Here is a 57,671-nt window from a genome sequence, read left to right as displayed (position 1 = left end):
GCGGCAGTGGCTGCCAACCGTCCGAGGCCTGAGAGAGCGGTAACCAGAAAAACAACAGCAGTACGCTAAACCACACACAAAATGTCCGCATTACACTCTCCAGAGGCGTTATATATAGGCTCTTATCTCAGGCTACGGGTTGCCGCGTTGTTCAACAGCGTCGGGGGTATCACAAAACCAGCGACTGAGCGCCGCCCGATAGCGATAAGGCGTGACCACCGTTACCGTTACGCAGCGGCAAAACGGTGGATAGGCTTGTTCGGTTCGGCTCACACCCCATCCGGCGGGAACGAGCGGCGACGATAAAACCGGCCCGACGTTTTCACCCTCCAGTTTCTGGTGAGCCAACCGCCACGCCTGACGCTGTTGCATCTGATGCAATAATGATTGCTGAAGTACCTGATGATATTGCAAGAGCCCTGCCAGCGAAACCGCGAATAACAGCATTGCCACCAGTGTTTCCGGCAAACTGAAGCCAGCACTGGCGTAGCCGCCACGCTTTTTATTGTGTCGGAACACAGGCCTGCTCCATCGTATCCGGACAAAAATCTGACCAGCCCCCCATAATGGGCCGGATATGGCCATCTGCCGCTGTGACATCCATCATAACCCGGTGATAAAACGCCAACGGTTGCCGTTCGCCATCAACTCGCCCCTCACCACGTAGCAACCCGGAGCGGTCAACGTGATTGATACGCAGGCACGCGCGCAATTGTGCCGACGGCAAGGTCTGACATTGCCATTCATCAGTCACTGACCAGCGTAACGACAGACCCCAGCCCAGTGACGACAGCCCTTGATTGAAAGCCTGCCAGAAACGCTGCTCCTCAATACCTTGCTGCAACTGGAGATCCAACTGACGTTGTAACCCACCCAACATCAACATGCCTATCATCATCACCAGCATCACGACTACCAGTATGCTGCCCCGTTGCTGTTTATAGGGGTGTACAAATGACCTGTATGGGCTGCGAGGTCGATGTAACCGGTGTGGTGCCAGTTGCCTAACCCGCATGATTTCTCCCTGCGACCAGACTCTCAACCTGCTGGCGCTGCCTGGGACGTGTTGTCCAGTAGCCCGCCAGTAATAACCGGTAGCGAGGCTGCACACCGGACGTTTCCCGAGTGATCTCAAAACGGGTGACCGTCACCTCGCTGGGATCAAGTAACTTCTCCCATCGATTCCCCTGACAGCGTGGGCCGCCCGTTTGCACCTCCAGCGCACCAGCACGCAGGCGGTAACTGAAAAATTCTGGCTCAGATTGCTCTGCCGTTTCGAAGCTACCATTGCGATTCACGTCGTAAGCAACCGACAGACAATTCACCTGATTCGAGGCGTCAGCCTCCAGTGTCAATGCCGTTCCCTGACAACTGCCGGCACAAAATCCGGCACGTCGAATATCTTTTTCGATGCCGAACAACGTCTGCCTTAACACGAGCTCCAGACGGAGCTGGCTGGCGCTGTCTTGCGTCTTGGCCCGCAGCAACGGCAGCAGTTGTGCCACCGCCAGCATAGTCACACTGCTCAGCGCCATCGCCAGCATCACTTCCGGCAGGGTAAAGCCGCAGACACGTCGTCTGGTCGATACGCTCAGCATAGTGGTATCCCCTGCACTGGCTGTAATTCGCTACAAAGGCGCAAGCGCCCACGTACTGAAATCACTACCCGTACGCGCCCTGCCGGGTTACCCACGGTAAGGTGTCCGGCTTGGGCCGCATTACGCAATCCGTAAAACATCAGCCGATCGCTGGTCGTTTCGACGAGTACCACATCCTGCGAAGCGCGGGTAAAAATGAGAGGGTCGTCCGGTGGGCAGACAGCAGGTTCAGTACCACGCCCTATGCACCAGTTGCCGGGCGCTAATTTGACCCACAGACTGTCGGTCTGACTACGCCAGTAAGCATTCGCCTGTACACGGCCGATGAACGCCAGCATGTGGCGGGCATGCTGTTCCAGCATCAGCGCCTGACGGTAAGCCAGCCAGCTTTGCCATCCGCCACCTGCCAGCAACGCCACAGTGGTTATCACCACGATTAATTCCAGCAGGGAAAAACCCTGCTGCCTACAGTTGGTTTTGTCCATAGCGGCGATTTTAAAGTGCGGTATCAGTATGAATAGCGTTGGAGCATGAAGTTACAGGACGTATCGCAAACAATATTGAGGGCAACAGCAACAGACAGGCGAAATGCGCGACTGCTCGCAAACTGGCAGTCACCTTTCCACCTACAGATAAAAAAACCGCCCATCGACAAGGTACCGGACGCAACAACAGGAAACGCACTTTCCATTGTCGGCCGTACCCGCCTCTGGGCGGTGAGATTCGTGTGGGATTAAGATTTAGACCGCGACCGGTGCCTTGATGGCCGGGTGTGGGTCATATCCCTCAATGTCAAAATCTTCAAAACGATAATCAAACAACGACTCCGGGCGGCGCTTGATAACCAGCTTCGGCAAGGGACGCGGCTCGCGGCTGAGCTGCAGGCGAGTCTGTTCCAGGTGGTTGTTATATAGATGGGTATCGCCACCGGTCCAGACGAAATCGCCGACTTCCAGATCGCACTGCTGCGCCATCATGTGCACCAGCAACGCATAGCTGGCGATGTTAAATGGCAGGCCAAGGAAGATGTCGCAGGAGCGCTGGTACAACTGGCAGGAGAGTTTACCGTTAGCCACGTAGAACTGGAAAAAAGCATGGCACGGTGCCAGCGCCATTTTATCCAGTTCACCCACATTCCAGGCGGAAACGATGATGCGACGCGAATCCGGATCCTGTTTCAGTTGTTTTAGCACAGTCTGGAGTTGGTCTATCTGACGGCCATCCGCCGCGCCCCAGGCACGCCACTGCTTACCGTAAACCGGCCCCAAATCGCCATTCTCGTCCGCCCATTCATCCCAAATGGTGACCTTATTGTCATGCAGGTAACCGACATTGGTATCGCCATTGAGAAACCACAACAGTTCGTGGATGATCGAGCGCAGGTGGCAACGCTTAGTGGTCACCAGCGGGAACCCTTCCTGCAGGTTGAAACGCATCTGATGACCGAAAATCGATAACGTTCCCGTGCCCGTGCGGTCATCCTTGGGAGTCCCTTCTTCGAGCACTTTTTTCATCAGTTCCAGATACTGTTTCATACCACCTCTATCTCAATAATTTTATCAACAATTACTGCCGGGCTGACTGGCGACGGTACGCCCATACCATCATCAAAATACCCGCTAACACCATCGGTACCGACAGAATCTGCCCCATACTGATGCCGCTAAACAGCCCCAATTGTGCATCCGGCTGGCGGAAAAATTCCACAATAATACGGAAACAGCCGTAGCCAATTAGAAACAGCCCGGACACGCTACCCATCGGGCGCGGTTTACGAATAAACACATTCAGAATGATGAACAGCACCACCCCTTCCAGCGCCAGTTCATACAACTGCGACGGATGACGCGGCAATACACCGTATTGGTTAAAAATAGCCTGCCACTGCGGGTTGCCCGCCGCCAGCGCCATATCCTCGCCGCGAGAACCGGGGAACAGCATCGCCCACGGCGTGTCTGTCGTGACACGGCCCCACAGTTCACCATTAATGAAGTTACCCAGGCGACCCGCACCCAGACCAAACGGAATCAATGGAGCAATGAAATCAGAAACCTGGAAGAAATGGCGTTTGGTACGGTGCGCAAACCACAGCATAACCGTGATAACACCCAATAACCCGCCGTGGAAAGACATGCCACCGTCCCACACCCGGAACAGATAGAGCGGATTATCCAGAAATAAAGGAAGGGCATAAAACAATACATAACCCAGACGGCCGCCGACAAACACGCCAAGAAAACCGAAATAGAGCAGGTTTTCTACTTCGTCTTTGTGCCATCCGCTACCCGGTTTGTTCGCCCGGCGCACCGCCAGCCACATGGCGAAAACAAACCCGACCAAATACATCAATCCATACCAGTGCAGGGAAACCGGTCCTAATGAAAAAATTACCGGATCAAACTTGGGAAATTCCAGATAGCTCGTCGTCATCGATCACCACATTCTTGTTGCTTTGTCCCTGATTTCGGGGCTATTAAGGGGCCGAGAGAAGGCAGCACCGCCATCGCCCGTCTGCGGTTGCGCATAATAGCATAGCCAGTAGAAACAGTTGGCAGCGAGGGAATAAAAGAACTGTAAACATTTCCGGGCAACGCAGCCCGGATGAGGGAATCAGGATCGAGAAATCCAGACAAAGAAATCGAACAGCCTGCGTTTAACGCCCGCCGCGAATCAAACCGCCCAATCCCCGCTCTTCAATGAAAATCGACGCCCACTGGCGGACTTCGCTGGCGGTTTGCGCGTTAAGCACTTTGTTGACCAGTTGGCGCGTTTCATCCTCGCCAATGCGGCGCAACAGGTATTTGATGCGGGCAACGCTGCGCCCGTTCATGCTCAGCGTACGGAACCCAAGACCAATCAGCAACAACGCACCCATCGGTTCGCCGGCCATCTCGCCACACACCGAAACAGGCAGCCGATAATGATGGCACTGGGTGATTATCATGTTCAGCGCCTGCAACATTGAGGGATGCAAGCTGTCGTAAAGCGAACCAACGTGTGGGTTATTGCGATCTACCGCCAGTAAGTACTGGGTCAGATCATTGGTGCCGACGGAAACAAAATCGATACGAGATGCCAGATGCGGCAACAGGAATAACACCGACGGCACTTCAATCATAATGCCGATGCGCGGGCGCGGCGACGGAAAACCAAGCAGTTCAGACACCTCCGCCGCGGCCCGGTCGATCAGCCGTTTTGCCTCGTCAATCTCATCCAGGCTGTTGATCATCGGCAGTAAAATGCTCAAATTGCCGATATGGGCGTTAGCACGCAGCATGGCACGAACCTGAATCATGAAGATTTCCGGCTGGTCCAGCGTGACACGAATACCGCGCCAGCCCAGACAAGGGTTTTCCTCACTGATGGGCAGATAAGGCAACTGCTTGTCAGCGCCGATATCCAGCGTACGCAACGTCACCGGTCGGGTCGGATACAGCCGCAACATGCCTTCATATTGCGTCATCTGCTCCTCTTCCGACGGGAAGCCGTTTTGCAGCATGAACGGAATCTCGGTGCGATACAGGCCGACGCCGTCAACCTGATTGATAAAACGCTTCTCATGCTCGGCACTCAGACCAGCATTGAGCATCACATCCACCCGTTCACCGCTTTTCAGCACCGCCGGGCGTTCCATATCGTCTTCCGCCAGCCGGGTGAGCTCGTTTTCTTCGCTCAGCAGGCGTTGATACTCCTGCACCAGCACCGGCTCCGGGTCCACCAGTAGCTCGCCGCGATACCCATCCAGCACCAGCAAGCGCTGATGCAGCAGATCAGGCTGAATATCCGCGCCCATCAAAGTGGGGATGCCCATCGCTCGCACCAAAATAGCGGCGTGAGAATTGGCGGCACCGTCATAGGCCACCACCCCAGCCAGACGATCCTGCGGTACCTCGGCCAGCAATGTGGCGGTCAGTTCGTCGGCCACCAGAATAAAGCGCGGCGGCCACTGCCCATTGCTTTGGGCATTGTCGTCAAGATGGAACAGCAGACGCTGACCTAACGCACGCAGGTCACTGGAACGATCGCGCAGGTAAGGATCCTGTAGACTGGCAAACTGCGCCGCGAACCGCTCAATCACGACTTTGACAGCCCACTCGGCCACACTGCCGGTATCCACCTCCTGAAACAATTCGCGTTTCAGACGGGCATCGTTGAGCAAGTGGGAATAGAAATCGAAGATGGCTGCGCTCTCTTTTTGCGAGCTGGCGCTAAAACGTTTGCTGAAACGCCGAAACTCCGCGCCAGCCTCTTCCATCGCTACCAACAACCGGGAACGCTCACGATCGCTGTCAAGACTGGAGGCCGGGAATACCAGCTCCAACGACGGCTGGCTACGGTCCTGCCAGCCCGGAGCGATAGCGACACCGGAAGAAGCCGCCATCGCTTTAATGCGTGTCTGGCGGAATTGCCCGAACAACGCTTTCATCTGGGATTGGGAAAGGATGGCCGCCATCTGGGTGGCCAGCGTCACCATAAACGACTCTTCGTTTTTGTCGAACTGCCGGTGCTCGCGCTGCTGCACCACCAGCACACCCAACAACTGGCGTCGGTGGATAATCGGCACACCCAAAAATGACCGAAAATGCTGTTCACGGACAGCGGGAATGAACTTGAAACTGGGGTGGCTTTGCGCATCCGCCAGATTGATAGGCTCCGCGCGATCGCCCACCAGGCCGACAATCCCCTGCCCAAACGCCAGCGTGATGGTACGACCGCGCGGCTTTTTCAACCCGCGCGTCGCCATCAGGTAATAACATTGACGATCGTGATCAGCCAGATAGATAGAACAGACTTCCGTATCCATCGCCAGACAGGTTTCATTAACCAGAATGTCCAACGCATCACTCAGCCGGGCCGCGGCCGCAACCTTTTCAATAATTTCTCGCAGTCGCGTGAGCATCATGATGTGTCGGATTATCCTCGTTTTCGTCTGGTGCCTGATGATATTCGGGTAGCCGAATTCTCCTGTAGCTGCATCACGGCGATGACAAACTCCTTCATCACCTTACGGTAAACATCTCGTTTGAACGACACCACCTGGCGTACCGGATACCAGTAGCTCACCCAACGCCATCCGTCGAATTCCGGGGTGCCGCTGCTTTGCATATTGATGTCGGATTCATTACACATTAACTGTAGCAGAAACCATTTTTGCTTTTGGCCGATACATACCGGTTTTGTATCCCAACGCACCAAACGTTTTGGCAATTTATAGCGTAACCAGCTTCGGGTGGAAGCCAGGATACGAACGTCCTTTTTCCGCAGCCCCACCTCCTCGAACAGTTCGCGGTACATGGCTTGTTCCGCGCTTTCTCCGGGGTTGATCCCCCCTTGAGGAAACTGCCAGGAGTGCTGGCCGTAGCGGCGAGCCCACAATACCTGACCCTGCCGATTACAAATTACAATACCAACATTCGGGCGGTAGCCATCATCGTCGATCACCGGACTACCTCGATAAACTAGAATGCAAAGATGACTCGATTGTTTCACACTCCTGACAGACGGTAAACTCCCGCTTTACTTCCCTTTTATTGATGTGTTTGCTCCAATCGCGACACAGTCGGTGGCCTGGGTCGCAGCCTTGCCATTCCCACGAGATTTTAGATAACACATCGGTAACCCACAGATAGGATCGAAGTTATAAACATTCGCATGGCAATTCCGTCGGTTTATTCACTTTTTCTGTGGACATCTTTGTGAAGAACATCATGAAAAAGTGAGCAAAACTCATAGCAGCTTTTATGTGAGCGTGATCTACCCCGCTAAATTGCCATTCCCTTTCAACGAATTAACCGGCTTTTCCCCGTTCAATCCACTTCTCACCACTACCCGGTGCAAATCCGGTTTTCAGAATGGCGAAAGATCGCACTACGCCGGTTTTATCCACAGGCAAAGCGGGAAAACCAGCCAAAAAATCAGCAAAACCAGCAAAAACACCGCCCGTCAAGGCTGTAAATCAAAACAGTAATCCTGAGTTATCCCAGTTATCCCAAAAATCTGTGGATAACATGGTGTAAAATCCTGTTCATTGTCGGTGTCTTGTCATGAACAAAAACCGGCAGTATGTTTTTCACTGTGGGGAGTCGGAGAAAAATTATAAAAGAATCATGCTATTATTATTTTTTTCCTGAATAGCTGAATACCTGACGTTATCCCCCGTTATAGCTGTACTTTTTTTAATCAACCCTGTTATCAGTAACGGATACTCGATCCATGCAGACACCCACGCCCCATCAGGTACCGCCGGACAGCGAACACACACTGTTGCTACGGGCACAAGCTCTGGCTGGTTACTCACTGGCGGAACTGGCTCGTATCGCCCAATTACCGTTGCCTGCCGACCTGAAACGCGACAAAGGCTGGATAGGCGTCTTGCTGGAACGCTTTCTGGGTGCCAGCGCCGGTAGCAAACCCGAGCAGGACTTCCCCGATATCGGGATTGAGTTAAAAACCATCCCGGTGGATGAACAAGGGCGTCCGCTGGAGACTACCTTTGTCTGCGTAGCGCCGCTCACTGGCAACAGCGGCGTCACCTGGGAAAGTAGCCATGTGCGCCATAAATTGGCCAGAGTACTGTGGATTCCGGTGGAAGGTTCACGCCCTATTCCGCTGGGGGAGCGGCGTATCGGTGCGCCGCTGTTGTGGAGCCCCAGTCCTGAAGAAGAACAACAATTACGTCAGGATTGGGAAGAACTGATGGATTTGATTGTGTTGGGCAAGGTGGAAAGCATTACCGCCCGTCACGGCGAGGTGTTGCAATTGCGCCCCAAAGCCGCCAATAGCCGGTCACTGACGGAGGCGATTGGCGAACACGGGCAACCGATTATGACGCTACCACGCGGTTTTTATCTGAAGAAAACCTTTACCACCCCGCTATTGGCCCGCCATTTTCTGTTGTAATACTCCAACGCGGCCGTATACCAGGCGTCTATGCCTACTGTATCGCGTTATCACCGGATACATGGCTGGCCGACACTGTCGTCTGAAAAGAAGGCGGCGATAAATCCGCTTGCCTGTGCGGCATCAGGCCGGAGATAATAGTCATTTACATTTCGTTTAAGGATGCACTGAGATAATGTTCGATTGGATCGCAGACCCTAATGCCTGGCTGGCGCTAGGGACCCTCACCATATTGGAAATCGTCCTTGGTATCGACAACATCATCTTTTTGTCGCTGGTTGTCGCCAAACTGCCTAAACATCAACAGAATAAAGCCAGACGTATCGGTTTACTCTGCGCCATGCTGATGCGGCTCTGCCTGCTGGCGTCCATCGCCTGGGTTATCAGGCTGACCAATCCACTGTTTAGCGTATTCGGACAAGCCGTTTCGGCACGCGACCTGATCTTGTTCCTCGGTGGTCTGTTCCTTATCTGGAAATCCAGCAAAGAAATTCACGAAACGATCGAGGGCGGCTCGGAAGATCATACATCACAGGTACATTCGTTCTTCGGTGCCATCGTGCAAATTATGCTGCTGGATATCATCTTCAGCCTGGATTCTGTGATCACCGCCGTTGGCCTGTCTGACCACCTGTTTATCATGATGGCTGCCGTGGTGATTGCCGTCGGTGTCATGATGTTTTCCGCACGCCCTATCGGTGAGTTCGTCGACCGTCACCCCTCGGTGAAAATGCTGGCGTTGTCGTTCCTGATTCTGGTGGGCTTTACACTGATTCTTGAAAGCGTCGCGATTCATGTGCCGAAAGGCTACATCTATTTCGCCATGTTCTTCTCTATGTCGGTGGAAGCGCTGAACCTGATGCGCGGTAAGAAATCCGTCAAAAATCAGTAATTCTCTGGCGGGAAACGGTGTATTCACCGTTTCCCCGCTTATCCTTACGTATCTTTTTAATTTTTTTACCATAAATCCTAACCTCATCCGAACGACGCTTTGCTAGACTGAAAAAATATTCAATTTTTTTGCTAAACAATAGGTAAATTCAGCATGCGATCACGGATAACAACCGCCATTGCCCTGACTTTTGTGGTCCTACTCTCCGGCTGTGCCAGCCACTATGTTATCGCCACGAAAGACGGTCAGATGCTGTTGACCAAAGGAAAGCCCGTGCTGGATCCCGCAACCGGACTGCTCAGTTATACTGATGAAGATGGTGTACAACACCAGGTCAACAACGACGGTGTTTCTCAGATAATGGAACGCTAATGGGTGATTCAGGGCGGTTTGAAGGATACGTACCAAACCGCCTTCGTTGCAGTCTCCCGCTCAGGGGGACGTCGTTTTTGCCCTGATCAATGCGTAGTCTGACCGCACAAAGGGTCTTCCCCCCTCGTCATAGCTTAGTTATAGTCAAAATTGCGGTGCCGTCGCACCCGCGTTACTCAGAAGAATAAAAAGGAAACCGCAATGCTCTATCACCGTATTCCCCACAGCAGTTTGGAAGTCAGTACACTCGGTTTGGGTACCATGACCTTCGGCGAGCAAAATAGCGAAGCAGACGCCCATGCCCAGTTGGATTTTGCGGTTGCCGCCGGTGTTAATCTGATTGATACCGCAGAAATGTACCCGGTTCCGCCACGGCCGGAAACGCAGGGACTCACGGAGAGCTACATCGGTTCCTGGCTGAAAAGCCGCGGTGGGCGTGAAAAGCTGATCATCGCCAGCAAAGTCTCAGGACCGGCGCGTCTCAATGACAGTAGCTTACGCCCGCAGCAGGCGCTGGATCGCAAGAATATCCGCGCCGCACTGGACGACAGTCTCAAACGCCTGAACACCGATTATATCGACTTGTATCAGCTACACTGGCCGCAGCGTCAGACCAACAGCTTCGGCAAGCTCAATTACCAGTACACCCAGGAAAAACCGGCCGTCACGTTACTGGAAACCCTGGAAGCGCTAAACGAACAGGTACGGGCGGGGAAAATCCGCTATATCGGTGTATCGAACGAAACCCCATGGGGGGTGATGCGCTATTTGCAACTGGCGGAAAAACATGAGTTGCCGCGTATCGTCTCTATTCAGAACCCCTATAGTCTGCTGAACCGCAGCTTCGAGGTCGGTCTGGCGGAAGTCAGCCAACATGAAGGCGTGGAACTGCTGGCCTACTCGCCGCTGGCATTCGGCACCTTGACGGGGAAATACCTCAACGGCGCTAAACCGGCAGGCGCGCGTAATACGCTGTTTAGTCGTTTTGTCCGCTACTCGGCACCGCATACCCAGCAAGCCATTGCCGAATATGTGGCGCTGGCACAGAAGCACGGTCTCGACCCGGCGCAAATGGCGTTGGCGTTTGTGCGCCAGCAACCGTTTGTCGCCAGCACCCTGCTCGGCGCGACAACGCTGGAACAGTTAAAAACCAATCTGGATAGCCTGAACCTGACGCTCAGTGAAGAGATCCTGACGGAACTGGAAGCGATCCACCGCCGCTTTACTATTCCCGCACCGTGATGGTGTACTGCTTCATAATGGTGTAGTGCACGTTGATAATATACTGCGCCTTCCCGGGAAGGCGCAGTTCCCACAGTACCGTTCAGTCAGAACGCCATGCTAAATAACGCCTGAGCGCTGTCATCTTTAATGCGGGTGGCGCGATCGCCTTGATACCCCAGTGACAAATGCATATTACGGGAAAAATCCACCGCCACGCCTGCCCGCATCAGACGCGTGTTATCCGCCAGCGGCAGCCCTTGTGTGGTAAAGGTATCGCCACCGGAAACAAAGCGTAAACGCACCTGATTGTCATCGTGGGTTAAACGATGCTGATAGCCGATATCCCCATACAACGACACTGGCAGGCGCGATAACGGCCGGACTTTCAGGCGTAAACCGCCGGTCGCAAAGGCGCTGCGGCTGGTCTCTTTATCAAACGCCAGTGCTGCACTGTTACCGCCCTCCTGCCCTGCCTGATTTTGCAGCCAGACCCAGGCGGTATTGCCATAGGGCTCGACACTGACGTTATCAAAGAAATCAAAGCGGTGACTGGCTTCCACAAACCCTTGAGCCAGATTGGCGCGATAATCACCGGTTGCCTGCCCATCCAGACCGGAGACCGTAATACCGCGCTGGCTATCGAGCGTGATATGGCTGTAACTCAGGCCAGAGCGCAGATCGAGCGCCAGTGCCCGACCAGACAAATACACACCGGCATGCAAGGCGTTCAGATCACCTCTGGATGCACGAGAGTCCATCGTGATTTGCCCTTTTTCCGCACCAACGGCAACCCCCAACGCCCCTTGTTCGCCAACCGGGGTACCATTGCCAAGCAACACGCCATAACCATTGTGTTTGATTCCGGCCTGTACGCCGTTGCTATCCTGCCGCCCTTCATACCCCCAGCTACTGACCCAGGGTTCCACGCCTTTGCCTGCACTGCTCATGGTATTGTTCAGAATCTCTCTAACCGACTGACTGTTGTGAATCAGCGCGTTGCGTGCTGTGGCATAAAACTCACCGTTCAGATTATCAAACGCACGCCGGGCGCTGTCGGCATCCGGCAGATCAGCAATTGCGCTCAATACCGCCGTGCCCGATTGGTTATCAATGGCGTTAGCTATCGCACTCTGATTCGCGGTTTGCGCCACATCGCTAAAACGCACACTGTTACGCACCACACTGACCAGCGCACTTTGCGCGTTATAGGTCAATGCATTGGTCAAAAACAGCGAATTGTTTGTCGACTCCAGTGCATCAAATGCACCGGTCAAGGTGCCAGCCTTCACCAGCGTGAACTGCGCCCCCAGATGGGCGGGAGCTTGCCCAACCAGCTTAACCGTCCCGGCCAACTGGGCAGTATTCGTCACCACCAGTTGATCAGCATTACCTTGTTGATCGATCTCCACCAGATAAATGGAGCCGGGCTCAAAGCGTACATTGCCCACCGTGAGTGTGCCGATTGAATTGCCCGGTGATAATGTGCCGCCATTCTGTACCACGACAGAGCCGTTGATAGTACCATGCCCGCCGAGTATCGCGCCGGATAATACCCAGGCGTCACCGGCCAGATGCCCGGCATCACCGGCGACCTTACCGACAATCAGCTTGCCACCCTCTACTACCGTCGGACCGGCAAAGGTGTCATTCCCTGTCAGGTATAGCGTACCGGCACCCTGCTTACGCAGGCCGACATCCAGCCCAAGCAGCGCACTCCCATTGGTGGTGTTTTTCACCTGACCGATGTCGTTACTCCAGGTACTATCAATACCTTTGGTATCAATAGAGTACAGGGCAAAATTCCCACCAAACGTGCCGCTACTGAGATCGCTGTCCACCAGACGTTTCGCGTTAAGTAAACCGGGGCCTTGTACCGCTTTAAACGCATTGACGACCCCTTGCCCGAATAGCGCCTGATAGTCACTCTGTGACATCACGGTAATATTCTGGTCGGCAGCCGCGCTCAAAATCGCCGCACGCACCTGATCATCCGTCATACCGTTATAGGGGCTTTTTATTTTCAATGAGCTTATTAGTGTGGTCAGTTCATCATCGGTGAAGGTAATACCGGTATGGGTGGAATACACCTTGATAGCCGTACCGGTGAGCGACTGATTCTCGTCATACTGTTCATTCGCCAGTACCACCGCTTTCGGCAACGCATCACCCGTCAGTGGCGTCGCGGTCGACAACAGCACATCCGCAATCTGCTTGCCACTCATATAGGGAAATGCCTGGCTGACCAGTGCACCAACCCCCGCGACATAAGGTGAAGCGAATGACGTGCCGCTCACCCGAAAATAAGTGTTATTGGTGGAGGGTGTAATGATATTAACGCCCGGAGCCAGCAGACTATACTCGGTCGCGCCCTGCGCCAGGTTGCTGAAGGTGGCAATAAACGCCGCGCTGCTGGTCGGCTGCGAGGGATCATAAGCCATGACGTTAATCCAGGTATTGGCGATATTGTCCTGAAGGCCATTGTTATCCAACACAGTCGGCAGCGCGGAAAACAGTGTCGGTGTCAGGTGTCCTTCGTTACCGGCGGACATCACCATTAACTGCCCCTGACTGGCCAGCACATTCCCTGCGCTGACATAAGCAGGGACCACCGTATTGAGCAGCAAGTCCTGCATGGCAGCCGAGTAAGAGGAAAGCTGGTCGGGATAGAACAGAAACCCCCAACTGTTGCTGATGATTTTCACATCCGGGCGGTTGGTCATATCCACCATGCCCTGCAATAAATCCCCAATGGAATTATCCGTTCCCAGCGTTAACAGGTTCGAGTCATAGGCAATGCCTTGTACCCCAACCCCATTGCGGGCAGCGCCAATCACCCCGGCGACCCAATAACCGTGCGGGCTGGCACTGCTGGGGTCGCTAATCCAGTGTGAACCTGAGTCCACCTTGCCATTGAATTCATCATTACTGGATAAATCCCCGACGCGGTTAATAATACCAACGGTGACCCCAGCACCGCTGTACCCCAGTGCATACGCATCAGCCGCGTGGATAGAATCGAGCGCGGCACCGTTGCGCAGATATTCAGGTGTGCGAAAATCCTCAGCGGTTGCGGCATAACCCGGCGAAACCGCCCCGCTAATGCTCAGCATCAATAATACTATCGCGAGACATCCTCTCTTAACGCGAACGCTCTTAACGCGAATGTTATCGATGACAACCCGGCAGATGTGATGAAAAAAATCCGTTTTTTGGGCATGAGAAGCCCCTAACGTCTGAAACGTCATGCGCATATGACTCATCCTGGCAATGAAAAAATAATAAAATCTCAATAAGCGGATCGGGAGATCCGATAATCAAGCAGTACGGGACGTTTTATTTGCTGTGCGAGGAGTGACGCCTTACTCATTATTCCCTTCATGCGCCATTACGCATTGGGGGACAGGGATGAGAAGCCGTCACTAAAAGAGAATATTGATGAATCTCGTTGAACAAAAAAGCGCTCAATCGTCATCATCATAGTGGTGAAAATACCGCCTATTGGTGCATACCTTGCCATCATCAACCGTCATCCTTATTCGGTAATACATTCCATTTAATACATTCCATTGCTTCAGAGGCAGCACTATGTTTGTCATAACCCGTCACACTTCGTGTATCACACTTCAGGTTTCAGAGACGGGTTTAAAATACGTTGGGTATCAACTCCCAACCATTAACACATCGACCTGCAACCCGGTGACCATGGGCCTGTTTTTACAGAATGACATCATTCCATAACGAAAATCTGCACTTCTTAATAATATTCTTACACAAGAAAAATGAACAAAACAAGCCATTTCATTTTCAATTTCGTGAAATAAAATAGAATAGAAACAAAATTAAAATAAATAGAAATATCAAGAAACAATGACGTAAATAAGGAAATGAGGAAGTTTAATAAATGTAAATCACGGCAAGAGTGGATCCGGTGAGCATCGAATACAGCAGGTTCAGCGGACGATTTCACTATTCTGCCACTAGCTCTTTAGCAGCATTGGTTACTTTGGATATCTATACCCTTCATACTTCAAGTTGCAGGTGCGTTGGCTGCCTCTCTCACCCCAGTCACTTACTTATGTAAGCTCTTGGGGATTCGCTCGATTGCCGCCTTCCTGCAACTCGAATTATTTTGGGTACACACTATTGGTGGATAAGCCCATTTCATCACTAAAAGCCATGATTTTCTTGTCATATAAATCCAAACATTTATATCAATTACAATAAGATACTTATAATTACAATATATTCATTTTTATAAAATAAAAAGACAAAGAATAACAAAAAAAGATTAAATTCAAGATTGCTTATTGATTTTTATGTTGAATTAATAGATGGGCTGGTGTTTTTCTATTGCCACCATTGATTTACCTGATAGCACTTCATCTTTATAGCAATAATATTTTCACATAAGAATTTACCCCCTCCTATCTTTAAAAATTATTACTTATAGGCTTCATGAAATGACCATCATGAATAAATCACCAAGGCATGAGTTACATTCACTATTAATTCTCAAAGCTATTACTATGATTTTTATCATAGGGTACTCAATTAACGTAGCATTTGCAGAGAACCCTAGTGTAATCGGCAATTGGAATATGACGAAGGAAACGTCTTACCCTTCAACCTGTGAGGAACCACAGATTGAACTTTTTTCTTGCCGGTTAATTTCAACGAAGATAGTTTCACTATGTATGAATAAAAAATCACGAAGCCTTGAGTTTCGTATTAACAAAGAAAAGGATAATACCGATGTAATGATGCTCAGTAGCGTTACTCAGGTTATCAGCACTGCATCTGCAGGGGGTGCGACTATCCTATCGGGTAAAACACATGGAGGAGATCTAACATTATTTCTTGATAACAATTATGCTGATGATAGCGGAAGTGCCATTATATTCCCCAACCAATCTGCCGTTGGTTGCATCCATAACGCAATACGCGACCCCATTCATGTTATTTCTAACACCCCCGCCCCTATTACGATATGGAGCTTGTTACCCTTAGGGATAACTATGCCTTTCTTTAATGAAATCAAAGATCAAGAAATACGTGAGAAAAAGATGAAAAAGCTTTGGCTGTCATGGCCTGAGTAGTTTTACACATATATACCCAAAATAATTCGAGTTGCAGGACAACACGCTCGCGTGTTGAACAACGCCACGCGTTGGCCCTTTAGGGCAAGGCTCGTTAGAGCCTTGTAACGCGGCAAGTGAATGACAAATTCGTTGGGAACGAATTTGACCAGCCAACGGCTGGCCTCTGGTGAGAGACAGGATGTCTCTCATTTCATCCCGATGAGCTTTCAGGGGGTCCGCTTTTGCCTTTTGGTTGATTGATCCTACCCACGTAATGTGGACACAGCCCTAAGCGAGGTTTTCGTTTTCAAATTGTTCCGGGCTGAGACCGCCACAGGCACTGTGACGGAATTCACCACAATGCAGTCAAGATAAACCATGGGATACAGCAGGCTCACTGGACAGTTTTACTATTCTGCCACTTGCTCTTTGGCAGCATCGGTTACTTTGGGCATCCACCCCATTTGTAGACAAGCTCATTTCATCACTAAAAGCGATGTTCGTGTTGCTGATAAAAACCAAAGTATTCATTAAATTACATTCATGTGAAAAAAATTTCATTTTGTTACCCTTTAATAAATAAAGAGTAAAATAATAACAATATAAAATAATTAACACGTGGGTTGACATATGGCATTTCTATTTTCACTCATATATGATTATTAAATATGCATTAGGTTTCCATTTAGTAGCTTAATGTAATTATATTTTAAATACATAATTTAAACATGCATTAATGTTTTTTATGTTTAAATAAAAATCTTCTTTTTTACCAAAAAAGAAAATTATTTCATTATCCAGCTCATTCTGATCTTAGAATAAAAACCCTCAAACATTAGAGGAATTAACTTAAAGAATGAAAAAATTAAAACTTCCAATATCAAGATTAAAACTAACTGTGTTTTCATCACTTTTGTTAATAACATCAAGCAACATTCAATATTTGATAAAATATCAAAACTTATCGGATTACGCTCATGCTTTTTATAGAATAAGTTATTTATTATTCTTCATTTCACTAACAATTCTATTTTTTGAAAAAAAAGGGCTTGCCTTTTTTATTTTAATTAATACATTAGTTGTTTTAACCTTCTATGATTTTGAGAGTAGCCTTCTCCACTATAGCTTTGAATTTTACAAAAAAAGTCATCCAGATTTATTTTCAAAGTGTATTAAAGAAGAATACCATAACCCAGAAAAACAGATTCTAGCCTATTGTTTTAGCACAAATGAGCCGGCGCATACTTTTGATAGAGATGTTATGTATGACTCAGGAAATGAATTACAGAAGCAAAACGCTGAACGCTCGTGTGAATGGGATGATGCGTTTAAAAAACTTGCTATGCAGAACAGCTTTAGTATGCTTCATAGCTTTGCCATGGCTGAAAATGTTGATGTAATAAACTTTAATGTTATTAATCTTGGATCATCCTATTATGAGATTCGATATTCCATTGATCCATTATATACTCCATTGACACAAAAGAAATCTTGTAAATAGAAATCAATAACACCCCATGAAGTTACATTATTAATTTCTTTGAGGTTTAAATAATAATGAATGAATTAACACCTTCCTCAACATTCAATGTTGCTGGTCTTGATGATAAAAGAAACACTTCTTTGGTAGCTGCTCATTTCATAAAGGATATCAATGGAAATCCAATTGTTGACCCGGTACCCGGTGGGTCACAGGTGAACCGAGTTTATCTTTCAGACGGTACAGTTCTTTCAGGTAAAGACGCTAACCCCAATAATTGGTTAATTGGCCCTGCATCATACTCAATATCTGATGCTGAATCATTTGCCGAGCAAATTCGCACATTGTCGGGGTTTTCATCTGAAAATGTCGCCTCTGACGTTATGACAAGTTCACTATTAAGTGCCTTTGGCGCGATGACTTCTGCGTTTGTGCAAGGCGGCACCCAAGATCTACAGCGCAATCCTGCATGGGGAATTCCTTCTGGTTTTGCTGTCCCTGCTTTTGTTGATGTAGCATCATACCATTTAGGGGTTGTTACTAGTCTTTCCGGGCTTCCTATCGATGCAGCGGAGATAGGTGGTGGTACACTTAATTTTTATCATGCTACTAAAGGTATATATGATGAATTAATGAAAAGAAGTAAAGAGATAGAAGACGGTGTTTATGATGGTAATTTTATATTTCCAAGTATAAACACCGACGGTGCTTACTTTCTTAGCACAGCAAATGAAGCGAATATAAATGCTGGATTTGCATATGGAAATGCCCTTTTGCAAGGCATTACGGGCGTTGAAAACACCACCGTCACTTCTTTATCTAACTCTTATACTATTGACTTAATTGGTGGTCCTCCCTCAGCAATATCTCAAACACCTGCTGGTGTTCCGGTAGTGAGTGATAACAATATTTCTGTTGCCATGTATCAGGGTGGCTCACTGATTGTGAATGGTACAGGTAACTTCATTTCTTCTGGTGATAATACAAACCTTACTGTCAATGGTAGTGATAACACGGTAGTCGTTGGCGATGGCAGTAATATTAGTATAAATGGGGTTCCTGGAAATATATTTGGTGGGACGAATACCAGAGTCAATATCTATGGTGACCCAAATAACCCTGACCAACTCACTGAGTCGAGGGTTAACGCGGCGGATGGAACATCACAAAGCACAACATATAATACTCTGGGTGCAGGTAGCACCGTTACGAATACCTACAGTGGACCAAACGAAACTGGCCGATTAACAGATACGTTAACCAATAATGTTGATGGTACATCGAGTGAGACTATCTATAGCGGCACTGACGATGGCAGTTCTGTTACTGATACGTTTAGTGGCCTTGGCGCAAAAGGCACACTGACGGAATCATTGGTGAATAATCCCGACGGAACCTCACAAGATACGGTCTACAACAGATTGGGGGGCAATTGGGTTTCGGTTGTTGATGATTACAGTGGGCCGAATGATACTGGCAATCTCACACATTCGCTGGTCAATAATGCGGATGGAACATCACAGGATACAATGTATGGAACACCCGGTGGTGCTCTGGTTTCAATGACTGAAACTTACAGCGGTGCTGATGGTACCGGTACATTAAGTAAATCGGTCATTAATTTTTCTGACGGTACATCCACTGAAACATTATATAGCCAGGCGGGAAACCTCAGTTGGACTGCGCTTACTAATAATTATGCATCCTGGAATGCCGGTGGTGCCCTGACTGCCAATCTTATCGATATAGCTCCCGGTGGTCTGGGAACCTCCGCCTATATTCCAGGTGGAGCCATTTGGAATGCGACAGGCGTACAACTTTCTTTCAATAATGCCACGCTTACCGTACCCGATTCTGTTTCATTGCCCTCCTTTTCAGCTAATTTGCTGAACGGCCCCGTAGAATCAAACGTATTCGATGCTTTTGCTGTTAGCTCCTTACAAAATGAAAGCCTGACATTAAGCAATTGGATGGATAACACTGATCAATATTCGCTGACCTCAGATATCCCTGCGACATTTGGGCATGATCTGGAGCAACAACTGACCAACAGCGCCGACAGCCTGGAAACAGATCAGGAGACAGAGAATACGTCTAGCGTTGATGGCAGTAGCGACGATGATGACAGTGATTCCGGTGACGGCGGCAATGGCGACAGCGGCGACAGCGGTGACGGCGGTGACAGCGGTGACAGCGGCGACAGCGGTGACGGCGGTGACGGCGGTAACGGTGGTGGTAACAGACGTGATGGTAGCGGCGATGGCGGTGGGGATGGAGGCGGGGATGGAGGCGGCGGTGGTGATGACCCGCTGGTATTGAGTCTTGATGGTCATGCGATTCAACTTATACCGCTCAATTTATCCCATGCTCTGGTCAACATTACTGGTCAGTCGATATTGTCCGGCTGGATTGGTGCAGATACAGGTGTACTGGCGCTGGTAACGGCAACCGGAACCCAAATTATTAACCCGTCCATGGTAGCCGACACCAGTGATGCGCTTTCCGTGTTGGAGAGTTTTGACGCTAATCATGATGGCGTGATTGACGCTACTGATGAGGTCTTCAGCCAGTTGAGGGTTCTGGTAGACCCCTCCGGCAATGGTACTGCGCAGGCTCAGGCATTCACGCTGACGCAGCTTGGTATTCAGGCTATCCGTCTGCAAAGCACTGCCATGACAGTCAACGCCAGCGGTAATCAGATTTCCAGGGTGGCAACTGTCGTTTTTGCTGACGGCAGTCTGGAACCTATTGAAAACGTCAGTTTTGCACAAGGAACTCCGGCAACAGGTTCTCAGTGGAACAGCACGGTTAATCCGGTTTGGCAGGAAATTGCCGCCATCGTTGCATCCACATTCAATAGTTCAGCCTTTGGCACAATCAATAATGGCTCTCTGCCGGATGGCAGCGTGGCAGGAGCAGCAACCAGCCAGACTCAGTCTGTAGCCTTGCAAGATAACGCAGTGATCATGAATCGCATTGCGATCAGCGCGGCGGGGAATGGTATTTCGATTAGAGACAACTTTCAGGTAACCATTAACGGCGCTGGCAGTGCGGTGACGTTGCATAATAACGATAGAGGTTTGATAAATGGTAATAATTTTGCTGTTGCTTTCGAAGGAAACGGCTCAACATTAACCACTAACGGTAATGTTAATAGTATTGACATCCAGGGCTCGAATAATTCAGCAACTGCGAACGGGAGTAATAACACTGTCGTTATTAATGGCATTAACGATACTGCCACCGCCAGTAGTAGTACGTTATTACTAATGAATAACAGTCAATCTGTTATTAACGGTATCGCTAATACTGTTGGGCTGGGTAGTAATGACCAACTGACCATTAATGGTGGTAATTTCACCATCGCCATTGAAGGAAATGCCTCGTCTCTCACAGCGAACGGCAATGACAACGATATTCTGGTCGTTGGAAACAATAATACTGTCTGGGCGAACGGTAATCATGATGTTGTCGTGATTGATGGTTTAGGTGATACCGCAAACATCGGCGGTGCCAGTCTCTTTATGGCTAATGGCAGCCAGCTTGTAGTTAACGGAAGTCAAGGTGTGATTCGTACCGGCGATAACGAAAATTTGCAGGTGAACGGTAGCGGATTCATGACAGCGGTTAACGGTAATGCCTCACAGGTCGTAGTTAATGGTGATGGTAACAATACTATTGCTAAAGGAATGAACGATACGGTTGTGATGAATGGTGGAATGGCCATCATGACGATGGTTGGGGATAGCAATAATCTAACTGTTAATGGTGATAAGGCCACCTTCTTTGTAGAAGGAAATAATAATGTGCTGGCCGCTAATGGCCAGGGTGATACGGTATATCTGGATGGACAGGGGGAAAGCATTGCCTTATCTGGTGGTTCGGCGATTCTCGCTGACGGGGATTCACTGACGATTAATGGCGGCAATGATGACGTTGTGCTGGGAAATAATGAAACCCTGGTTGCCAATGGCGGTAATTTTAACGTTTATCTGGAAGCAGATAACGCCACCGTCACCATGAATGGCGATACCGAGAAATTACTGGTTTCTGGTAATGGGAACACCATTACCGCCAATGGACAGGGGAACACTGCTGAAATATCAGGAACGGGCGATGTATTGAGTACCGGTAATGGCAAAATTGTTCTCTCTGATGCTAGCCAGCTTATCGTTAACGGCACCGGTGACGCTGTTCACGTCGGTAATGCAGATTCTCTGGTTGTTAATGGAGGGTCTTCGGTGTTGTTGGTTGAAGGCAGTGCATCCGTTGTCATAGCAAATGGTGATAAGCAAGCAGCAATTGTGCAGGGTGCGGATAACAACGTCACGCTTAATGGTGCACAGGCGGTGGTCACCGTTGTGGGTGATAACAATATGGTGACAGCAAATGGACCCAATGCCTGGATTCAGATGCAGGGTGAAGCGGACGATATTATTGCCAATGGCCCAGGAGATATTGTGCTGCTGCAGGGTGAAAATAGCACCCTGACTATAGGCGAAGGTAGCGTGGCGATTTCTGACGATACGCAGGCCGTGATTTCTGGTATCGATAATAAAGTCACGATCGGTAACCGCAATCTGGTCACCATTAAAGGGGGGGATTTCGTGGTAGACCTGATTGGTCAAAGCTCCACCGTCATGACCAACGGTGATCGTGAATTTTCGACGGTAAAAGGTAACGATGACACCCTAACTACTAACGGCAACGATGCTTATATTGTGGTCTCAGGAAATAATGATACCGTCAACGCCAATGGTGATGGCAATAATCTTAGTATTCATGGCCAGCAAAATGTCATCTATGCCAATGGTTCCAAAGATAAAATCTTACTTGATGGTGTACAAAATGATCTGCATACCAGCGGTAATACAATTACTCTCGCTGATAATAGCCAAGCCTGGCTAAATGGCGGTGGTAATACGATGAATTTGGGCAATTTGGATACAGTGTCGATTAATGGCAGCGGATACGCACTATCCTTTTCCGGCACAGGTAGCACAGCCTCTTTGCAGGGTAATTGGAACACCGTCAAAATCCAAGGCTCATCGAATAGCATGACTGCTAATGGTAACGGCAATATTATCGAAGATCAGGGAACGGGTAATACTGTTACGGTAAACGGTACTGGCGGAGAAATAACTGTTCAAGGTACCGGACAAAAACTAGCTATGGAAAGCGGTTCTGTCACAATCAATACAGGTGCTCAGGCCGTATTACAGGGGCATGGGAATATTGTTACAGCAGGGAATGCCGCGACTATTGAAGTGGATGGCGGCGATAACTGGGTTAATGCTCAGGCAAGTGACACTCTCATTCTTACCGGTGATTCTAATGGAGCAGGGTTTAGCGGAAATGGCGGGCAACTGACGGTTGACGGTAATGGTCAATATGGCCTGATGAATGGGGGACAAGCAACCCTTGCTGCCGGTGCTGGTTTCCAGTTAACGGGCAACAGCAATACGATTGTTGCTAATACTGACAGCACACTTGAACTTTCAGGCTCTGCCAATACAGTGCAAATGAGTCAGGGCAATTTAATTCTTCATGCTGTTGAGACGGGAAATACCACGGGTAATACCGATTTCCAGGTCAAAGGTTTTGGATACACATCAGCGAAGGACGGCCAGTTAGCTACTGCCGCTTCTACTGATTCGCTGCAAGCGTTACAGGCAACTGGCGCAAACTCCGTTCAACTGGTCGTCACGCAATATTTGGATTCTGTTACCAGTAACAGCATTGCTCCGACAGATGCTACAGAGTCAGATGCTAATCTCGAATTGGCGATTACCCAATCGCAGGCTGACGGTTTATCCGTATTACTCAAACCGCATATTGATATTACTGACGGAACCTGGCGGGCGCTGCTTGAGCCTTCGAACATCGACCAGTTTTTCGCAAATTACAAAACCTTTATTCTCCATTACGCAGCCATTGCGCAGGCAACGCATGTCAGCATGTTTAGTGTAGGTACGGAATTATCATCACTCAGTGGTAGCGCTTATCAGGGATACTGGGATGACATTATCTCAGCTGTACGGCAGGTCTACTCTGGGCCACTTACTTATGCTTCAGCATGGAATGAAACGGGTAACGTGAGTTTCTGGGATAAGGTCGACGTTATCGGTGCTAATGCGTATGAAGCGCCGACAAATATTACCGATCCGACCGTTGCGCAGATGGTGGCTGGATGGAATAGTGTTTCCAGCGACAGCTCAACAGCAGCGCTGTTCAACAATATGTCTCCCATTGATTTCTATCATGCATTGTCGACAACCTACAATAAGCCCGTGATCCTCACCGAAGTAGGATATCGTAGCGTAAACGCGACTAATACCTTAAATGGTGACTGGAGTGGTTTCCACTGGGTGGATTTCCAACAGCAAACCCGAGCGCTAGAAGCATTTTTCGAAGCATGGAATGGCGTCGGTAGTTGGATGGAGGGGGCATATTTATGGAACTGGGAAGCTAATCCTGCACAAGTTGCTGCGGATGATTTCAGTGTGCAGGGTAAACCTGCGCTGAATGTCGTGAATTCCTGGTATGGCAGTGACACCACAGCCGCTTCCACTGCCACCAATTTACTGAACGGAGACTTCAATACTGTCTCTATGGAAACGGGCAATACCCTGACCCTAAACGGCAATTCAAATACTGTCTCAATGTCAGGAAATGATGCCATCACGCTTAGTGGTACAGGAGATAGTTTTGCTGTGACCGGTAGCAATAATATTATCCAGACCAATGATGCAACAACAGTTTCCCTGAGTGCGGATACCGCTGCTGTAATGGTAACAGGTAATGGGGTGACGGTGACCGCCAGTGGTTCTGGAGACGCCGTTGCGAACGCCGGTGATCAGGCGACGATAACGTTGGAGGGTAAGGCCGATACGCTAGTGCTTTCCGGTAACAACAGCCTTATTCAGGTCGAGGGAGATAATGAGCTCATTTCTACCACCGGTCAGGGAAATAACATTACTGTTCTTGGTAACAATGCCACTCTACTCACTAGCGGCGCTACCGCTATTTCAATAGCGGGGGATAATCTGTTAGCTACCGTGCAAGGTAATAGTGATGTCATTGCAGTCACCGGCAGTAACACAGGCCTTACTGTTAACGGTTCTCTCGATACTATTCTGGCAAACAACAAAGATAACCTGACAGTTAGCATAACAAATACCACACAGGACGATGTATTGCTGTTCAATGGAACGGTGAGTGCCGACCAGTTGTGGTTTAGTCAGAATGGTAATGACCTACTGGCTGAAGTGATTGGCACAAATCAAAAAGTGGATATCAGCAACTGGTTTGAAGGGGCATCAAACCAGCTCGCTATCCAGTCGGGAGATGGGCACGCGTTGGTCACCACCCAATTAGATAATTTGATTAATACCATGGCATCCATGACTCCTCCTGCAGCGGGGCAAACTTCATTGAGTCAGGAGCAAATGACACAACTCAAGCCTGTCCTTGATGCAGCCTGGCATTAATATCTGATTTTCCGGCCTCGAGCTATTTTTAGCCTGAGGCCGGATTTTTATAGTGTACTTAGCCATATTTATGGCTTTACCAGGATAGATACAACTTAAAAGGCATAGACCTTAATGAATTCGCCACAATTATCCAACACTGATACCCAAGCTAATCAGACAACAGGCCATAATGATGTTGAAGACGCTGGCATAGTCGCTTTGGTATTAATTGCCAGGTATCACAAACTTGCTGCCGATGCCCGACAGATAAAACATACAGCGGGAATAGGCTCTGCCCGTTTGTCGGATCGGGATATTATCTTAGCCGGACGCTCGCTTGGCCTAAAAGCCAGGATGGTCAAGGTACAAAAAAAGCGGGTAGTCACTACGCCTTTTCCTGCGCTGGCTCTAGATAAGCAAGGGCAACATTTTATTGTCACGGCCTGTGATGGTGAGCGGGTATTAGTTCTGGAGTCAGGTGCAAGTAAACCAACCATGATCGATATTTCGATTCTGTTTGAGCGTTGCGACGGCCGCCTGATACTGTTTGCATCCCGCGCGTCTTTAACTGGTGATTTAGCAAAATTCGATTTCACCTGGTTCATTCCCGCTATTGTCAAATATCGGAAAATATTGCTGGAGGTATTTTTTGTTTCAGCACTGATACAGCTTTTTGGCCTGGTCTCGCCGCTTATGTTTCAAGTAGTCATGGACAAGGTATTGGTCAACCGCGCATTTTCCACGCTAAGTGTGGTTTGTATTGCATTATTCGTCAGTGCGGTTGCTGAAGTATTACTGACTGGGCTGCGTAATTATGTCTTTTCACATACTACCAATCGTATGGATGTGGAGTTAGGGGCACGTATGTTTCGACATATTCTCGCTTTACCTATTGGGTATTTTGCTGCCCGCAGGGTGGGAGATACCGTTGCCCGGGTGAAAGAGCTAGAGAATATTCGTAACTTCCTCACCGGTCAGGCGCTTACTGCTGTAATAGATGGCATTTTCTCCATTTTGTTTATCGCTGTCATGTGTCTTTACAGCATTAAACTGACGCTGATCGTGCTGGTTTCACTCCCCGTTTACACTGTTATTACCACAATCATTGTTCCGGGTTTACGCCGTCGGCTAAATGAGAAATTCGCACGTGGTGCCGATAATCAGTCGTTCCTGGTTGAAACAATTTCCGCGATAGAAACAGTCAAAACGTCAGCAGTTGAGCCTCTCTTTACGCGCCAATGGGACAATCAACTGGCAGCTTATGTGGCAGCTTCATTTCGTGTTAATAACATCAGTAATATTGGGCAACAGTTGGTTCAACTGGTTGGCAAGCTTGTCACTATACTGACACTCTTTTTTGGCGCGAAACTGGTTATTAGTGGCAGTCTCTCTGTGGGGGAATTAATCGCTTTTAATATGATGTCACAGCGTGTTGCTGCTCCTGTTTTGCGTCTCGCACAATTATGGCAGGATTTTCAGCAGGTCGGTATTTCCATGCAGCGTCTGGGAGATATTCTGAACACCCGTACTGAAATTCAGCATAGTCGTCAGTCTCAGCCGGGCATCAACGGGGCAATACGTTTTGATAATGTTCGTTTCAGATACAGGCCAGAAGCTCCTCTGGTGCTTAATGGCGTCTCTCTTGATATTCAACCCGGCAAGATTATCGGTGTTGTGGGTCGTTCTGGCTCAGGAAAAAGCACACTGACTAAGTTGATTCAACGTCTTTATTTACCCGAAGCGGGCCGCATATGGGTTGATGGGATTGATATCGCGCTGGCTGATCCGGCGTGGTTGCGTCGCCAAATTGGGATTGTGCTACAGGAAAACATCCTTTTTGGACGCTCGATTCGAGAGAACATTGCACTTTCGGATCCCAGCATTTCACTTGATGCCGTAATTCACGTGGCAAAACTGGCAGGAGCGCACGAATTTATTAGCGAAATGCCAGAAGGGTATGACACGCGAGTGGGAGAACACGGTGGAGGTCTTTCCGGTGGTCAACGCCAGCGTATCGCTATCGCACGAGCACTGATTACCAATCCCCGTATTTTGATCTTCGACGAGGCAACCAGCGCCCTTGATTTTGAAACCGAGCGTGTCATTCAACAAAATATGGCGGCAATTTGTCGAGGGCGGACGGTGATTATCATTGCCCACCGCCTTACAGCAGTAAGACATGCAAACACCATTTTTGTCATGGAAAACGGAGTGGTTTCCGAGCAAGGAGACCATAACGAGTTGCTCGATAAAAAAGGGTTGTATTCCCATTTGGTTTCTCTTCAACAATCGTAGCGACGAGAAATAATCATGCTGAAATTAGTCGCTTTTTTTGATCTGGTACGTAGATATTGGGATGTTCTTGTTGCTTCCTGGTCTATTCGTAAACGATTGAACAGTGTTCCCCGTCAAGAACATGAGCTTGCTTTTTTACCTGCAAGTATTGAGTTAGCAGAAACGCCTGTTCACCCAGCCCCTCGTTGGGCGATGCGGGTTATTGTTGCGCTCGCTGTCGCAGTCATGTTGATAGGGCTGTTGGGAAAACTTGATATTGTGGTTGTTGCCAAAGGCAAGCTGGTGCCGGATGCGCGAGTCAAGGAGATCCAACCAGCAATTACCGGTGTTGTGAGTCGTATTGCTGTGGAAGATGGACAGTGGGTGACGGCCGGGGCCATATTAATGGAGTTAGACCCAACCCAGGCTCAGGCTGATGTTGCTAAAGCTCAGACCTCAAGGCTTGAGGCTGCGTTAGCAGCAGCACGGGCGCGGGCATTACTTGATGCACAAACAGAGAATCGCCAACCGGTTATCTCGTCAGTTGACGGACTAGGTCCTGATGACTTGCATAATGCAACGCGTTTTGCTGAAGGGATTTTTCATGAGTATCAGGATAAAATATCCCATTCTGATGCTGAACTTGCTCAGCATCAGGCAGAACTCGCAAGTACACTTCATGATATTGATCGGCTGCGTGCGACTGCACCATTGGCACGCGAGCAAGCCAGTAATTATAAAGCACTGGTCAAAGATAATTACGTCGCTAAAAACGATTATCTTGCCAAAGAACAGATCGCGTTAGAGCAAGAGCATGATCTCGCCGCCAAATTGAGCCATGCTGATGAACTGAAGGCAGCGATTGTCGCACAAAAAGCGGATAAATCATCTATAGGTTCGCAGTTCAGAAGAGAGCAGCTTGATGCGCTTGATAAAGCAGAACAGCAATTTAAACAAAGCTATGAGGATGAAATAAAAGCAAAAACTCGTCAGCGTTTGTTAGTTCTCACCTCGCCAGTTGCAGGTACTGTCCAGCAACTGGAGGTCCATACTATCGGCGGTGTCGTGACCAGCGCACAGAGGGTGATGGAGATCGTACCGGATGATGCAATGGAGGTTGAAGTACATATTGCGAATAAAGATATTGGATTTGTAAGAACAGGCCAAGAGGTGGTGATCAAAATAGAAGCCTTCCCTTATACCTACTATGGCTATGTCACCGGAACGGTCAGGTCAGTTTCAAATGACGCAGTACAGGATCGAACACATGAGCTGAATTTCACCGCTCGCATCCATATCAACACAAACCGTATTCACGTAGGAGAACGGTGGATAAATCTGACACCAGGAATGGCAATCACTGCCGAGATAAAAACAGGGAAAAGACGTGTATGGGAATACTTTTTTGACCCATTAATCCGGATGACTCAGGAAAGTTTAAGGGAAAGATAATGACCATTATTTTACGACATTACTTAGGTACAGTGATGGGCGTTATATTTAGTATTGCCCATCCATCACAAGTCATTGCTGCAGATATCTTTGGTACAGATACAGACATTCCCCCTACAGCAGCAGTTCCATTAGTAAATAATCCGACCTGCCAGTTCGGACCGGTGAAAGAACCATTACTATTAACTGATGCGGTTGAGCGCTCTTTATGTAATAACCCAAAGACTGGAGAAGCTTGGGCACAAATAAAAGCGCAGGCCGCTGCTCTAGGTACGGCCAAAGGTGCTTATTTACCGACGCTTTCTTTGAGTGGTCAACAGATTAAAGAAGATTCAAAAACAGTGATTCCAGGTCATTCAGCGTTTAATTCTAGTAATTCGTCTCCTAGTTACTCTGGTAGTGTATCGTTGAACTGGGTTTTGTATGATTTTGGCGGCCGCTCGGCAGCCCTTGATAAAGCCAGAGCGTTGCTTATTGCTGCACAAACCAATCACATGCAAACACTTCAGACAGTTTTTATTACGACAGCGAAAGATTATTACAACGCACAGGCTGCAGCAGGAGAGCTTGCTGCTGCAGTAGAAACAGAACGAATTGCCCAGAAGAGCCTTGATGTTGTAATTAGCAAAGAAGAGCATGGTGCTGCATCAAAGGGAGATGAATTACAGGCAAGAACGGCCTACTTACAAGCCAGAACAAATCGCACAAAGTCTGAAGGAAACTGGCAATCCGATATAGGTATCCTTGCTGGAGATCTGGCCTTGAGGCCAGACATGCCCATTTTATTACCTGCCGTTGATGAAGGAGTTAAACCTGATAATGACTTTCAGAAATCAGTATCGGCTTTGATTGATGAAGCAATACGCACCCATCCAGGCATTCTAGCTGCGCAGGCCCAGCTTAAAGCAGCAGAGGCAGATGTAAATCAGACTAAGGCAGAAGGAATGCCTAGTTTAAGTCTTATCGTAAAATCCAGTCATGACAATCAGCGCGTGAACGAAGGATTGGGGCAGCCTTATTTGAAGACCAAGCATACTGATAATTATGTGGGTGTTCAGGTATCAGTACCTTTATTTGAAGGATTTACCCGGGAATATAAAATCAGAGAAGGTATTGCGCACATCGAGGAGAAACAACAGTCCTTGGATGATGTGCGGAATAACGTCGAAGTTGATGTCTGGAAAAGTTATCAGTCACTGACAGTGGCGACCAATAACCTGCCTGTAACCCAAGATCTCCTTTTTACTGCAAGACGATCTTATGATGCAGCAGAGCATCGTTATGAAAACGGAGTAGGCAGTATTCTGGAGTTACTTAATACGCAAACTGCTTTATCTGATGCTAAGAAGCAATATATCGAGTCATTAACTGGCTGGCGCTATAGCCGACTAGAATTAGCTGAAAAATTAGGCTATTTAGGATTAGATAAAGTGGGGAAGAATTAATAGGGATCTCCAGTTCTTTACGGAAATTCTTCTATTAAAAGTGATCGCTAGCGCGATCACTCAACTGATAGCAATGAAATGCATATGAAGATATATCATTTGTAGCTACATTTTCACATTGAGTTTTAAGAGGTGGTAATCAGAATGTGTGATTGGCCTATTTTGATATACCTACGCCAACAGCAGAACCATGTGGAATATAAATGTGAAGAGACTCTGTAACCTGGCGATGAGCCGTTTTATTATCAAGCTCGGTGACCACCTGAGTGGTCACCGTTAATATGGGGGTGACGCTGAATGACGAGCTTTCACCCCTATGAAAAAAGGTTATTTAATTGACTTCAATAACGTCTGACGTTGATTTTCCAGTGCCGTCACCCGATTGCAAACATCGTGACCAAAACGCTGAAAATCTGATTCCTGCGTTTTCCACTCAGTTTGAATGGCTTGTTGCAGCCCCCCCAGATTACCCATCATCGCCTGCAACGGATTACCGCCGCTGCTGCCCAGTTGTTTGACGCCCATTTCATTGAGGCTATCTTGCAAGACACCACCCATTGTCCGCTCGACAATCTGCTGTCCGTCCTGCTCAACTTGCTTAATCGCCTGATGATGGAAAGCCAGACCATCGCTGCGATGCTCGATAATCCGGTTCATCTGCTGTTTTAGCTGCTCATCCAATGACCCCAGCCGGTTACGCACATTACTGTCGCTGCCGAGCTGTTGCACAATCACCTTGTCTAATGCCTGACGCGCTTTCTCCAGGTGTTGGCGTGCCCCTTCGTCAATCCACGGCAGTTGCTGGCGCAATTCAGCCTGATACGACTGAGCCTGCTGACGCTGTGCACTATTGAGGTTCAGCGCATTGCCGTTGCTCAATACATCCCCTTGCGGTGAAATTTGCAGATTACCGCTGGCACCGACCACGCTCACACTCTGTGGGCTGATAATGATGTCGTCTTGTGGTTGAACATGGCATTGATAGGCTGCCTGTGCTTGCCAGGCCAGTAGCATCAATGCTCCCAAGGTCATTTTACGCAACATAAAAACTCCTGAAAAAACGGCGTCAAACACCAGCCGCAACACCCGGCGGCAAAGGCTTCACCACAGTCATCACCGGCGTACTTCACCGATGATGACGGCATTGGTGACAAAAAACGCGCGATTTAACCGAGGTGAGCGGGCAGATCCCACCAAATGTCGAACAAATCGCTGACCGTTACTTCCGTCAACTGATGTGACTCCAGCCAGTTACGCACCAGTTCACGCTGTTCATCGGTGCAGTTACCCAGTTTTTGCAGGCACACCAGACCTTCCCACTGCAGATAGCCGCTGCCTTCAAACGCCAGGCCGTTTGGCTCGATCACCTCATCAACAAACAGATCCAGCGTGCGATCAATATCTCCCACACTGGTTCCTTGCGCAAAACGCCAGCTAACCGAAAAACCAAACTCCTGAAACTCATCGATATGCAGTTTCTTGCGTAAACGACGACTCCGATTCTTAGCCATTATTGATTCCTCTCAAACATCAGATCCCAGACGCCATGCCCCAGCCGTTGGCCGCGGGCCTCAAATTTAGTCAACGGCCGTGAAGCCGGACGCGGTACATAATCATTATGGTCAGACAGATTGCGGTAACCTGCGACCGTACTCATCACTTCGAGCATATGTTGCGCATAAGGTTCCCAGTCAGTCGCCATATGGAACACCCCGCCAATCGCCAATTTCCGCAGCACCAGCTCAGCGAACGGTGCTTGTACAATGCGACGTTTGTTATGGCGCGCTTTGTGCCACGGGTCAGGGAAAAACAGTTGCACCATGGCAAGCGAACCGTCGGGAATCATTCGCTCCAGCACTTCTACCGCGTCGTGGCACATCACCCGCAGGTTGTCGACGCCCGCTTCCTGAGCGGCCCCCAGACAAGCGCCCACACCGGGGACATGCACTTCGATACCGATAAAATTCTGTTCCGGGTGCTGCTGCGCCATCGTCACCAGCGATGCCCCCATCCCAAAACCAATCTCCAACACCACTGGTGCCTCACGCCCAAATAACTGGGTGAAATCCAGCGGCTCATTCTGATATTCCACGCCCATCACCGGCCAAAAATCATCCAGCGCCTGTTGCTGTCCTTTGGTCAGGCGGCCCTGGCGGCGCACAAAACTGCGGATTCTGCGCAGTGGACGCCCGTTTTCATCGAATTCCGGAGAGATGACGTTATTGATCATAATGCGTTCTGTAAGTCTGATTGGGTTGGGAAAACGCGCATTATCCAAGGATACGGTTGTTTAGCAAGTAGGCGGAGGCGGAAAGTTCCGGTTTACAGTACATTCACTCTGTGCTGCAATCGCTGTCAAATTTTTACCTGCCGGATAACGACGCCTCTATGATGCAAGCGCAACAGTTCGCGCAACAGGTGCTGGAGTGGTACGAGCGCTACGGACGTAAAACCTTACCCTGGCAGCTCGAAAAAACCCCGTATAAAGTCTGGCTGTCAGAAGTGATGCTACAGCAGACCCAGGTCACCACCGTCATTCCCTATTTCGAACGGTTTATGGCGCGCTTTCCTACAGTGCGAGAACTGGCTGCGGCGCCATTAGATGATGTACTGCACCTGTGGACCGGGCTTGGCTACTATGCCCGCGCCCGCAACCTGCACAAAGCTGCACAAACGATCGTCGAACGCCACGGCGGCGACTTCCCTACCCGATTCGATGACATCGTCGACCTGCCCGGCGTGGGCCGTTCCACAGCGGGTGCTATTCTCTCGCTGTCGCTCGGTCAGCACTATCCGATTCTGGATGGCAATGTCAAACGGGTATTAGCACGTTGCTACGCCGTCGCTGGCTGGCCGGGGAAAAAAGAGGTCGAGAAGCAGCTGTGGACGTTGAGCGAAACTGTCACCCCGGCGCTTGGTGTCGAAAAATTTAATCAGGCGATGATGGATTTGGGGGCCATGGTCTGCACCCGCAGCCGCCCCAAATGCGAACTCTGCCCGCTCAGTAACGGTTGTGTCGCTTACGCTAACCATAACTGGGCAGAATATCCTGGCAAAAAACCCAAGCAGACATTACCGGAAAGGACCGCCTGGTTCTTGCTGATGCAACAGGCACAGACTGTTTGGCTGGAGCAACGTCCGCCGGTCGGCCTGTGGGGCGGCCTGTACTGTTTTCCGCAATTCACCACGAAAGATGAATTGGTGCAATGGCTCAGTCAGCGCGGCATCCCCCAACAAGGGCTGCGTCAGGGCATTGCCTTTCGTCATACCTTCAGCCATTTCCACCTGGATATTGTACCGATGTGGCTGGAGGTCTCCGACACAGGTTCCTGCATGGATGAAGGTGCCGGTCTTTGGTATAACTTAGCGCACCCGCCGTCCGTAGGGCTTGCCGCCCCGGTAGAACGGTTGTTACGCCAGTTGGCTCAGCCACAATCGGTCTTCGCTGACGCCTGTGCACATGATGAGGAATAAGCATGAGCAGAACCATTTTTTGTACTTTTTTACAACGTGACGCCGAAGGGCTCGACTTCCAGCTTTACCCCGGTGAACTGGGTAAACGCATTTATAACAACATTTCGAAAGAAGCCTGGGCACAGTGGCAAACCAAGCAGACCATGCTTATCAACGAGAAAAAACTCAACATGATGAATGTGGAGCACCGCAAGCTGCTGGAACAAGAGATGGTGCAGTTCCTGTTTGAAGGCAAGGACGTGCATATCGACGGTTACACCCCGCCGCAACACTAAATGACAAGGGCCGACAGGCCCTGATGCATTCCTGATCCCGTACGGCTAGATACAATGAAGAAACTGCTTGCTTTGCTGCTTGTCGCCCCGTTGTTGATCTCCTGCTCCAGCAAGAAAGGAGGTGAGAACAACGAGGCGTTTATTAAAGACACCAACGCCTTCGACATTTTGATGGGGCAATTCGCCAATAACATCGAAAACATCTGGGGATTGAACGAGGTTCTGATCGCCGGCCCCAAAGACTACGTCAAATACTCTGATCAATATATGACGCGTAGTCACGTCAACTTCGACGCCGGTACCATCACCATCGAAACCATTTCTTCAACCAACTATCTGGCCAGTCTGCGTCAGGCGATTATCACTACCCTATTAATGGGGGATAACGCCAGCAATACCGACCTTTATTCCGATGCCAACGATATCCAGATAAGCCGTGAACCCCTGCTGTACGGTCAGGTGCTGGACAACACCGGCCAGCCGATTCGCTGGGAAGGCCGCGCGGGCAATTTTGCTGATTATCTGCTGCAGAACAAGTTGCAACGCCGTACATCCGGTATGAAGGTCATCTGGTCGGTCACCATTCAACTGGTGCCGAACCACCTGGATAAACGTGCGCACAAATATTTGCCGATGGTGCGTCAGGCTTCCGAACGCTATGGCATCGACGCCTCGTTGATTCTCGCTATTATGCAAACCGAATCCAGTTTCAACCCGTATGCGGTTAGCCGCTCTGACGCGTTGGGGCTGATGCAGGTGGTACAACACAGTGCCGGACGCGATGTATTCAAAATGAGAGGGAAATGGGGCCAGCCAAGCCGCAGCTACCTGTTTGACCCGGAGAACAACATTGATACCGGTACGGCCTATCTGGCGATGCTGAAAAACGTCTACCTGTCTGGTATTCAGGATCCGACGTCACAACGCTACGCCATGATCACCGCCTATAACGGCGGCGCGGGCAGCGTATTACGGGTCTTCTCCAGCGATAAAGACACGGCGTTTGGCATTATCAATACCATGTCGCCCAGCCAGGTCTACCAGACCCTGACGACACGCCATCCGTCTGCTGAATCACGCCATTATTTGTACAAGGTTAACTCGGCGCAGAAAAACTATCGCGGTTATAGCCGCTGATATCTCGCAGCAACCAGCGGTGTCTGTTCAGGACACCGCTTGCTTCCAAACCCCCTCTATTTTTTGTCGCCTCCAGCGCCATTTCTGCATCACCTCATTAGCAATGATTAACAAATGACCATTGCAAACGATTGGTTACAGTCATAAGCAAACACTATCTAAAAAGCCAATCAATAGACTTAACGACTAAGAAAATAGCATTTATCCAATTAATCACTTACTAAAGGAGAAAAATGAAGCATACAAGCAAAACAAAGTGAAGGAATCAACGCAGAGAGTTTTTGCCTCTCCGGTCAGGAAACGGTAGCATCGCTGGCGTTTTTAGCTCCCCTGCACCGCAGAAGCAAAAACGCTATTCGTATGATGAAAAGCAAGCCACACGATGAACCAGGCTGTGACACAACAGCTAACTTCATGCTCCTGAATGACAGACAAGGAATCAAACGGGCAATGAATCAACATAACAATGAGGCCGAGCACCACGCCAAACGGCGTTGGCTCGAGTCACACGAAGCGGGTTACCACAAAAGCATGGGTAACCGTCAGGTGCAGATGATCGCTATCGGTGGTTCGATTGGTACCGGCTTATTTCTCGGCGCGGGCGCGCGATTGCAGATGGCTGGCCCGGCACTGGCGTTGGTGTACCTGACGTGCGGTATTTTCTCGTTTTTCATTCTGCGAGCACTGGGCGAATTGATCGTTCACCGTCCTTCCAGCGGAAGTTTTGTTTCCTATGCCCGCGAGTTTTTGGGTGAAAAAGCCTCTTATGTCGCCGGCTGGATGTACTTCCTCAACTGGGCGATGACCGGCATCGTCGATATCACCGCTGTCGCGCTTTACATGCACTATTGGGGTACTTTTGCCGATGTTCCCCAATGGATGTTTGCGCTCGGGGCACTGGCTATCGTCACTACCATGAACATGATTGGCGTGAAGTGGTTCGCCGAGATGGAATTCTGGTTCGCGCTGATCAAAGTCGCCGCGATTTCCCTGTTCCTGATCGTGGGCACAATTTTTCTCGGCTCCGGTAAAACGCTGGATGGCAACATTCCGGGGTTACACCTGATAACCGATAACGGCGGTCTGTTTCCGCACGGTCTGTTACCCGCATTGGTGCTGATACAAGGGGTTATCTTTGCGTTCGCCGGGGTAGAGCTTATCGGTACCGCCGCTGGCGAGTGTAAAGACCCGGAAAAGACACTGCCCAAAGCGGTCAACAGTGTTATCTGGCGTATCGGCCTGTTTTACGTCGGCTCCGTCATCCTACTGGTCTGCCTGCTGCCGTGGAACGCCTATCAGGCCGGACAAAGCCCGTTTGTTACCTTCTTTAGCAAACTGGGTGTCCCTTACATCGGCACTATCATGAATATCGTGGTGCTCTCGGCGGCACTCTCCAGCCTTAACTCCGGGCTGTATTCTACCGGCCGCATCCTGCGTTCATTGTCTCAGGGCGGTTCAGCACCGAAATTCCTTGGCAATATGAACGCGCAGTCAGTGCCTTATGCCGGGATTCTGGTTACCGTCTGTATCCATGTGATTGGGGTATTCCTGAACTATATTGTGCCGTCGCAGGTATTTGAAATCGTACTGAACGTGGCTTCGCTCGGCATTATCAGTTCCTGGGCATTCATCATTATTTGTCAGATGAAGCTGCGTCAGGCCATTCATCAGGGCAAAGCCAAACCGGTCTCTTTCCGTATGCCGCTGGCACCGTTTTCCTCCTGGCTGACACTGGCTTTCTTGCTCAGCGTGCTGGTACTGATGGCGCTGGATTATCCTAACGGCACCTGGACTATCGCTACGATTCCGGTGCTGGCCGTCCTGCTTATCGCGGGCTGGTATGGGCTGCGCAAACAAAAAGAGGACGCCAACCGCCTGAAAGCAGAGCATGAGAAAACAGCAGGGTAAGTAACTGAAGCTCGATTAAAAAAACCGGGGATTCCCCGGTTTTTTATTTAGCAGGATGGAACACGTGGTAAGGATGGAGCCAGCCAGTTAGCGGGCAATCACATTCGCGCACAGACGTTTGCTACCGTCTTCCTGCGCCACACTGTAAACGCCTTGTAGTTCCGGCGCAAAGCCTGGCATCAGGTTAATACCAGCTTCGAGAGCCTGGAAATAATGCAGTACCGCACCACGCCACACTTCCCCCGGCACCACGCACAACACGCCCGGTGGGTAAGGCAATGCACCTTCAGCAGCGATTCGCCCCTCCGCCTCAGCCAGCGGCACTAAATCCACCTCGCCACGGATATACGCAGTGTGCGCGTCCTGTGGTAATACCACCGCCTGCGGGAAAGAGGCTTTACGGAACATCTCTTTTTGCAGCCGTTTCACGTCATGGCTGGCGTAAAAATCATGCATTTCCTGACACAACTGCCGCAACGTATAACCGGTATAACGCTGTTCATATTTGTGATACAGGCTCGGCAAGACTTCGCTTAACGGCGCATCCTGTTCGATCAGTTGCTCAAACTGCACCAACGCCGCCACCAGACGCTCCATCTTCACGCTGTCTTCTGCTGGTGTCAGCAAGAACAAAATCGAGTTCAGATCGCATTTCTCGGGAATGATGCCGTGCTCACGCAGGTAGTTGGCGAGAATCGTCGCCGGAATACCAAATGGGGTATACGCGCCGGTTGCCGCGTCAATCCCCGGCGTAGTCAGCAACAGCTTGCACGGGTCAACAAAATACTGTTGTTGCGCGTAGCCTTCAAAAGCATGCCAGTTGTCGCCCGGCTCGAAGTTAAAGAAACGCACGTCTTGAGCCATCACATCGGTGTCGTGATCCTGCCAGCGTTTCCCACCCACCATCGGCGGCACAAACGGTTTGATAAGCGAACAGTTCTCCAGCAGTTGTTTACGCGCTTCAATCCCCAGCCTGACGCATTCCATCCACAGCCGACGACCGCTCGGCCCTTCGTGCATTTTGGCGTTCACATCCAACGCCGCAAACAGCGGGTAAAACGGGCTGGTGGAGGCATGCAGCATGAAGGCGTTATTCAGGCGCTTATGCGGACAAAAGCGTTTTTGCCCACGAATATGGTTATCTTTCTTGTGGATTTGCGACGTTTGTGAGAAACCCGCCTGCTGTTTATGCACCGACTGGGTGACAAAAATCCCTGGGTCGTTCTCGTTTAAATCCAGCAACAGTGGCGAGCACTGCTCCATCATCGGGATGAACTGCTCATATCCCACCCAGGCAGAGTCAAACAAAATGTAGTCACACAGGTGACCGATGCTATCCACCACCTGGCGGGCGTTATAGATAGTGCCGTCGTAAGTGCCCAATTGAATGACGGCCAGTCGGAACGGCCTGGCTTCATCAGCACGGTCCGGGGCGGCTTCGCGAATAAGCTCGCGCAGATAGCCTTCATCAAAACAATGCGCGTCCACCCCACCGATAAAACCAAAGGGGTTACGGGCCGTTTCCAGATAAATTGGCGTCGCCCCCGCCTGAATCAGCGCACCATGATGGTTGGATTTGTGGTTATTACGATCAAACAGCACCAGATCGCCGCGTGTCAGCAACGCGTTGGTCACCACTTTATTCGCCGCCGACGTCCCGTTCAGCACAAAGTAGGTTTTATCGGCATTGAATACGGTGGCGGCAAATTTCTGCGCTTTTTTAGCGGCACCTTCATGGATCAACAAGTCGCCCAATTTCACATCGGCGTTGCAGATGTCGGAGCGAAACATGTTTTCGCCATAAAATTCGAAAAACTGACGGCCTGCCGGATGCTTGCGGAAAAATGACCCGCCCTGATGTCCTGGGCAGGCAAATGTGGTATTACGCATGCCAACATATTTAGACAGCGTATCGAAAAACGGTGGCAACAAACGAGCCTGATACTCCGCAGCCACTTTTTCCAGTTGCAGCGCGTGTTCCCCGGCTTTATCCAGACTCAGCCACTCGCTGCCCGGTGGCAGCTGTTCTTCACCGGTGTGCCACGGCTCACGCACCACGAATGCCGGAATACCGAAACCGGAGTGATGCATCACCGACAGGATGCCGCTGCGCGCTTCCTCAACCGACACCACGACGGCCGCGATATCGGTAAAATCGGTCTGACTGAGCGCCACAATCGGACGCAAGGTGATTAGACGGGAGGCAACCGCCGCATTAGCCGCAATTTTTAACTGTTTCATGTACCCAAACCCAAACGGTCAAGAATGAGTGTACGTGCCCGAAAGACACCGCGCAGAGATAACGCTACGTGTTAAGCGTAACGTACCCCATCAACTACTGCCCAAAACGACAAACAGCATGCCAGCTAACCGCGACAAATGTATGACCCGCGCCAACAGCACAGGGAAATACGCATCATCTGGGACCAGCACCGTCCGATAGACATCAGTAAAATCAGAGACCGAACGGCTCTATTTTTAGTCATGCCTAACAGTGGGCGTCAGCACGCCTCACCGCATGGTGGTAAGGGATAATCGGAAAAACAGGGATGGGGTTAACGCAATGCGTTCAGAGTGCGGCAACAACAGCGGAGATCCGGCGCACGGTGTCTGTACCATGGGCGTTGAATCTGACATATCCGCAATCCTCTAAATAACCGCAGGTGAAAGGTAAGCTAAAAACCGCGCAATAGTGGCATTATTTTTCACCGAATTCAAGAAAACGAATGTGACAGTATTTATCGGCGCATTACCGCCTGCCATCAGGCTTGCCAGCGCCCCACCCCGCTCGTCAAATCAACAGCGAACAGGGGCGACTGGCTGAAAATAGACCAACCGCAGCGATTGTGACAGAAACTCGTTGACGCTCATCGCGATATACGGTTTAATGCGCCCCGTTGCCCGGATAGCTCAGTCGGTAGAGCAGGGGATTGAAAATCCCCGTGTCCTTGGTTCGATTCCGAGTCCGGGCACCACTTATTCAGAAAAACCAGCCTACGGGCTGGTTTTTTGCTTTTGGCGTTCTGTTAGATTTCTGGTCGTTGCAACACGTTATTTGCTTGCTGGATTTCTCGCCATTTTCGCAGATGTTCGTTACTTTTAGACACCTTAACACCCTCTGATGTGCCTTTTCCTTACCTCACAGCTACGGTCTTTCTACGCTCCTCTACGGTTCCTTTCTTTCAGATCATTCATAATGAAGTAGAAAACACGGGGGAAACAGGGAAACTTACACATCGACCAAAGGGGAGTCAAAACTGGGGTTCAGGAGCGAGAGTTCAAAGTGATTAAATTGAGCCATGATATGTAGTTATCTCAAACCAGGCATGACGACATCTCAAAATGATAGAAAAAATATAAATATAATCAATAAATTATAAACAATACTGTTTTTGATTATCTCAAAAACCGCAAATCCAACATATCAAATCTACGTTTAAAAGATCTTCAACACAGAGAGGTATCGGCTGTTGCCTGCCTGGCGGCCATCAGGAACAGGAATCGTCAACAAAACACTTAACCTTTACTAATACCTGCATGTTGTTTCCTAATCTTCCTCTATCCCGCTGGCCTTTAATGCGAATTTTTATTATTCTTATTCAGCTTTTTCGGCGCGTGATTCCAGGTCATATAAGAAGAGAGGTCAGGATGTTGTTCAGTATTTTCAGGGGTATCGTGTTACTCGGTTTATCGGTCATTAGCGGTGTTTCCATCGCCGCACAAGTGACGATTAATGACACCGCCGGGCGCAACGTGACCGTTGATGTGCCGGTTAAACGCGCCATTCTGGGCTTTTACTTTGAAGACTACATGGCCGTCGGCGGTGATAAAGCCTTTGATCATGTCGTGGGTATCTCGCGCGAAGCCTGGCGCGGCAAGGTTCCGGCCAACTGGGAGATGTACGTGAAACATCGCCCTTCACTGGCAACGCTGCCCGATATTGGCGAAGTTGACCTGCATAACGTGTCAATTGAGAAGTTGATCAGCCTGAAACCCGATGTGGTGATCCTGGCGAGCTGGCAATATCAGGCGCTGAAAGCAGAAGTTGCCACCCTTGAGCAACTGCATATCCCTGTCGTCGTAGTGGATTACAACGCTCAGACGGTCGCTCTGCATGTGAAATCAACTCAAATATTTGGTCAACTGACGGGAAACACCGAACGTGCCAATGAGATAGCGCACTTTTATCAAAGCAGCATCGAAACGGTAGAAGCACGTATCGCTGCAGCCCATAAACCTAAACCCAAAGTGTATTTTGAATTCGGTAACCGTGGCCCGTCCGAATACTCCTTTACCTACGGTCAAAACATGTGGGGATCGATGCTCGATTTAGCCGGTGGCGATAATATTGCCGCCCCCTATGTGAAATTGTGGGGAATCATGAACCCTGAGCAAGTGCTGAGCAGCAAACCAGATGCCGTGTTCTTCTCCGGTCGTGAGGACAACAAAGTCGCCGATGCAATGCTAATGGGCGTGGGTGTGAATAAAGCGGATGCTGAGGCCAAATTGCGTGGGTTCACTCAGCGCGCTGGCTGGGAAGATTTTCCTGCGGTGAAAAACCAGCAGGTGTTCGCGGTTTATCAGGGCGCGTCACGCACGTTGTCTGACTTCGCCATGGTGCAGTTTATTGCCAAATCCCTCTACCCTGAGTTATTCAAAGATATCGATCCGGTCAAAAACTATCTCGACTATTACCGTAAATATCTGCCGGTGGTTCCACAGGGTACCTTTGCCATTTCACTGACAAAACCCTGAGCCACAAACCGTTCTGACTTAGCAGCACAAGAACGGTAAAAAGCCCCCCTTATGCTGCAACGTGCTTGCTTAACATCCTGGCCTTAAGGCCGGGATGTTCTGTTATCGCGCCAGTGGCAGCATCATTCGAGATAATCCCCCCCTCCCGTTAAGCGGCCGATTAATAATAGAACAATGACATCAACGTCAGTATTATTGGCTCGGGTTCAGCGGCGATGAATGAGAGTCTCGATGAAACTTTCCGATTTAGGCGACAGAATTTGCATTATCGGCCCATCAAATAGCGGTAAATCTACTCTGGCGCATGCCATCGCGAAGAAACGTCATCTGGAGGTTATTCATCTGGACCGTTTTTTCCATATCCCCTATTCGAACTGGCAAGAACGTCCATTCAATGAATTTCTGCTATTGCACGATGCGGCAATCAATAAAGAGAAGTGGGTCATGGATGGAAATTATAAAAGATGCCTGCCGCAGCGTTTATCCCGTGCCACCGGGCTTATTTTGCTTGATGTATCCACACTGGCGAGTTTGTCTCGCTATGTGAATCGCACACTGTTTCAATACCAGCGTTATGGTGGTCTGGAAGGAGGAAAAGACAGACTGAACTGGAAAATGGTCCACCATATTGCCGCTGTCACGCCAGGGAACCGGAAATACTATGCTGAGCTTTTTGAAACGCTGGCACTCCCCAAAATAAAGCTCGCGTCCATTAAAGAAATCAACAAACAGTTTGATGCGTGGGGTCTCACAAGATAGCTCTCGGGGAAAGCTTGTCACGTAGTTCAAACACGCAGCAAATATCAGGCAGGCGTTTTCAACGAGCGCGGCGCTCCCGATTTACGCCAGTGTTCAGTAATACGCGGCATACTTTCTTCTATCCAATCGACTAGCACACGCACCTTTTCCGATGCTTCTTTTCCCAGCGGGGTCAGGCTGTATTCCACGTGTGGCGGCACCACATCGTAAGCCACCCGATGAATCAAACCGTCACCTTCCAGACATTGTAAGGTCTGAGCCAGCATACGTTCGCTGATACCATTAATCAGCCGACGCAATTCACTGAACCGCAGCGTTTTGGACTCCAGTACAATCAAGACCAGAATGCCCCAGCGGCTGGTGATATGTTGTAAAACTTCACGCGATGGGCAGGCTGCCACCAGTAAATCCCCACGCTGAAATCGTTCAATTTCTCCCATACTTCACCTTTCATCGTTACGGCCCACACGCCGGTACAAGATAGCTGTAGAAATAAACACTCGCTTTCCGATGCCCCTTGCGCTCTCACCCTATCAGGAATTAAAACACCATCGGCATAAAATAATCTAATGGAATAATGAGAGGTAAATGAATGCCGCCATCATCACAAAGAAAATAAGGAAAGAGGCAACGCTGCTACAGGATGGATATTGACGTTATCTGGCCGATAACACAGGGGTTACATAATATCGACATTAATTCAAGATATTCATTCCATCAAATAAAGCGAATTAAAGCACGCTATTCACGCAATCAATAAAGATAATAAATTCAACAAGCTAGAAAATTACTACGCCAAGGGTGCCTGATATCAGGTAAAAGACTATCACTGCCAAAAATGAAAATGTTAGGCTGTCGATGCTTTTTGCACGCAAGTCTTGGGTGCAATAACACACTGAAAAAGCGACACACCGAAAAGCCATTTCAAGCTGCTGTGAGACAAGCCTCCTGCCACGGGAGTATTTTCTCTCAGTCTGTATAAGGGTGTCCTCTATTTTTACTTTAGCTACTACGTTTATTTTTAAAAAACACTACGAGCACACAGCAAAAAGGAAATTTTTCCTAATCCCTTATTTTGATAAAGGAATGCTCGTATGCACAAAAACTCACTCGTCCGCGCCATAACGGTTGCGGGTTTGTTTTCTCCCGCTGTCACCTTTGCTGCTGGCACCTGGTCGGATGCAAGGAATGACGCTATGGGGGGAACGGGTGTCGCCTCATCGCACTACGGTTCTGCAGCATTGACCAACCCGGCACTACTCACCAACGCACAGGCCAGCGACAATGTTAGCGTGATCCTCCCGTCCGTTGGTGTCTTCGTTTCCGATCCAGACAAAGTGGAAGACAAATTCGATCGTATCAAAAGCAGTTGGGACAGCGTCAAAAACACGCTGAACGCCAGCAGTGGTGTCACCAACCCGCTGTTGCGTCGACTGGCGTTACAGCAGGGTATCTCCTCCTTTCAGTCGCTGCGGGGTGAATTGGAAGGCATCAATGGCGATCGCGCTTACGGCGATGCCGCGGCAGCGGCCGTCATTGCGGTTCCCAATCAAACACTCCCCTTCGCTTTTGTTGTGAAAGGCTGGGGGGTTGCCAACGCCAAAGCGGTGGTGACCGACCGTGACCTGGCCTATCTGGATAGCGTGGCGGCTGGAAGAACCATTCCCAGTTCAGCCGACCTGAATAGCTTCACCTCCCGGGCCGAAGGCGCAGGCGCGCTGGTGACCGAGTACGGTGTCGCCATGGCGAAAGCATTCAGTATTGCCGGTCAGCCGGTCTCGGTCGGTATCACACCGAAACTGCAACAGATTGATACCTATAACTATATTGCATCAATCAATAACTACAGCGCTTCCGATTTCCGCAATTCAGAATTCAGAAAATCCACGACCGGTGCGAACCTGGATGTGGGGGTAAGTACCAACCTGACGCCCAACTGGAGTGCCGGTCTGGTGGCACAAAACCTGATAGGACGCCGGATCGATACCAAAGAGGTGCAGGGCATTCAGCGCACTTTCAGCCTTCGCCCGCAGGTCACTGCCGGTACCGCCTGGAACAAAGACAAGCTGACGCTGGCGACCGATATCGACCTGACGCCCGCCAGTGGTTTTGATGCTGAGAAAAAGAACCAGTACGCCGGTGTGGGTGCGGAATATCGCGTGTTGTCCTGGGCGCAATTGCGTGTGGGTTATCGCGCCAATATGCGCGACAGTGACAAAGACCAGGTCACCGCCGGTATTGGGCTATCTCCCTTCGGCGTCCATCTTGACCTGACCGGCATGGCCGGCACCGCAAGCCAACACACCTATGGCGCTGCCGCCAAACTGAGTTTTACCTTCTAAGCCTGCGGCCCGGTATCGTGACTGATGCCGGGCCATATTCGGATAACAGGCTCTCTTACCCGCTTTATCCACGCGTTATCGCCGCGATTTAGCGCGCGCCTCCCACTGCATTACCAGACTGATCGCCGCCGGTAACACCGTCAGCGTCAGCAGTGTCGCGACGATCAGCCCGCCGATAATAGCGTAGGCCATCGGCCCCCAGAATACCTGTCTGGAGATGGGGATCATCCCCAAAATCGCCGCCATGGCAGTCAACAGAATGGGACGCGATCGGTGGCGAGCCGCGTGAATAATCGCCTCGCTGGCCGACATACCGGCGGCGGTGTTGGTGTCCACCTCACTGATCAGGATCACCGCATTACGGATGATCATCCCTGCCAGGGCGATAACCCCGAGTAACGCGACAAACCCCATCGGCGTACCGGTTGGCAGCATAGCCGCCACGATGCCAATCAACCCGAACGGTGCCATCATCACCGCCAGCATCATGCGAGAGAAGCGTTGCAACTGCACCATCAGCAATATCAACATCACCAGCAGCGTGACCGGCAACACCCGATATACCGAGCTGTTCCCCTTATTGGACTCCGCTACCGAGCCGCCTTCTTTAATACGGTAACCCGCTGGTAATGTCGCCTGATACGCCGCCACTTTCGGTGCCAGCGCCGCTGACAATGCCTGAGCACGACCCCCAGGAGCCAGGTCGGTTTGCACCGTGATAAAGGGGATACGTTTGTGACGCCAGATGATCGGTTCGTCAATGCCATACCCGATGGAGGCTATCTGCCCCAGCGGCACCTGTTGCCCATTAGCCGCACGCAGTTGCAGACTGGCAACCGTATCCAGATCCTGGCGCTCCTCATCGCGGGCACGCACCACCACACCCACCATGCGGTTACGATCGCGCACGCTGGTTACCGTGGTGCCGGAGAAAATGGTCGACAACGCGCTGGCGACATCCTGCGAACTGATGCCCACCGCTCGCGCCTCCGTCTGATTGAGGTCAATACGAATCGCACGCTCCGGTTCACCGGCGGTCAGGTTCACTTCCCGTGTACCGGGGGTGTTGCCAATCAGCGCGGCCAGGCCGGTCGCATACTCGCGAACCTTGCTAATATCCGGCCCGCTCACCCGGTATTTGAGCGGCCAGCCAACGGGTGGCCCTAATTCCAGCGGCGATACGCGGGTCACCAAATGGCTGAAATCCTGTTGTAGGCGTTTCTCCAGTCGGGCGCGCAGCGCATCCCGCTCTTTTAACCCTTTAGCCACCACCACCAGTTGCGCGATATTTTCATTTTCTAACAGTACGTCCATCGGCAGGTAGAAACGCACGGCACCGGAGCCGACATAGGTAGAGAAATGATCCAGATTCGGGTCATCTTTCAGCGACTGTTCAAGCCGTACCACCTCTCGTTCGGTCGCTTCCTGAGAGGCATTATTCGGCAATGTCAGGCTGACCAGCAGTTCTGGTCGGTCTGAGGCCGGGAAAAACTCGCCTTCCAGCCTACCGGCAGCCACGATGGCCAGCGCCAGTAACGCCACCGTCAGCAGCAGTGTTCGACCACGGTAGCGCAACGCAGTCGACAGCAAGCGCTCGTACATACGCGACAGCCACCCAGCGTTATGTTGATGAACTTTCACCGCCTTCGGTAGCAACCAGACGCCAATCAGCGGCGAGAACAGAATAGCCACCACCCAGGAGCTGATGAGCGAAATCATCACCACAATAAACAGCGAGTAGCAGTACTCACCGGCGCTGGATGCCGCAAACCCCACTGGAATGAAGCCCGCTATCATCACCAGCGTACCGGTGAGCATCGGAAACGCGGTGGTGTCATAAGCACGGGTAGCGGCCTGTTCACGGGCCTCCCCCTTCTCCAGGCTCGATACCATCGCCTCCACCGTGATCATGGCGTCATCCACTAACAGCCCGAGCGCGATAATCAGCGCCCCGAGTGAAATGCGCTGCAGGCCAATACCTGCTACCTCCATACCGGTGAAGGTCATCGCCAGCACAATCGGTATCGACGCCGCCACCACCAGACCAGCGCGGCTACCCAGCGAAACGAACGATACCGCCAGCACGATCACGACGGCCTCCAGCAGCACCCGGACAAAACCGTTGACCGACGACGCCACCACCGCAGATTGATCCGCCACGTTAGTGACCTCAATCCCATACGGTAGTGACGCGCTGATCGTCGCCATCTTGCTGCGCAGCGCGTTACCGAAATCCAGCATATTGCCGGTCGATGCCATTGAAATCGCCAGCCCAATGGCCGGTTGCCCATTGACGCGAAACGCCGGTGCGGGCGGCTCAGCCGCCTGACGGTGAATCGTCGCGATGTCGGTTAACGGGATGAAGCGGCTTCCAATACGCAGCGTCACGTCGCGTAGGCTCGCTTCGGACACAAACGCGCCGCTGACCCGAAGCGCCACCTTGTCACTATCGGTTCGAATGATGCCAGCCGGACTAACGGCATTCTGTGCCTGCAACGCTGCCGTCACCTGTTGCAGGGAAAGCCCCATCCCCGCCAGTTGTCTGGGCGAAAACGCCACTACGATCTGCTCATCCTGCGCGCCCAATACCTCGATTTTGCCGATATCCGGCGTGGCGAGTAGTTCGGTACGAATGTCATCTACCTTATCGCGCAGCTCGCGCGGCGAGTATCCCTCGGCAGTAAAGCCATAAATGGTGCCGAACGTATCGTCAAACTCATCGTTAACCGCCGGTTCAGCCACCCCATCGGGCAGGCTGGGTGCCACATCCTTCATCTTTTTGCGAACGGTATACCAGATGCTCTGCACTTTGGACGGCGGCGTATTGTCACGCAGGTTGACGAATATCACCGCCTCACCAGCGCGGCTGTAGCTTTCAGTAAAATCAAGGTAAGGCGTTTCCTGCAGCTTCTTTTCCAGCACATCGGTCACAAAGCTGACGGTATCCTGCACGGTGGCTCCGGGCCAACTGGCAGAGACCACCGCCGTTTTGATGGTAAACGCTGGATCTTCGTTGCGCGGCAAACGTTCGTAGCTCATCACACCAGCAGCCACAACGACCAGCATCAGAAATGCCACCAGTTGCTGATGGGCCAGTGCCCAGGCAGAAAGGTTCCACTTTTGCTTGAATCCCGCTGACATCATTGCGCCTCCGCCAGCGCGACCTTCTCACCCGCCCGAAGTTTACTCACGCCAGCGATGACCACCTTGTCACCCGCCGACAAGCCACCGGCAACCACCAACTGAGATTCGTTATAATGCCGCAGGGTGATCGGTTGTAACCGCAACACCTGCGTCTGTGGGTCAACCACAAACACCGCCGGGTTATCTCCCTGACGGGTGAGTGCCGAGGCTGGCAACACGATAACGCGACTGCCGGGCAGCGTGATTTCACCCTCGACCGTGGCGCCCAGCACCATTTCTTTCGGTGGTTCGGCGAGTGAAACCCGCACCCGCCAGGTACGGGTTTCCGCGTCCGCCAACGGGCTGACGTCCCGCACACGCCCACGGACTTTGATAGCTGGATTGGATAACAAGGACACGGTCACCAGCGGGTCGGTCATGCCGCTGGTAATCAATCGTTCAGAGACATTGAAAACCGCATCGCGGCCGGTAAACGTCGCCAGTCGCACCACTTCCTGACCCGCATTCACCACCTGACCGGGGTTAGCGCTGACCGAGGTGATCACACCGGCGACCGGCGCAGAGAGCCGGGTATACCCCAGGCGGTCCTGGGCACTTTTGACGCTGGCTTGTGCACTTTCACGCACCGATACCGCCGATGCCCAGTTCGACTGGGCCTCATCGAGTTGAGAGCGGGAAATAGCGCCATTCGGCGCCAGTTGTTTCATTCGGTTAAGATTTTGCTCCGCGAGCCGCTCCGATGCTATCGCTCGGGTCAAATCCGCCTTCGCGCTTTGTAGCTGGTTATCCGTGTCGCGGGGATCGAGCGTGGCTATCACATCGCCAGCCTTTACCTCTGACCCGACATCCACCATACGCGATACGATTCGACCATCCAGACGGAAACCCAGCGCAGTTTCTTCCGCCGGACGGATCTCGCCGGTCTGGGATAAGACATCACCGGTATCGGATGGCTCGACTGTCACGGTACGCACCGGGCGCAGCGGCGCAGGCGCGGGCTTGCTACTGGTGTTATCACAGCCGGATAACGCACCGATAAGCAGTAATCCCCCACATAAGCCGCAGGCACGAAGAACAGCGCAGCGCCAGTGGCAACTCAAATGATGCAAAACGCAAAGCATGGACTCTGTCTGTGTCATAATGATTTCCTGTTAACCGCTACGGATCATTACACCACGCAGATTTCCAGATTGTTTCCACGCTTTATCAAGAAACCATCAAGGTAACTGAAAAACCGACATTATCTCAGGTAACAGGCTTCCTACTCTCACGCCACCGGCAACTCAAGGGTAAAACACATGCCCCCCTGTGGATGGTTTTCCGCCGTCAGGCTGCCACCAAGCGCACCACAAATCGCCTCGGCGATGGACAACCCCAGCCCGCTGCCGCCGGAATGGCGCGCCCGCGAGGTATCCGCCCGGGAAAAACGCTCAAAAATATGCGGCAGAAAAGTGTCACTGACGCCCGGCCCGTAGTCGCGAAACTGGATTCGCCATCGGTCCTGCTGGCGTATGACGTCAATCCGCTGTGTCTTCCCTTCCGCCGCATAGCGCAGAGCGTTATCCATCAGAATGGTAAACACCTGCCCCAACCGGAGCGGATCTGCCAGGCAATACCCTTCCTCATCGGCATGCAATGTCACCGTGAAACCAGCCGCCTCCGCATTCGGTTTCAACCAGGCGATGCGGTCACGCAGCAGTTCCACCGGGTTTAGCCGGGTTTTGTCGATAGCCAGTTGTCCGGCACTGGCCATCGAGAGCAAATGCAGGTCTTCAATCAGTCGGTTAAGGTTGAGCATCTGGTTCATCACCATTTGCAACTGGCGGGGATCCGGCTGAAAAACCCCATCCAACATTCCCTGTAACCGCCCCATCGCGGCCGTCAACGGCGAGCGCAGCTCATGCGCCATCGCCACATGCGAGGCATGCAACTCACGCTCGTAACGCTCGAGCTGTGCGGTCATGGCGTTAAAGTCACGGGTCAGCAGAGTCAGCTCGGCGGGGGCACCCGGCACCATTCTGGCACGGGTGGAAAACTGCCCACGCGCTACCTCGCGTGCCGCCACAGCGAGTTGGCTAAACTGCACCGATAATGGCCTCGCCGCCCACAGCCCCAACATCACGATCAACGGAATAGCAACCAACACCAATACCCCCAAAATCAACCAATCTTCAGAGGCAATAGAGAGATCGAAGAGTTTGGGACCGAACCAGGTCTCCAGAATGTGGTAGTAGCGGGTACGATCCAGTTCAGGATTAGCGCGTAATACTTCAAATTCGTTACGCACGCCCTCCGGCATACTGTGTACTACCCACAGACTCCAGATAATAAAGCGCAGCCACATACAGGTAGCAATCAGTACCACGGTACCGATCGCCAGCGACAAAATCCGCAGGCACAGCCAGCGCCACAACGAGAGAGGAGGCAGCGTTTTCATGGCTGACGAAACCGATAACCCACCGCGCGAACCGTCAGCAGTACCCCGCTAATCCCCACCGCTTCAAGTTTTTTGCGTAGATTATAAATGTGCGTATCCACCACCCGCTCCAGCGCATCGCTCTCGGGCAGGCAGGCTTCCAGCAGTTCCTGACGGGAAAAGGCGCGGGTCTGCGCCCGCAATAGGGTCGTCAGCAGGCTAAACTCGGTTGGTGTCAGTTCCAGCGGCTGACTGTGTCCTTGTGTGTCAGTCACCGCCGCCAGCATCGCGTCCTGATCGACCAGCAACGGGCCAAAACTCAGCGTCCGATCTGGCGTCATCACGCCGCTGGTACGCCGTAGTACAGCCTGTACCCGCGCGACCACCTCACCGGGGTGATAGGGTTTAGTCACGTAGTCATCGGCACCGTAGCGCAACGCGCCAATCTTGTCGGTGTCATCCCCCATCGCGGTAACCATGATCACCGGGACATCGCTTTTGCGACGTAAAGCTGCCAACACTTCAGTCCCGTTCATGCCCGGCAGCATCACGTCGAGCAGGATCAGATCAGGCTTTACTCGCAGCGCCATTTCCAGTCCGCCAACGCCGTCACTTGCCAGCAGTACCTGAAAATTATCACGTTTCAGGTACGCTTCCAGCACGCTGGCAGCATCCGTGTCATCTTCGATTATCAGAATGCGTTTCAGACTCATCATGGCCTCTTGATAATTTCTTCATCATTTACTGACGGGGTATTGACGCTAATGTGTATACTCCGACACTTCGTACAAGGAAGCACAAAAGCGCCAGAATAAGACACCACGACAAGGCAACATCACGTTCCCGTTTTAAGGAGTTCAGACAGGATGATAGTGCGACACACCCCCTTTTACATAGCGACTCTTTTACTCGCCGCCAGCAACACCAGTTGGGCTGACGATACCTCGCCAGATCAACAAGATGGCGTGACTGTCGGCCTTGCCGCTCACAATGCGCCGCGCTACAGCGGTTCGGATGAGCAAGCCTGGAATCTGCTGCCGGTCATTCAGGCCCGCCAAGGGGCTTTCTTTTTCGATACTGCCAAAGGGGCAGGCTATGACCTGCAATTCGGTCAGTTTTATCTTGAGCACACGTTAGGTTACAACCCAGGACGAACCGACAAAAAATCCACGTTCCGCGCCGGCTCCGACAAATTACGCGGTATGGGAAAAATTGATGGCGTATTGAATACTGCGGTGGCGATCGGCTGGCAATTTAATAACCAGTGGTCAGTGGAGGCGAAGGCAACACTGCCGTTAACCGACAGCCAGGGCGTGCAATACCAGACATCGCTGACCAGCATCCTGTTCCAGAATAAGTCAGACACACTGGGCGCTCAGGGCATATTGCTGTTCGGCGACGCACGCAATAACAACTTGTTCTACGGCGTCAGCCAGCAGCAGAGCCAGAACTCGGGTTATCGCGTCTATCAGGCAGGCAGTGGCTTATACGGGCAGTCTGTCTCGCTGTTCTGGTCACATCAGTTCGACTCACACTGGACCACGCTACTCAGCGGCGGTTATACCCATCTGAACGATAAAGCCTCAGACAGCCCCATCGTGTTTCGCGCCGATCAGGGTGAAGGCACCGTTGCCGTTACCTATACGTTCTAATTCAGGCTCTTGCCTATATTCTCGTCAATGCCTGATTCTCGTCGGTGCCTGCAAGCAGGCGCTGACGGGAATACCGGATACCGTTGAGATTCTCGCCGGAAAAACAGTGCTGACGCCGTCATGTTATTGTATTATCTGCGGCGCTCCGGTGAGGCCATCGCCACTGAATGCTCACTGAATGACACGTGCGCCAATCCATTTTCCTCTCCTTCCTCGATGATGACTTGATAGGTCGACCGGGCAGGCTCGTTTTCATTTCACCGCTCGCGTATGGCATAAAAACCAGAGAAATAAAATCTTAAGCAAAATAACCAGAGCACAAAAAGCTAAACAGAATGACAACAACATAAGAAAAAGTGTTTTGAAAATTGAAAAAATAAAACCGTCTGAAATAGAATAGCCGCGCTGCTCCTGAGCATTATTCAGACAGCACTCGCTTTTGGCCTTTTTGACAATTTAATCAGGGTTATCACGTCATGAAAAAAGTCTTTATCACCGGGGCCACAGGTTTCCTTGGCGGTGCTGTTATGGAAAAAGCATTACAGGACAAGCAGATAGAAAATATATTTATGCTGGTCAGGGCTGAAACGCAGCAGGATGGACTTAAACGAATTCTCAATAATCTGCGTAAATTTGATATTCCAGAATCTGTATTATCCCGTTTAACTGCAGACAATATTATCGTTGGCGACCTGGCTGAACCTGAGTCTTTTCTGCAAAACCCGGTTCTGGATAGTATCACCCATGTCATTAACAGCGCGGCGATTGCCTCATTTGGCAATAACCCATTGATTTGGAAAGTCAACGTTGAAGGCACGCTGGCATTCGCCAAACGCATGAGCCAGGTTGCTTCACTGCAAAAATTCATCCAGATCGGCACAGCGATGTCGTGCGTTCCAGAGCAGGATCAGGTGGTGGAAGAATGCGGCCATCTGGATACGGAAAAATCGCACATCGTCGAATACACCCTGTCCAAAGCAACCATCGAAAACCTGATGCGTGAGCACTGCCCGGCGATGCCGTTGCTGATCGTGCGTCCATCCATCATCGTCGGCCATTCTCGTCTGGGCTGTAAACCGTCGAGCAGCATCTACTGGGTGTTCGAAATGGCGATGAAACTCAAGAAATTCATGTGTTCACTGGATGACAAAATCGACGTCATTCCGGTGGATTTCTGTGCCGACGCGATCCTGATGCTGATGCATTCAGAACAGGCCGTTAATGACATCTACCATATTTCCGCGGGCGAAGCCTCCAGCGTCAGTTTCAGCGAGGTAGATGAAGCGATGGCACACGCCGCCGCACGTCCGCCGATGGGCGAAGCCTACCGTCAGGTCAGTTACCCTGACCTTATCAAACTGCGCAGCAGCTTTAGCGAGCTGTACGGCCCCTGCAATGAACGTCTGATGCTGCGCGCTATGCGTCTTTATGGCTCATTTGCCCAATTAAATGTGAAATTCAGCAACCGTAAACTGCTGCAACTGGGCATGAAAACCCCGCCGCGCTTTACCGAATACGTAGGTAAATGTGTGGAAACGACCCGCCATTACAGCGTACCGGAACTGATGACGGTCGATTTTAAATAATCTTCCCCATCGCTGGCCCCGTTATCACTACGAAAGATAACGGGGTCAGTGCAGATTCTGACTCATCTTCTTTTTTCTCTATTCATCAATCACTTCCTATCATTAGCAACGCTACATCATTATTGATAATAAGCCGACAGCATCGCGAGTAACACTTTAAGAAATACCGTTATATAACAATGAAGATTGGTGTAAATAAACTAACGCCGACCAGAAATTAAAAAATTACACCTGACTACCAGTAGTATTAATCAATCTCAGCAATTATAAAAAATAATAGAAATAGTGTTTTGATTATTGCTATTTCAAATGCGAAATATAATAACGCCCTGCAATGTCAGGGCGCTAATTGAGATATCATCTTGTACTCGTGTGGTGCTCTATCACGCGGATTCAATAGACTGACGAGACCCCGGACACACCAATTGTCGGCTCTTGATGTGATACATCTCCAGATTCGGGCGCAGGAAGAACGCCATTTCCCACGGGTTTTTATTGATGAACGCATGGCGCACTTCTTCAAACAACGGCGTTGTCGGGTCAATCAAATGCGCGTCACCTTCAATCAGGGTGTAATTCCACTCAATTGAACGCTCAAAGGTATAGTGCGAGCGCTCATCCATCGCGAAGAAACAATGGGGATTACGCTTCAGTAATTTAGATTTGAAGGTTTCCGGGAAGGTAATCAGGAAAATATCGTCTTCGACCGAAGAGAGGAATGCCAGCACCGTAGTATGCGGCTGTTCTTCGGCCATCGTCACCAGTACGCCGACTTTATTAGTAAAGTCTTTGCGCTCGGTATCCGGCAGTGACGTCATCGCCGTCCAGGGTACTGGCCGCTCCGGGCGATGATCAGTTGGGAACGCATAACCCGGCTCACGAATATCCACGACCGGGGTGAAACCATGCAACAACTGGCATTCACGCGGTGCCAGAATCACCCAATCTTCATCCACGCTGACCACACGGCCCTTGTACGACGCACGGTAGACCGAAATATTGGCATCGAACTCATCAACACCGGTGCGATTATCAAGGTGTATCGTCGCCAGCGTCCCCACCGTCAGGTCATGCCCTTTTGGGAAGAACACCCGCAAGCTGTTATCCGCACGCGGATACACCCCACAGATATGAATTACTACATTTCCTTGTTGGTAACAGGCCAACACCCCCAGCACCTGCTTACCCAGATACGTCGTCAAACTCATGTTGCAGCACCTTATTTTATTATTCTCGTTACGAAGACGTCAGGCTGTGTGTAACGTCGCCGCGGCGTCGACTGGCTGGGCGCTATCGGTCCATCGCACCTGCCGTTTCCACCCTATGCGAGCAGAAGATTGACTGTCAAGGCGTTTACCGCCTTTACCCTTGCATCAACCGATGTGTGATTTTAACTCACACTGGTGTGATTTTTTCGGCAGAGATATTCACTTTTCACACAGGTATGCTCACCTCAAACACAGTAATCCTTACCCAGAGGTCATCTATGAGCGACATCCTGATCCTTGTTCTCGGTCTGTTCGCGGGCAGTGTCAGCGGCATTGTCGGCACCGGCGGCTCCATCATTCTGCTGCCTGCGCTGGCGTGGGCGTTCAGTCCACAGGCCGCCGTGCCAATCATGGCGATCGCCGCCACCATGAGTAATATTTCCAAGGTTATCCTATGGCGTAAGGCCATCAATTTACGGGCGCTGGGTTATTACTGCCTGCCGGGCATTCCCGCATCGATCATTGGTGCCAGCCTGCTGTGGGTGATGCCGGTACGTCTGTCGAGCCTGTGTATCGGTCTGTTCTTCCTGCTACTGATTCCACTACGTTACCTGGCCCACCGACGTGCGTTCATACTCAACGACAGTCAGTTGGCGATGGCAGGCGGTGTAGTCGGCTTTCTTACCGGCGTCGTCTTTTCCACCGGTCCGCTGACGATCCCGTTGTTCGCCGGTTACGGCTTGCTGAAAGGCGCACTGCTGGCCACCGAGTCTGCGGCTTCGCTGGTTATCTATCTGACCAAAGCCGCCACCTTTGGGGTGATAGGCGCGCTACCGTGGTCGGTGCTGTTGGCAGGCGTGCTGGTCGGGTTAACACAGGTCGCGGGGGTGTACATCGGCAAACGCTTCGTACTGCACCTGTCCGACACCCTATTTAACCGGCTGGTGGATAGCATGATGCTGATAGCCGGTCTCTCACTGCTGTGGGAAACCGTACCTGCTCACTAACGTGACGACGATAACGACAAAAAATAATCGAGGTATTCGCGATACTCGTCACCCAATGTCGGCAAAGCCTGAAAATCGAAAAAGCGTACGTCCCGCGACTCAGTTTTATCCACGACAATATCGCCTTGCCAGTCGCGGCACACATACAAGGCCGTCAGCACATAGATCTGATCCTGATTGGGCAAGGTGAAAAAGTGGTCGGGGCCAGAAAACATTTTCAGAAAATCGAACCTATTGAGTTGCAGCCCGGTTTCTTCACGCACTTCGCGAATCGCGGCCTCTTCCAGTGACTCCCCCAGTTCCAACAGCCCGCCGGGCAACCCCCACACCCCTTCCAGACGATGCTGCAACAACACTTGCCCACGCGTGTTTAGCAAAATCACGTTAGAACCTGCCAGCAATAGCGGACGATGCCCGATCAACTGACGCATTTCCTGCACATAATTCATGGTTTACCTCTGTTTATGGCGTACTTCTTTCTGACTCAGCGGTGTACGGATTCGGTCATGTATCCACATTAACGCGGGTGCATGACAATAATGTGTGTGGTGTCAGTCGAGGTAAGTGGTGTCAGTCAGACAGCCTCTTTACTGTCCGCCTGTTCCAGCAACCACTGCTCAAAGCGGTGATGCAGCCGGGTTTTCGCCAGCCCCGCAGGCGTCAGTAAATAATAGGTACGCTCGGCGATACGCAGGTCCGGCAAGGGAGCCACCAGTCTGCCGAGCGCCACATCGCGCGCCAGTAACGGCAGCGGACCCGGCCCGACGCCCAACCCATCAATCAACGCCGCATAGGTGACGTAGAAATGATCAAAACGCAGCCAGCTAAGCGTACCGGGGTCTACTAACCCACCCACGTCAAACAACTGTGACCAAAAGCCGGGGCGCGTTTCGGTATCCAGCAGTGTATGGTTGACCACATCACCCAGCGCCGAGAGCGGCTGGCGTGTCAGCAATGAAGGGGCCGCCAGCAAGGTATAGTGTTCCTGCATGAATGGCAGCGCGCTGAAACGATCGCTGTTAAACACCCCAAGACGAATGACCAGATCGAAGCCGCTGGTCACCGCCAGTTGTTGGGTCGTTGCGGTATGAATCTGGATAAGCGTTCCAGGATTAGCCTGATAAAACGCCGGTAGTCGAGGTGCCAGCCAGCGCATGGTAAAGGTCGCCGGTGCGCTGATACGCAATAACTGTGTTGCCTCACCACGGCCATAGCGACGAGCCGCCTCATCCATGACCCCCAGTACGTCATTCATCTCCTTGGCGAAGGCCTGCGCATGCAACGTCGGCACCATGCACTGTCCGGATCGTACAAACAACGTCTGCCCTAACCAGCTTTCCAGAATACGAATCTGTCGGCTGATAGCGCCGTGGGTCACATTCAATTCTTCAGCCGCCGCGCTATAACTGCCTGCCCGACAGGCAGCCAGAAACGCGCGCAACGCAGGCAGAGGGGGAAGTCGGTGCATCGTTTGTCGCTTTATGGGATTACACACCGTCAGACTGTATCACAGTCTGAAAAATACGCTGCGATCGCCCGGCATAACACATGCCCGATTGGCATAAGGACTGACTGGCCTGTGATGCAACAGGCTTGTATTATGAGCAGCCAAATAGATAACAAATCATAGCATTATCAGCAGTACCTTTCAGGGAACACTGCCTGGCGCGTTACCGCCAGCCTTCACGGCATCCAGCCAATTTACCGAGGACGTTATGACAATCAGGCGTTATCCACACCTTGCCCATTGGGGCGCGTTCACCGCTGTTGTTGAAGACGGCAGGCTTATCCGCTGCGAACCGTTTGCTGATGACCCGGACC

44 protein-coding genes and 1 tRNA gene (2 of these 45 cut by a window edge) are annotated in these 57,671 nt (G+C 50.8%); 23 read left to right on the top strand and 22 right to left on the bottom strand.

From position 1 onward, the window contains the following. From ptrA to rppH, 9 genes are all read right to left on the bottom strand, one after another. Window positions 1-91, bottom strand: the 5' portion of a protein-coding gene (ptrA, locus tag DZE2538_RS04275; protein WP_038915678.1) for a pitrilysin. Its footprint begins 2,807 nt before the window's first position; only the first 91 of its 2,898 coding nucleotides appear in the window; it begins with the start codon at window positions 89-91; the stop codon falls past the left edge of the window. 41 nt (window positions 92-132) lie between these two features. Then, complete coding sequence (locus tag DZE2538_RS04270) at window positions 133-519, bottom strand: prepilin-type N-terminal cleavage/methylation domain-containing protein (protein ID WP_038907215.1); 387 nt, start codon at window positions 517-519, stop codon at window positions 133-135. After that, complete coding sequence (locus DZE2538_RS04265) at window positions 503-1,015, bottom strand: YgdB family protein (RefSeq protein ID WP_236616997.1); 513 nt, start codon at window positions 1,013-1,015, stop codon at window positions 503-505. Before DZE2538_RS04265 ends, DZE2538_RS04270 begins: the two co-directional genes overlap by 17 nt. Further along, window positions 1,005-1,598 (bottom strand): prepilin peptidase-dependent protein, encoded by a 594-nt coding sequence (locus DZE2538_RS04260; RefSeq protein ID WP_038915675.1) that lies wholly within the window; start codon window positions 1,596-1,598, stop codon window positions 1,005-1,007. The genes DZE2538_RS04265 and DZE2538_RS04260 overlap by 11 nt, the downstream gene beginning before the upstream one ends. Beyond that, window positions 1,592-2,083 carry a prepilin peptidase-dependent protein gene (locus DZE2538_RS04255; RefSeq protein WP_038915673.1) on the bottom strand — a complete coding sequence of 164 codons (492 nt, stop codon included), beginning with the start codon at window positions 2,081-2,083 and terminating at the stop codon, window positions 1,592-1,594. The genes DZE2538_RS04260 and DZE2538_RS04255 overlap by 7 nt, the downstream gene beginning before the upstream one ends. 255 nt (window positions 2,084-2,338) lie before the next feature. After that, window positions 2,339-3,133, bottom strand: a complete 795-nt coding sequence (gene thyA, locus DZE2538_RS04250; protein WP_019844340.1) for a thymidylate synthase — start codon at window positions 3,131-3,133, stop codon at window positions 2,339-2,341. 31 nt (window positions 3,134-3,164) lie between these two features. Further along, a complete protein-coding gene (gene lgt / locus DZE2538_RS04245; protein ID WP_012883630.1) occupies window positions 3,165-4,028 on the bottom strand; it encodes a prolipoprotein diacylglyceryl transferase in 864 nt (287 codons plus the stop codon). Window positions 4,029-4,251: 223 nt separating this feature from the next. After that, on the bottom strand, window positions 4,252-6,498 hold the full coding sequence (ptsP, locus tag DZE2538_RS04240; RefSeq protein ID WP_023639073.1) for a phosphoenolpyruvate--protein phosphotransferase: 2,247 nt from the start codon (window positions 6,496-6,498) through the stop codon (window positions 4,252-4,254). Window positions 6,499-6,512: 14 nt separating this feature from the next. Next, complete coding sequence (rppH, locus tag DZE2538_RS04235) at window positions 6,513-7,040, bottom strand: RNA pyrophosphohydrolase (RefSeq protein ID WP_012883628.1); 528 nt, start codon at window positions 7,038-7,040, stop codon at window positions 6,513-6,515. 410 nt (window positions 7,041-7,450) lie between these two features. Here rppH and DZE2538_RS21015 point away from each other — a divergent pair, with 410 nt between their 5' ends. From DZE2538_RS21015 to DZE2538_RS04210, 5 genes are all read left to right on the top strand, one after another. After that, window positions 7,451-7,615 (top strand): hypothetical protein, encoded by a 165-nt coding sequence (locus DZE2538_RS21015; protein WP_155242647.1) that lies wholly within the window; start codon window positions 7,451-7,453, stop codon window positions 7,613-7,615. 196 nt (window positions 7,616-7,811) lie between these two features. Then, window positions 7,812-8,498 carry a DNA mismatch repair endonuclease MutH gene (mutH, locus tag DZE2538_RS04225; protein ID WP_038915672.1) on the top strand — a complete coding sequence of 229 codons (687 nt, stop codon included), beginning with the start codon at window positions 7,812-7,814 and terminating at the stop codon, window positions 8,496-8,498. A gap of 175 nt (window positions 8,499-8,673) precedes the next feature. Then, a complete protein-coding gene (locus DZE2538_RS04220; protein ID WP_019844344.1) occupies window positions 8,674-9,390 on the top strand; it encodes a TerC family protein in 717 nt (238 codons plus the stop codon). 153 nt (window positions 9,391-9,543) lie between these two features. Next, window positions 9,544-9,762: a YgdI/YgdR family lipoprotein gene (locus tag DZE2538_RS04215; protein WP_012883625.1), complete on the top strand. Its 219-nt coding sequence runs from the start codon at window positions 9,544-9,546 to the stop codon at window positions 9,760-9,762. 201 nt (window positions 9,763-9,963) lie between these two features. Then, window positions 9,964-11,004: an NADP(H)-dependent aldo-keto reductase gene (locus tag DZE2538_RS04210; protein WP_038915670.1), complete on the top strand. Its 1,041-nt coding sequence runs from the start codon at window positions 9,964-9,966 to the stop codon at window positions 11,002-11,004. Between the two features lie 86 nt (window positions 11,005-11,090). Here DZE2538_RS04210 and DZE2538_RS04205 read toward each other — a convergent pair whose 3' ends face one another. Next, window positions 11,091-14,231, bottom strand: coding sequence for an autotransporter domain-containing protein (locus DZE2538_RS04205; protein WP_413783128.1), 3,141 nt, complete (start codon window positions 14,229-14,231; stop codon window positions 11,091-11,093). A 1,224-nt stretch (window positions 14,232-15,455) separates the two neighbouring features. Between DZE2538_RS04205 and DZE2538_RS04200 the strand changes: the two genes are divergently transcribed. The 6 genes from DZE2538_RS04200 to DZE2538_RS04175 all read left to right on the top strand — a co-directional run bounded on the left by DZE2538_RS04200 (window position 15,456) and on the right by DZE2538_RS04175 (window position 30,187). Then, window positions 15,456-16,082, top strand: a complete 627-nt coding sequence (locus tag DZE2538_RS04200) for a hypothetical protein (protein ID WP_038915668.1) — start codon at window positions 15,456-15,458, stop codon at window positions 16,080-16,082. Between the two features lie 838 nt (window positions 16,083-16,920). After that, a complete protein-coding gene (locus DZE2538_RS04195) occupies window positions 16,921-17,565 on the top strand; it encodes a hypothetical protein (RefSeq protein WP_038915667.1) in 645 nt (214 codons plus the stop codon). Window positions 17,566-17,621: 56 nt separating this feature from the next. Beyond that, a complete protein-coding gene (locus tag DZE2538_RS04190; RefSeq protein ID WP_152486118.1) occupies window positions 17,622-25,034 on the top strand; it encodes a glycoside hydrolase family 113 in 7,413 nt (2,470 codons plus the stop codon). Between the two features lie 114 nt (window positions 25,035-25,148). Then, entirely contained in the window at window positions 25,149-27,311 is a 2,163-nt protein-coding gene (locus DZE2538_RS04185; RefSeq protein WP_071603555.1) for a type I secretion system permease/ATPase, read from the top strand. A 15-nt stretch (window positions 27,312-27,326) separates the two neighbouring features. Then, complete coding sequence (locus DZE2538_RS04180) at window positions 27,327-28,742, top strand: HlyD family type I secretion periplasmic adaptor subunit (protein WP_080638950.1); 1,416 nt, start codon at window positions 27,327-27,329, stop codon at window positions 28,740-28,742. After that, window positions 28,742-30,187, top strand: a complete 1,446-nt coding sequence (locus DZE2538_RS04175; RefSeq protein ID WP_038915664.1) for a TolC family protein — start codon at window positions 28,742-28,744, stop codon at window positions 30,185-30,187. The genes DZE2538_RS04180 and DZE2538_RS04175 overlap by 1 nt, the downstream gene beginning before the upstream one ends. A 327-nt stretch (window positions 30,188-30,514) precedes the next feature. Here the strand turns inward: DZE2538_RS04175 and DZE2538_RS04170 are convergent, their stop codons facing one another. From DZE2538_RS04170 to trmB, 3 genes are all read right to left on the bottom strand, one after another. Further along, window positions 30,515-31,231, bottom strand: coding sequence for a YggN family protein (locus tag DZE2538_RS04170; RefSeq protein WP_038915663.1), 717 nt, complete (start codon window positions 31,229-31,231; stop codon window positions 30,515-30,517). Window positions 31,232-31,353: 122 nt separating this feature from the next. Then, window positions 31,354-31,698: a YggL family protein gene (locus tag DZE2538_RS04165; protein WP_019844352.1), complete on the bottom strand. Its 345-nt coding sequence runs from the start codon at window positions 31,696-31,698 to the stop codon at window positions 31,354-31,356. Further along, a complete protein-coding gene (trmB, locus tag DZE2538_RS04160; protein ID WP_038915662.1) occupies window positions 31,698-32,417 on the bottom strand; it encodes a tRNA (guanosine(46)-N7)-methyltransferase TrmB in 720 nt (239 codons plus the stop codon). Before trmB ends, DZE2538_RS04165 begins: the two co-directional genes overlap by 1 nt. Before the next feature lie 158 nt (window positions 32,418-32,575). Between trmB and mutY the strand changes: the two genes are divergently transcribed. The 4 genes from mutY (at window position 32,576) to ansP (ending at window position 36,981) form a co-directional block, all read left to right on the top strand. Next, complete coding sequence (gene mutY, locus DZE2538_RS04155; RefSeq protein ID WP_038917103.1) at window positions 32,576-33,661, top strand: A/G-specific adenine glycosylase; 1,086 nt, start codon at window positions 32,576-32,578, stop codon at window positions 33,659-33,661. 2 nt (window positions 33,662-33,663) lie between these two features. Further along, window positions 33,664-33,936: an oxidative damage protection protein gene (locus tag DZE2538_RS04150; RefSeq protein WP_016942159.1), complete on the top strand. Its 273-nt coding sequence runs from the start codon at window positions 33,664-33,666 to the stop codon at window positions 33,934-33,936. A gap of 54 nt (window positions 33,937-33,990) precedes the next feature. Beyond that, entirely contained in the window at window positions 33,991-35,073 is a 1,083-nt protein-coding gene (gene mltC / locus DZE2538_RS04145) for a membrane-bound lytic murein transglycosylase MltC (RefSeq protein WP_019844355.1), read from the top strand. A 450-nt stretch (window positions 35,074-35,523) separates the two neighbouring features. Next, entirely contained in the window at window positions 35,524-36,981 is a 1,458-nt protein-coding gene (gene ansP, locus DZE2538_RS04140) for an L-asparagine permease (protein WP_038915660.1), read from the top strand. Window positions 36,982-37,068: 87 nt separating this feature from the next. Here the strand turns inward: ansP and DZE2538_RS04135 are convergent, their stop codons facing one another. Then, window positions 37,069-39,222, bottom strand: a complete 2,154-nt coding sequence (locus DZE2538_RS04135; RefSeq protein ID WP_038915659.1) for an ornithine decarboxylase — start codon at window positions 39,220-39,222, stop codon at window positions 37,069-37,071. 658 nt (window positions 39,223-39,880) lie between these two features. Here DZE2538_RS04135 and DZE2538_RS04130 point away from each other — a divergent pair. The 3 genes from DZE2538_RS04130 to DZE2538_RS04120 all read left to right on the top strand — a co-directional run bounded on the left by DZE2538_RS04130 (window position 39,881) and on the right by DZE2538_RS04120 (window position 42,495). Next, a tRNA-Phe gene (locus DZE2538_RS04130) sits at window positions 39,881-39,956 on the top strand. 673 nt (window positions 39,957-40,629) lie between these two features. Next, window positions 40,630-41,736, top strand: coding sequence for an ABC transporter substrate-binding protein (locus tag DZE2538_RS04125; protein ID WP_038915658.1), 1,107 nt, complete (start codon window positions 40,630-40,632; stop codon window positions 41,734-41,736). 231 nt (window positions 41,737-41,967) lie between these two features. Continuing rightward, window positions 41,968-42,495, top strand: coding sequence for a P-loop NTPase family protein (locus DZE2538_RS04120; RefSeq protein WP_038915657.1), 528 nt, complete (start codon window positions 41,968-41,970; stop codon window positions 42,493-42,495). 44 nt (window positions 42,496-42,539) lie between these two features. On the opposite strand, the gene DZE2538_RS04115 is transcribed toward DZE2538_RS04120, so the two are convergent. Continuing rightward, entirely contained in the window at window positions 42,540-42,935 is a 396-nt protein-coding gene (locus DZE2538_RS04115; RefSeq protein WP_023639044.1) for a winged helix-turn-helix transcriptional regulator, read from the bottom strand. 654 nt (window positions 42,936-43,589) lie between these two features. On the opposite strand from DZE2538_RS04115, the gene DZE2538_RS04110 reads away from it, so the two are divergent. Then, complete coding sequence (locus tag DZE2538_RS04110; protein ID WP_038915656.1) at window positions 43,590-44,837, top strand: conjugal transfer protein TraF; 1,248 nt, start codon at window positions 43,590-43,592, stop codon at window positions 44,835-44,837. Between the two features lie 75 nt (window positions 44,838-44,912). On the opposite strand, the gene DZE2538_RS04105 is transcribed toward DZE2538_RS04110, so the two are convergent. From DZE2538_RS04105 to DZE2538_RS04090, 4 genes are all read right to left on the bottom strand, one after another. Then, window positions 44,913-47,981 (bottom strand): efflux RND transporter permease subunit, encoded by a 3,069-nt coding sequence (locus DZE2538_RS04105; RefSeq protein ID WP_038915655.1) that lies wholly within the window; start codon window positions 47,979-47,981, stop codon window positions 44,913-44,915. Further along, window positions 47,978-49,120 carry an efflux RND transporter periplasmic adaptor subunit gene (locus DZE2538_RS04100; protein WP_080638949.1) on the bottom strand — a complete coding sequence of 381 codons (1,143 nt, stop codon included), beginning with the start codon at window positions 49,118-49,120 and terminating at the stop codon, window positions 47,978-47,980. The genes DZE2538_RS04105 and DZE2538_RS04100 overlap by 4 nt, the downstream gene beginning before the upstream one ends. 128 nt (window positions 49,121-49,248) lie before the next feature. Further along, window positions 49,249-50,418, bottom strand: a complete 1,170-nt coding sequence (locus tag DZE2538_RS04095) for a sensor histidine kinase (RefSeq protein ID WP_019844383.1) — start codon at window positions 50,416-50,418, stop codon at window positions 49,249-49,251. Further along, the gene (locus tag DZE2538_RS04090) at window positions 50,415-51,110 is read right to left on the bottom strand and encodes a response regulator (protein ID WP_038913278.1); all 696 of its coding nucleotides are present in this window, start codon (window positions 51,108-51,110) and stop codon (window positions 50,415-50,417) included. Before DZE2538_RS04090 ends, DZE2538_RS04095 begins: the two co-directional genes overlap by 4 nt. A gap of 153 nt (window positions 51,111-51,263) precedes the next feature. Here DZE2538_RS04090 and DZE2538_RS04085 point away from each other — a divergent pair, with 153 nt between their 5' ends. Beyond that, window positions 51,264-52,049, top strand: a complete 786-nt coding sequence (locus DZE2538_RS04085; RefSeq protein WP_019844385.1) for a MipA/OmpV family protein — start codon at window positions 51,264-51,266, stop codon at window positions 52,047-52,049. Between the two features lie 476 nt (window positions 52,050-52,525). Beyond that, complete coding sequence (locus DZE2538_RS04080) at window positions 52,526-53,635, top strand: SDR family oxidoreductase (protein ID WP_019844396.1); 1,110 nt, start codon at window positions 52,526-52,528, stop codon at window positions 53,633-53,635. A 383-nt stretch (window positions 53,636-54,018) separates the two neighbouring features. On the opposite strand, the gene DZE2538_RS04075 is transcribed toward DZE2538_RS04080, so the two are convergent. Next, entirely contained in the window at window positions 54,019-54,843 is an 825-nt protein-coding gene (locus DZE2538_RS04075) for a hypothetical protein (RefSeq protein ID WP_019844397.1), read from the bottom strand. Window positions 54,844-55,121: 278 nt separating this feature from the next. Here DZE2538_RS04075 and DZE2538_RS04070 point away from each other — a divergent pair, with 278 nt between their 5' ends. Then, entirely contained in the window at window positions 55,122-55,850 is a 729-nt protein-coding gene (locus DZE2538_RS04070; protein ID WP_038915654.1) for a sulfite exporter TauE/SafE family protein, read from the top strand. On the opposite strand, the gene DZE2538_RS04065 is transcribed toward DZE2538_RS04070, so the two are convergent. Both DZE2538_RS04065 and DZE2538_RS04060 read right to left on the bottom strand, forming a co-directional pair. Further along, on the bottom strand, window positions 55,847-56,299 hold the full coding sequence (locus DZE2538_RS04065; protein ID WP_038915653.1) for an NUDIX domain-containing protein: 453 nt from the start codon (window positions 56,297-56,299) through the stop codon (window positions 55,847-55,849). The two genes, DZE2538_RS04070 and DZE2538_RS04065, sit on opposite strands and share 4 nt — an antisense overlap. A gap of 125 nt (window positions 56,300-56,424) precedes the next feature. Beyond that, window positions 56,425-57,318, bottom strand: a complete 894-nt coding sequence (locus DZE2538_RS04060; protein WP_038913274.1) for a LysR substrate-binding domain-containing protein — start codon at window positions 57,316-57,318, stop codon at window positions 56,425-56,427. A gap of 247 nt (window positions 57,319-57,565) precedes the next feature. Between DZE2538_RS04060 and DZE2538_RS04055 the strand changes: the two genes are divergently transcribed. Further along, on the top strand, window positions 57,566-57,671 hold the 5' end (the start) of the coding sequence (locus DZE2538_RS04055; RefSeq protein WP_038915652.1) for a molybdopterin-dependent oxidoreductase. The gene runs 2,156 nt beyond the window's last position; 106 of the gene's 2,262 nt are visible here — the first part of the coding sequence; it begins with the start codon at window positions 57,566-57,568; its stop codon lies beyond the right edge, outside the window.

This window comes from Dickeya zeae NCPPB 2538 (genome assembly GCF_000406165.1).
Taxonomy (GTDB): Bacteria; Pseudomonadota; Gammaproteobacteria; order Enterobacterales; family Enterobacteriaceae; genus Dickeya; species Dickeya zeae.
The sequence above is the reverse complement of the archived record's forward strand: the minus strand, read 5'-3'. Positions and strand labels throughout refer to the sequence as shown.

What these genes read in the sequence shown, in the direction of transcription:
- DZE2538_RS04265 (WP_236616997.1), bottom strand. Translation starts at nt 1,015, where the DNA reads ATGCGGGTTAGGCAACTGGCACCACACCGGTTACATCGACCTCGCAGC.
- DZE2538_RS04260 (WP_038915675.1), bottom strand. Translation starts at nt 1,598, where the DNA reads ATGCTGAGCGTATCGACCAGACGACGTGTCTGCGGCTTTACCCTGCCG.
- DZE2538_RS04255 (WP_038915673.1), bottom strand. Translation starts at nt 2,083, where the DNA reads ATGGACAAAACCAACTGTAGGCAGCAGGGTTTTTCCCTGCTGGAATTA.
- thyA (WP_019844340.1), bottom strand. Translation starts at nt 3,133, where the DNA reads ATGAAACAGTATCTGGAACTGATGAAAAAAGTGCTCGAAGAAGGGACT.
- lgt (WP_012883630.1), bottom strand. Translation starts at nt 4,028, where the DNA reads ATGACGACGAGCTATCTGGAATTTCCCAAGTTTGATCCGGTAATTTTT.
- ptsP (WP_023639073.1), bottom strand. Translation starts at nt 6,498, where the DNA reads ATGCTCACGCGACTGCGAGAAATTATTGAAAAGGTTGCGGCCGCGGCC.
- DZE2538_RS21015 (WP_155242647.1), top strand. Translation starts at nt 7,451, where the DNA reads ATGGCGAAAGATCGCACTACGCCGGTTTTATCCACAGGCAAAGCGGGA.
- mutH (WP_038915672.1), top strand. Translation starts at nt 7,812, where the DNA reads ATGCAGACACCCACGCCCCATCAGGTACCGCCGGACAGCGAACACACA.
- DZE2538_RS04220 (WP_019844344.1), top strand. Translation starts at nt 8,674, where the DNA reads ATGTTCGATTGGATCGCAGACCCTAATGCCTGGCTGGCGCTAGGGACC.
- DZE2538_RS04215 (WP_012883625.1), top strand. Translation starts at nt 9,544, where the DNA reads ATGCGATCACGGATAACAACCGCCATTGCCCTGACTTTTGTGGTCCTA.
- DZE2538_RS04210 (WP_038915670.1), top strand. Translation starts at nt 9,964, where the DNA reads ATGCTCTATCACCGTATTCCCCACAGCAGTTTGGAAGTCAGTACACTC.
- DZE2538_RS04205 (WP_413783128.1), bottom strand. Translation starts at nt 14,231, where the DNA reads ATGACGTTTCAGACGTTAGGGGCTTCTCATGCCCAAAAAACGGATTTT.
- DZE2538_RS04200 (WP_038915668.1), top strand. Translation starts at nt 15,456, where the DNA reads ATGAATAAATCACCAAGGCATGAGTTACATTCACTATTAATTCTCAAA.
- DZE2538_RS04195 (WP_038915667.1), top strand. Translation starts at nt 16,921, where the DNA reads ATGAAAAAATTAAAACTTCCAATATCAAGATTAAAACTAACTGTGTTT.
- DZE2538_RS04190 (WP_152486118.1), top strand. Translation starts at nt 17,622, where the DNA reads ATGAATGAATTAACACCTTCCTCAACATTCAATGTTGCTGGTCTTGAT.
- DZE2538_RS04185 (WP_071603555.1), top strand. Translation starts at nt 25,149, where the DNA reads ATGAATTCGCCACAATTATCCAACACTGATACCCAAGCTAATCAGACA.
- DZE2538_RS04180 (WP_080638950.1), top strand. Translation starts at nt 27,327, where the DNA reads ATGCTGAAATTAGTCGCTTTTTTTGATCTGGTACGTAGATATTGGGAT.
- DZE2538_RS04175 (WP_038915664.1), top strand. Translation starts at nt 28,742, where the DNA reads ATGACCATTATTTTACGACATTACTTAGGTACAGTGATGGGCGTTATA.
- DZE2538_RS04170 (WP_038915663.1), bottom strand. Translation starts at nt 31,231, where the DNA reads ATGTTGCGTAAAATGACCTTGGGAGCATTGATGCTACTGGCCTGGCAA.
- DZE2538_RS04165 (WP_019844352.1), bottom strand. Translation starts at nt 31,698, where the DNA reads ATGGCTAAGAATCGGAGTCGTCGTTTACGCAAGAAACTGCATATCGAT.
- trmB (WP_038915662.1), bottom strand. Translation starts at nt 32,417, where the DNA reads ATGATCAATAACGTCATCTCTCCGGAATTCGATGAAAACGGGCGTCCA.
- mutY (WP_038917103.1), top strand. Translation starts at nt 32,576, where the DNA reads ATGATGCAAGCGCAACAGTTCGCGCAACAGGTGCTGGAGTGGTACGAG.
- DZE2538_RS04150 (WP_016942159.1), top strand. Translation starts at nt 33,664, where the DNA reads ATGAGCAGAACCATTTTTTGTACTTTTTTACAACGTGACGCCGAAGGG.
- mltC (WP_019844355.1), top strand. Translation starts at nt 33,991, where the DNA reads ATGAAGAAACTGCTTGCTTTGCTGCTTGTCGCCCCGTTGTTGATCTCC.
- ansP (WP_038915660.1), top strand. Translation starts at nt 35,524, where the DNA reads ATGAATCAACATAACAATGAGGCCGAGCACCACGCCAAACGGCGTTGG.
- DZE2538_RS04135 (WP_038915659.1), bottom strand. Translation starts at nt 39,222, where the DNA reads ATGAAACAGTTAAAAATTGCGGCTAATGCGGCGGTTGCCTCCCGTCTA.
- DZE2538_RS04125 (WP_038915658.1), top strand. Translation starts at nt 40,630, where the DNA reads ATGTTGTTCAGTATTTTCAGGGGTATCGTGTTACTCGGTTTATCGGTC.
- DZE2538_RS04120 (WP_038915657.1), top strand. Translation starts at nt 41,968, where the DNA reads ATGAAACTTTCCGATTTAGGCGACAGAATTTGCATTATCGGCCCATCA.
- DZE2538_RS04115 (WP_023639044.1), bottom strand. Translation starts at nt 42,935, where the DNA reads ATGGGAGAAATTGAACGATTTCAGCGTGGGGATTTACTGGTGGCAGCC.
- DZE2538_RS04110 (WP_038915656.1), top strand. Translation starts at nt 43,590, where the DNA reads ATGCACAAAAACTCACTCGTCCGCGCCATAACGGTTGCGGGTTTGTTT.
- DZE2538_RS04105 (WP_038915655.1), bottom strand. Translation starts at nt 47,981, where the DNA reads ATGATGTCAGCGGGATTCAAGCAAAAGTGGAACCTTTCTGCCTGGGCA.
- DZE2538_RS04100 (WP_080638949.1), bottom strand. Translation starts at nt 49,120, where the DNA reads ATGACACAGACAGAGTCCATGCTTTGCGTTTTGCATCATTTGAGTTGC.
- DZE2538_RS04095 (WP_019844383.1), bottom strand. Translation starts at nt 50,418, where the DNA reads ATGAAAACGCTGCCTCCTCTCTCGTTGTGGCGCTGGCTGTGCCTGCGG.
- DZE2538_RS04090 (WP_038913278.1), bottom strand. Translation starts at nt 51,110, where the DNA reads ATGAGTCTGAAACGCATTCTGATAATCGAAGATGACACGGATGCTGCC.
- DZE2538_RS04085 (WP_019844385.1), top strand. Translation starts at nt 51,264, where the DNA reads ATGATAGTGCGACACACCCCCTTTTACATAGCGACTCTTTTACTCGCC.
- DZE2538_RS04080 (WP_019844396.1), top strand. Translation starts at nt 52,526, where the DNA reads ATGAAAAAAGTCTTTATCACCGGGGCCACAGGTTTCCTTGGCGGTGCT.
- DZE2538_RS04075 (WP_019844397.1), bottom strand. Translation starts at nt 54,843, where the DNA reads ATGAGTTTGACGACGTATCTGGGTAAGCAGGTGCTGGGGGTGTTGGCC.
- DZE2538_RS04070 (WP_038915654.1), top strand. Translation starts at nt 55,122, where the DNA reads ATGAGCGACATCCTGATCCTTGTTCTCGGTCTGTTCGCGGGCAGTGTC.
- DZE2538_RS04065 (WP_038915653.1), bottom strand. Translation starts at nt 56,299, where the DNA reads ATGAATTATGTGCAGGAAATGCGTCAGTTGATCGGGCATCGTCCGCTA.
- DZE2538_RS04060 (WP_038913274.1), bottom strand. Translation starts at nt 57,318, where the DNA reads ATGCACCGACTTCCCCCTCTGCCTGCGTTGCGCGCGTTTCTGGCTGCC.